Annotated in this window: 52 protein-coding genes and 2 pseudogenes (1 of these 54 running past the window's edge); 33 read left to right on the top strand and 21 right to left on the bottom strand. The window is 69.4% G+C overall.

All coding sequences use genetic code 11. The features are described 5' to 3' along the window. From ACE3N6_RS05245 to ACE3N6_RS05225, 5 genes are all read left to right on the top strand, one after another. Positions 1-413 carry the end of an NAD(P)H-dependent oxidoreductase subunit E gene (locus tag ACE3N6_RS05245; RefSeq protein WP_374244129.1) on the top strand. Its footprint begins 1399 nt before the window's first position, so 413 of the gene's 1812 nt are visible here — the last part of the coding sequence; the start codon falls outside the window, past its left edge; the stop codon is at positions 411-413. Beyond that, positions 410-1111: a 2Fe-2S iron-sulfur cluster-binding protein gene (locus ACE3N6_RS05240; protein WP_374244128.1), complete on the top strand. Its 702-nt coding sequence runs from the start codon at positions 410-412 to the stop codon at positions 1109-1111. Before ACE3N6_RS05245 ends, ACE3N6_RS05240 begins: the two co-directional genes overlap by 4 nt. Then, positions 1108-1653, top strand: a complete 546-nt coding sequence (locus tag ACE3N6_RS05235; protein WP_374244127.1) for an NADP oxidoreductase — start codon at positions 1108-1110, stop codon at positions 1651-1653. Before ACE3N6_RS05240 ends, ACE3N6_RS05235 begins: the two co-directional genes overlap by 4 nt. A 139-nt stretch (positions 1654-1792) precedes the next feature. Continuing rightward, on the top strand, positions 1793-3280 hold the full coding sequence (locus tag ACE3N6_RS05230) for a Ni/Fe hydrogenase subunit alpha (protein WP_374244126.1): 1488 nt from the start codon (positions 1793-1795) through the stop codon (positions 3278-3280). After that, complete coding sequence (locus tag ACE3N6_RS05225) at positions 3268-3753, top strand: hydrogenase maturation protease (RefSeq protein WP_374244125.1); 486 nt, start codon at positions 3268-3270, stop codon at positions 3751-3753. The genes ACE3N6_RS05230 and ACE3N6_RS05225 overlap by 13 nt, the downstream gene beginning before the upstream one ends. On the opposite strand, the gene ACE3N6_RS05220 is transcribed toward ACE3N6_RS05225, so the two are convergent. From ACE3N6_RS05220 to ACE3N6_RS05205, 4 genes are all read right to left on the bottom strand, one after another. Continuing rightward, complete coding sequence (locus ACE3N6_RS05220; protein ID WP_374244124.1) at positions 3743-4285, bottom strand: hypothetical protein; 543 nt, start codon at positions 4283-4285, stop codon at positions 3743-3745. The two genes, ACE3N6_RS05225 and ACE3N6_RS05220, sit on opposite strands and share 11 nt — an antisense overlap. A 436-nt stretch (positions 4286-4721) precedes the next feature. Further along, positions 4722-5345 (bottom strand): response regulator, encoded by a 624-nt coding sequence (locus ACE3N6_RS05215; RefSeq protein ID WP_374244123.1) that lies wholly within the window; start codon positions 5343-5345, stop codon positions 4722-4724. 441 nt (positions 5346-5786) lie between these two features. Continuing rightward, a complete protein-coding gene (ssb, locus tag ACE3N6_RS05210; protein WP_374244122.1) occupies positions 5787-6335 on the bottom strand; it encodes a single-stranded DNA-binding protein in 549 nt (182 codons plus the stop codon). 31 nt (positions 6336-6366) lie between these two features. After that, positions 6367-7539 (bottom strand): MFS transporter, encoded by a 1173-nt coding sequence (locus tag ACE3N6_RS05205; protein WP_374244155.1) that lies wholly within the window; start codon positions 7537-7539, stop codon positions 6367-6369. Between the two features lie 90 nt (positions 7540-7629). Here ACE3N6_RS05205 and uvrA point away from each other — a divergent pair, with 90 nt between their 5' ends. The 6 genes and pseudogenes from uvrA (at position 7630) to ACE3N6_RS05175 (ending at position 14297) form a co-directional block, all read left to right on the top strand. Beyond that, the gene (gene uvrA, locus ACE3N6_RS05200) at positions 7630-10455 is read left to right on the top strand and encodes an excinuclease ABC subunit UvrA (protein WP_374244121.1); all 2826 of its coding nucleotides are present in this window, start codon (positions 7630-7632) and stop codon (positions 10453-10455) included. A gap of 9 nt (positions 10456-10464) precedes the next feature. After that, positions 10465-11211 (top strand): annotated as a pseudogene (locus ACE3N6_RS05195) (DUF1186 domain-containing protein); the annotation flags it as partial. Positions 11212-11268: 57 nt separating this feature from the next. Further along, positions 11269-11373, top strand: a pseudogene (locus ACE3N6_RS05190) (SEC-C metal-binding domain-containing protein); the annotation flags it as partial. A 79-nt stretch (positions 11374-11452) separates the two neighbouring features. Further along, complete coding sequence (locus ACE3N6_RS05185; protein ID WP_374244120.1) at positions 11453-12127, top strand: YceH family protein; 675 nt, start codon at positions 11453-11455, stop codon at positions 12125-12127. A gap of 78 nt (positions 12128-12205) precedes the next feature. After that, positions 12206-12988: a prolipoprotein diacylglyceryl transferase gene (gene lgt / locus ACE3N6_RS05180; protein WP_374244119.1), complete on the top strand. Its 783-nt coding sequence runs from the start codon at positions 12206-12208 to the stop codon at positions 12986-12988. A 202-nt stretch (positions 12989-13190) separates the two neighbouring features. Beyond that, positions 13191-14297, top strand: coding sequence for a hypothetical protein (locus ACE3N6_RS05175; protein WP_374244118.1), 1107 nt, complete (start codon positions 13191-13193; stop codon positions 14295-14297). Positions 14298-14414: 117 nt separating this feature from the next. On the opposite strand, the gene ACE3N6_RS05170 is transcribed toward ACE3N6_RS05175, so the two are convergent. Further along, a complete protein-coding gene (locus ACE3N6_RS05170) occupies positions 14415-15224 on the bottom strand; it encodes an AzlC family ABC transporter permease (protein ID WP_374244117.1) in 810 nt (269 codons plus the stop codon). A gap of 154 nt (positions 15225-15378) precedes the next feature. On the opposite strand from ACE3N6_RS05170, the gene ACE3N6_RS05165 reads away from it, so the two are divergent. The 5 genes from ACE3N6_RS05165 (at position 15379) to ACE3N6_RS05145 (ending at position 19713) form a co-directional block, all read left to right on the top strand. Continuing rightward, positions 15379-16191, top strand: coding sequence for a substrate-binding periplasmic protein (locus ACE3N6_RS05165; protein WP_374244116.1), 813 nt, complete (start codon positions 15379-15381; stop codon positions 16189-16191). Then, positions 16188-17675: a diguanylate cyclase domain-containing protein gene (locus ACE3N6_RS05160; RefSeq protein ID WP_374244115.1), complete on the top strand. Its 1488-nt coding sequence runs from the start codon at positions 16188-16190 to the stop codon at positions 17673-17675. Before ACE3N6_RS05165 ends, ACE3N6_RS05160 begins: the two co-directional genes overlap by 4 nt. Positions 17676-17685: 10 nt before the next feature. After that, a complete protein-coding gene (locus ACE3N6_RS05155; RefSeq protein WP_374244114.1) occupies positions 17686-18327 on the top strand; it encodes a trimeric intracellular cation channel family protein in 642 nt (213 codons plus the stop codon). Positions 18328-18399: 72 nt separating this feature from the next. After that, entirely contained in the window at positions 18400-18807 is a 408-nt protein-coding gene (locus tag ACE3N6_RS05150; protein WP_374244113.1) for an OsmC family protein, read from the top strand. 15 nt (positions 18808-18822) lie between these two features. Then, on the top strand, positions 18823-19713 hold the full coding sequence (locus tag ACE3N6_RS05145; protein WP_374244112.1) for a pirin family protein: 891 nt from the start codon (positions 18823-18825) through the stop codon (positions 19711-19713). Here the strand turns inward: ACE3N6_RS05145 and ACE3N6_RS05140 are convergent. The 8 genes from ACE3N6_RS05140 to ACE3N6_RS05105 form a co-directional block, all read right to left on the bottom strand. Further along, positions 19710-20642, bottom strand: coding sequence for a VTT domain-containing protein (locus ACE3N6_RS05140; RefSeq protein WP_374244111.1), 933 nt, complete (start codon positions 20640-20642; stop codon positions 19710-19712). The genes ACE3N6_RS05145 and ACE3N6_RS05140 overlap by 4 nt on opposite strands. 367 nt (positions 20643-21009) lie before the next feature. Continuing rightward, positions 21010-21933 (bottom strand): DMT family transporter, encoded by a 924-nt coding sequence (locus ACE3N6_RS05135; protein ID WP_374244110.1) that lies wholly within the window; start codon positions 21931-21933, stop codon positions 21010-21012. Positions 21934-21990: 57 nt separating this feature from the next. Continuing rightward, the gene (locus tag ACE3N6_RS05130) at positions 21991-24285 is read right to left on the bottom strand and encodes an ATP-binding protein (RefSeq protein ID WP_374244109.1); all 2295 of its coding nucleotides are present in this window, start codon (positions 24283-24285) and stop codon (positions 21991-21993) included. Between the two features lie 3 nt (positions 24286-24288). Then, entirely contained in the window at positions 24289-25389 is a 1101-nt protein-coding gene (locus tag ACE3N6_RS05125) for an ABC transporter substrate-binding protein (RefSeq protein WP_374244108.1), read from the bottom strand. Continuing rightward, positions 25386-27611, bottom strand: coding sequence for a putative bifunctional diguanylate cyclase/phosphodiesterase (locus ACE3N6_RS05120; RefSeq protein ID WP_374244107.1), 2226 nt, complete (start codon positions 27609-27611; stop codon positions 25386-25388). The genes ACE3N6_RS05125 and ACE3N6_RS05120 overlap by 4 nt, the downstream gene beginning before the upstream one ends. Before the next feature lie 81 nt (positions 27612-27692). Beyond that, positions 27693-27938, bottom strand: coding sequence for a thioredoxin family protein (locus ACE3N6_RS05115; RefSeq protein ID WP_374244106.1), 246 nt, complete (start codon positions 27936-27938; stop codon positions 27693-27695). Between the two features lie 2 nt (positions 27939-27940). Further along, on the bottom strand, positions 27941-29401 hold the full coding sequence (locus tag ACE3N6_RS05110; RefSeq protein ID WP_374244105.1) for a permease: 1461 nt from the start codon (positions 29399-29401) through the stop codon (positions 27941-27943). A gap of 87 nt (positions 29402-29488) precedes the next feature. After that, the gene (locus tag ACE3N6_RS05105) at positions 29489-29974 is read right to left on the bottom strand and encodes a copper chaperone PCu(A)C (RefSeq protein WP_374244104.1); all 486 of its coding nucleotides are present in this window, start codon (positions 29972-29974) and stop codon (positions 29489-29491) included. A gap of 209 nt (positions 29975-30183) precedes the next feature. On the opposite strand from ACE3N6_RS05105, the gene ACE3N6_RS05100 reads away from it, so the two are divergent. Continuing rightward, entirely contained in the window at positions 30184-30483 is a 300-nt protein-coding gene (locus ACE3N6_RS05100; RefSeq protein ID WP_374244103.1) for a YkvA family protein, read from the top strand. A gap of 9 nt (positions 30484-30492) precedes the next feature. On the opposite strand, the gene ACE3N6_RS05095 is transcribed toward ACE3N6_RS05100, so the two are convergent. Both ACE3N6_RS05095 and ACE3N6_RS05090 read right to left on the bottom strand, forming a co-directional pair. Further along, entirely contained in the window at positions 30493-31212 is a 720-nt protein-coding gene (locus tag ACE3N6_RS05095) for a response regulator transcription factor (RefSeq protein ID WP_374244102.1), read from the bottom strand. Positions 31213-31229: 17 nt separating this feature from the next. Further along, positions 31230-33287, bottom strand: a complete 2058-nt coding sequence (locus ACE3N6_RS05090; protein ID WP_374244101.1) for a PAS-domain containing protein — start codon at positions 33285-33287, stop codon at positions 31230-31232. Between the two features lie 204 nt (positions 33288-33491). On the opposite strand from ACE3N6_RS05090, the gene ACE3N6_RS05085 reads away from it, so the two are divergent. The 10 genes from ACE3N6_RS05085 to ACE3N6_RS05040 all read left to right on the top strand — a co-directional run bounded on the left by ACE3N6_RS05085 (position 33492) and on the right by ACE3N6_RS05040 (position 45248). Beyond that, positions 33492-34241, top strand: coding sequence for an electron transfer flavoprotein subunit beta/FixA family protein (locus tag ACE3N6_RS05085; RefSeq protein ID WP_374244100.1), 750 nt, complete (start codon positions 33492-33494; stop codon positions 34239-34241). 27 nt (positions 34242-34268) lie between these two features. Further along, complete coding sequence (locus tag ACE3N6_RS05080) at positions 34269-35204, top strand: electron transfer flavoprotein subunit alpha/FixB family protein (RefSeq protein ID WP_374244099.1); 936 nt, start codon at positions 34269-34271, stop codon at positions 35202-35204. Positions 35205-35319: 115 nt separating this feature from the next. Beyond that, the gene (locus tag ACE3N6_RS05075) at positions 35320-37110 is read left to right on the top strand and encodes an acyl-CoA dehydrogenase C-terminal domain-containing protein (RefSeq protein ID WP_374244098.1); all 1791 of its coding nucleotides are present in this window, start codon (positions 35320-35322) and stop codon (positions 37108-37110) included. A gap of 163 nt (positions 37111-37273) precedes the next feature. Further along, on the top strand, positions 37274-38905 hold the full coding sequence (locus ACE3N6_RS05070; RefSeq protein ID WP_374244097.1) for an electron transfer flavoprotein-ubiquinone oxidoreductase: 1632 nt from the start codon (positions 37274-37276) through the stop codon (positions 38903-38905). Positions 38906-38995: 90 nt separating this feature from the next. Beyond that, positions 38996-39307, top strand: a complete 312-nt coding sequence (locus ACE3N6_RS05065) for a DUF485 domain-containing protein (protein ID WP_374244096.1) — start codon at positions 38996-38998, stop codon at positions 39305-39307. Beyond that, positions 39304-40974, top strand: coding sequence for a cation acetate symporter (locus ACE3N6_RS05060; protein WP_374244095.1), 1671 nt, complete (start codon positions 39304-39306; stop codon positions 40972-40974). Before ACE3N6_RS05065 ends, ACE3N6_RS05060 begins: the two co-directional genes overlap by 4 nt. Before the next feature lie 198 nt (positions 40975-41172). Further along, complete coding sequence (locus ACE3N6_RS05055) at positions 41173-42387, top strand: hypothetical protein (RefSeq protein WP_374244094.1); 1215 nt, start codon at positions 41173-41175, stop codon at positions 42385-42387. Positions 42388-42412: 25 nt separating this feature from the next. Next, positions 42413-42826, top strand: coding sequence for a secondary thiamine-phosphate synthase enzyme YjbQ (locus tag ACE3N6_RS05050; RefSeq protein WP_374244093.1), 414 nt, complete (start codon positions 42413-42415; stop codon positions 42824-42826). An 83-nt stretch (positions 42827-42909) separates the two neighbouring features. Further along, the gene (locus ACE3N6_RS05045) at positions 42910-43179 is read left to right on the top strand and encodes a hypothetical protein (RefSeq protein WP_374244092.1); all 270 of its coding nucleotides are present in this window, start codon (positions 42910-42912) and stop codon (positions 43177-43179) included. A gap of 167 nt (positions 43180-43346) precedes the next feature. Beyond that, complete coding sequence (locus tag ACE3N6_RS05040; RefSeq protein WP_374244091.1) at positions 43347-45248, top strand: amidohydrolase; 1902 nt, start codon at positions 43347-43349, stop codon at positions 45246-45248. Between the two features lie 93 nt (positions 45249-45341). On the opposite strand, the gene ACE3N6_RS05035 is transcribed toward ACE3N6_RS05040, so the two are convergent. Then, positions 45342-45941, bottom strand: a complete 600-nt coding sequence (locus ACE3N6_RS05035; RefSeq protein WP_374244090.1) for a response regulator transcription factor — start codon at positions 45939-45941, stop codon at positions 45342-45344. Between the two features lie 2 nt (positions 45942-45943). Continuing rightward, the gene (locus tag ACE3N6_RS05030; protein WP_374244089.1) at positions 45944-47500 is read right to left on the bottom strand and encodes an ATP-binding protein; all 1557 of its coding nucleotides are present in this window, start codon (positions 47498-47500) and stop codon (positions 45944-45946) included. A gap of 153 nt (positions 47501-47653) precedes the next feature. On the opposite strand from ACE3N6_RS05030, the gene ACE3N6_RS05025 reads away from it, so the two are divergent. Further along, the gene (locus tag ACE3N6_RS05025) at positions 47654-48922 is read left to right on the top strand and encodes a putative Na+/H+ antiporter (protein ID WP_374244088.1); all 1269 of its coding nucleotides are present in this window, start codon (positions 47654-47656) and stop codon (positions 48920-48922) included. A gap of 224 nt (positions 48923-49146) precedes the next feature. Here the strand turns inward: ACE3N6_RS05025 and ACE3N6_RS05020 are convergent, their stop codons facing one another. Beyond that, positions 49147-49800, bottom strand: coding sequence for a cytochrome c (locus ACE3N6_RS05020; protein WP_374244087.1), 654 nt, complete (start codon positions 49798-49800; stop codon positions 49147-49149). A gap of 107 nt (positions 49801-49907) precedes the next feature. On the opposite strand from ACE3N6_RS05020, the gene ACE3N6_RS05015 reads away from it, so the two are divergent. The 3 genes from ACE3N6_RS05015 to ACE3N6_RS05005 all read left to right on the top strand — a co-directional run bounded on the left by ACE3N6_RS05015 (position 49908) and on the right by ACE3N6_RS05005 (position 52178). Then, complete coding sequence (locus ACE3N6_RS05015; protein ID WP_374244086.1) at positions 49908-51194, top strand: TIGR03862 family flavoprotein; 1287 nt, start codon at positions 49908-49910, stop codon at positions 51192-51194. A gap of 63 nt (positions 51195-51257) precedes the next feature. Beyond that, on the top strand, positions 51258-51497 hold the full coding sequence (locus tag ACE3N6_RS05010; protein WP_374244085.1) for a GlsB/YeaQ/YmgE family stress response membrane protein: 240 nt from the start codon (positions 51258-51260) through the stop codon (positions 51495-51497). Between the two features lie 93 nt (positions 51498-51590). Continuing rightward, positions 51591-52178, top strand: a complete 588-nt coding sequence (locus tag ACE3N6_RS05005; protein WP_374244084.1) for a LysE family translocator — start codon at positions 51591-51593, stop codon at positions 52176-52178. On the opposite strand, the gene ACE3N6_RS05000 is transcribed toward ACE3N6_RS05005, so the two are convergent. From ACE3N6_RS05000 to ACE3N6_RS04990, 3 genes are read right to left on the bottom strand one after another with little or no spacing between them, the layout of a single operon-like run. Then, positions 52175-53005, bottom strand: a complete 831-nt coding sequence (locus ACE3N6_RS05000; protein ID WP_374244083.1) for an AraC family transcriptional regulator — start codon at positions 53003-53005, stop codon at positions 52175-52177. The genes ACE3N6_RS05005 and ACE3N6_RS05000 overlap by 4 nt on opposite strands. Then, the gene (locus ACE3N6_RS04995; RefSeq protein ID WP_374244082.1) at positions 52986-53732 is read right to left on the bottom strand and encodes an SDR family oxidoreductase; all 747 of its coding nucleotides are present in this window, start codon (positions 53730-53732) and stop codon (positions 52986-52988) included. Before ACE3N6_RS04995 ends, ACE3N6_RS05000 begins: the two co-directional genes overlap by 20 nt. A gap of 10 nt (positions 53733-53742) precedes the next feature. After that, positions 53743-54963, bottom strand: coding sequence for an NYN domain-containing protein (locus ACE3N6_RS04990; RefSeq protein WP_374244081.1), 1221 nt, complete (start codon positions 54961-54963; stop codon positions 53743-53745). Positions 54964-55051: 88 nt separating this feature from the next. Between ACE3N6_RS04990 and ACE3N6_RS04985 the strand changes: the two genes are divergently transcribed. Further along, on the top strand, positions 55052-55441 hold the full coding sequence (locus ACE3N6_RS04985) for a hypothetical protein (RefSeq protein ID WP_374244080.1): 390 nt from the start codon (positions 55052-55054) through the stop codon (positions 55439-55441). 31 nt (positions 55442-55472) lie between these two features. After that, on the top strand, positions 55473-56084 hold the full coding sequence (locus ACE3N6_RS04980) for a 2-hydroxychromene-2-carboxylate isomerase (protein ID WP_374244079.1): 612 nt from the start codon (positions 55473-55475) through the stop codon (positions 56082-56084). Positions 56085-56180 lie beyond the last annotated feature (96 nt).

Here is a 56180-nt window from a genome sequence, read left to right as displayed (position 1 = left end):
CCTTCATGATCTTCGACGGCACCCGCGATCTCTTCGACGTGGCCCGCGCCTTCGTGCACTTCTTCGCCCACGAGAGCTGCGGCTTCTGCACCCCGTGCCGCGTGGGCACCTCGCTGCTCAAGGGCTTCATGGACAAGCTGGCCGATGGCCACGGCGCCCGGGCCGACCTCAACGACATCGAATGGCTGGACCGCCTGCTCAAGAACGCCAGCCACTGCGGCCTCGGCAGCGCGGCACCGAACCCGGTGATCGACACCCTGCAGAAGTTCCGCCCGGCCTACGAACGGCGGCTGGTGTCGCTGGATTTCGAGCCGGCCTTCGATCTCGACGCCGCGCTGGCCGAAGCCCGCCAGCTCACCGCCCGGGACGACCCCGGCGCCCACCTCAAAACCCATGAGGAGGATGCGCAATGAAACAGTTTCTCCTCGACGGCCAGCCCGTGCCGTTTGACGACGGCCAGACCATCCTCGAAGCCGCCCGCACCGCCGGCCACTACATCCCCAGCCTGTGCTGGCACAAGGATTTTCCGCCCCACGGCAGCTGCAAGCTGTGCGTGGTGAAGAGCGCCGGCCGGCACGTCTCCGCCTGCGCCACGCCCGCCAAGGATGGCGCCGAGGTGGAGAGCAACACCCCCGAGATGAACGGCGAGCGCCGCGGCATCCTGCAGATGCTGTTCGTCGAAGGCAACCACTTCTGCCCGTCCTGCGAGAAGAGCGGCAACTGCGAGCTGCAGGCCCTGGGCTACGAGTACGAGATGCTCACCCCGCGCTTCCGACACTTCTTCCCGGACCGCCCGGTGGACGCCTCGCACCCGGACGTGCTGCTGGATTTCAACCGCTGCATCTTCTGCGAGCTGTGCGTGCGCGCCAGCCGCGACATGGACGGCAAGTCGGTGTTCGCCCTCACCGGCCGCGGCATCGACAAGCACCTGGTGGTCAATGCCGAATCCGGCCGCCTGGCCGACACCGATTTCAGCAAGGACGACCGCGCCGCAAACATCTGCCCGGTAGGCGTGATCCTTCCCAAGCGCACCGGCTTTGCGGTCCCCATCGGCGAACGCCGCTTCGACGGCACGCAGATCAGCGCCGAGACGCTGAAGGAGGCGCCATGACCTCGCCCCGCAAGCTGCGCGTCGCCACCACCTCGCTCGCCGGCTGCTTCGGCTGTCACATGTCCTTCCTCGACATCGACGAGCACCTGTTCGAGCTGGTGGATCTCATCGAATTCGACCGCTCGCCCCTCACCGACATCAAGGACGTGGGCCCCTGCGACATCGGCCTGATCGAAGGCGGCGTGTGCAACGCCGAGAACGTGCACGTGCTGCGCGAGTTCCGCCGCAACTGCAAGACGCTGATCGCCCTGGGCGCCTGCGCCGTCACCGGCGGCCTGCCGGCCCAGCGCAACCACCTGTCGCTGTCCGAGTGCCTGCGCGAGGTCTATCAGTTCCGCCCCGGCGTCGAGAACGGCCAGATCCCCAACGACCCGGAGCTGCCGCTACCGCTGGACAAGGTGCGACCGATCCACGAGGTGGTGCGCATCGACTACTTCATCCCCGGCTGCCCGCCCTCGGGCCCGGCGATCTGGAAGTTTCTCACCGACCTGATCGCCGGCCGCACCCCGCGGCTGACGGGCGGGTTGCTGCATTACGACTGAGGGGCAGTGAGGAGACATGAGTAAGGAGTGAGGAGGCCGCGCCCGAGCGCTTTGCGCTGACGATCGCCAGCGCACCAGGCTCAAAGAAGGCCTCCTCACTCCTCACCCCTCACTCCTCACTGCTCCGAAGGAGCCCCCCATGAGCTTCGAACTGGAAACCGCCGCCAACCGCGAAAACCTCCGCCGGGTTGCCATCGATCCCGTGTCGCGCGTCGAGGGCCACGGCAAGGTCACCCTGCTGCTGGACGACGCCGGCCACGTGAAGGAAGCGCGGCTGCACATCGTGGAATTTCGCGGCTTCGAGAAATTCATCCAGGGCCGGCCGTACTGGGAAGTCCCGGTGATGGTCCAGCGCCTGTGCGGCATCTGCCCGGTGAGCCATCACCTGGCCGCCGCCAAGGCGCTCGACCCGGTGGTGGGCGCGGCGCGGGTCACCGCCAGCGCCGACAAGATCCGCCGCCTGATGCATTACGGCCAGATCCTGCAATCCCACGCCCTGCACTTCTTCCACCTGTCGTCGCCGGACCTGTTGTTCGGGTTTGAATCGCCGGTGCAGCAGCGCAACATCGTCGGCGTGGCGGCCGCGTATCCCGAGGTGGCGCGCCAGGGCGTGCTGCTGCGCAAGTTCGGCCAGGAGGTGATCCGCATCACCGCCGGCAAGCGGGTGCATGGCACCGGCGCGATCCCCGGCGGGGTGAACCGGCTGGTGAGCCGCGAAGACCGCGATCTGCTGCGCGCCGACGCCGACCAGATCATCGCCTGGAGCCGCGACGCGGTGCACCTTGCCCGCCGGCTCCACGAAACCAACGGCTCGCTCTACGACGAGTTCGGGCTGTTCCGCAGCCACCTGCTCAGTCTGGTGCGGGCCGACGGCGCCCTCGACCTCTACGACGGCGTGCTGCGCCTGCGCGACGCCCGCGGCCTCATCGTGAAGGACGGCGTGCCCTGCGCCGACTACGACGTGCATCTGCGCGAAGAGGTGAAGCCCTGGAGCTACATGAAGTTCCCCTACGTCGAGGCCCTCGGCCCCGCCAGGGGCTGGTACAAGGTCGGCCCGCTGGCCCGGGTGCAGAACTGCGACTTCATCCCCAGCCCGCTGGCCGAAGCCGAACGCCAGGCCTTCATCGACCACGGCGAGGGCGAACCCATCCACGCCCCTCTGGCCTACCACTGGGCGCGCATGATCGAGATGCTCCACGCCGCCGAAGTGATTCGCGATCTGCTCGACGACCCCGACATCCTCACCGGCGAACGCATGGCCGAAGGCCCCCGCGGCCGCGAAGGCGTCGGCATCATCGAGGCCCCTCGCGGCACGCTGATCCACCACTACCGGGTGGGCGACGACGATCTGGTGAGCTACTGCAACCTCATCGTCTCCACCACCCACAACAACCAGGCGATGAACGAAGCCGTGCGCCAGGTGGCCCGCCGTTATCTGGACGGCCGCCAGCTCACCGAAGGGCTGCTGAACCACATCGAGGTCGCCATCCGCGCCTTCGACCCCTGCCTGTCGTGCGCCACCCACGCCCTGGGCAAGATGCCGCTGACGGTCGAGCTGCTCGATACGGACGGCACACCGGTGGATCGCGCCTCCAGCCCCCCCTGGGGCCCGCCATGGACGTCGTGATCTTCTCGGTGGGCAACCCTTCGCGCGGCGACGATGCGATAGGCCCGCAGCTCATGGCCGAACTGGAACGCACCGCGCCGCCCGGCGTGCGGCTGGTGGACGATTTTCAGCTACAGATAGAGCACGCCCTCGACCTCGACAACGCCACGCTGGCGCTCTTCATCGATGCGGGCACCGGCACCCCGGCCCCCTTCAGCTTCTCGGAGATCCAGCCCCGCGCCGGGCGCGCGGTGAGCAGCCACGCCCTCGACCCGCAGGCCGTGCTCCAGGTCTTCCAGGACATCCGGCGGACACCCCCGCCGCCGGCCTTCGTGCTGTGCGTGCGGGGCGAATCCTTCGAACTGGGCGCCCCCTTGAGCGCCCGGGCAGGCCAGCATCTGGCCGCGGCCCGACAACACCTCGCCGACTGCCTCGCCCGACCCGAACCCGACCACTGGCGCCGGCTGGCCGACGCCCCCGCGCCTACGCCCTGACCGACTGACGGCGGCAGGCGTACTCGTCCAGCAACATCGCCAGGGCGTGGTCGGCGCCCCCCGCAAGCGGCGCCGGCGCACGTAACTGTGCCAGCAACACCGCCTGCCCAAGGCCCTTGACGAAGCGCTCCCCGCGCACCAGCAGCAGGCGGTCGCAGCCCAACTCGTGCCACGCCGGGTCAAAACCGTCGATCTCCACCTCCAGCGCACCGCTGCGCGACGCCATCCAAGCGCCCATCTTGGCCGCAAAGGCCTCGCACGACACCACCCGCTCCGAATCGCCGCACCGCCCGAAGCCGCCAGACCAGGCCAGCGCCTCGCGGACGCTCATGCCCTCCGCGTCGATGAAGCCGATGGCGACCCGCTCCGCCCCCAGCGCCCGATGGATCTGACGCAAGGCCCGCAGGCTGGCGAAACGGAAATCGTCCAGGTGCCGAACCAGCGCCGCGCCGGTGATGGCTGCCTCGGTGACCGGATCGCTCGCCGCCCATCTTTCATCCCCCGCAGGAACGGGGCGCAGGCTGTCTGGCATGGACCATTGCATCTGTGCTGTGCTCAACATGTATCACCTGCCTGAAAGGGGGTCGGCCAACTGGAACATCGATCCGGACAGCGGTTCGCTACCGCGCACGAAATTTCATATTTACAAAAAACAACAATGCCTCTGCAAATTTACGCAATATCGCAAAGCGTCGACAAATTTCACATTCACCTCGATATGCGTAGAGAGAATTTATCCACGGTGACTTACGATTTAACGAAATTTTATGAAAAAGACGAATATCTACCCGTGCGTTATTGCTCGCCGCAGGCAGGCGAATCGGAAAAATGTCACATAGTGTGTCGAGATTATTCGGCGCCATGACCGCCGAGCCGACGAAACAGGCACCCTGGGCGGCAGTCTCCGCATGACGGGCGCCCAAAGAAAAAGGCCGGCATGAGCCGGCCTTTCGTTGATGCGGAACCGCTCAGGCCGCTCGACCGCGACGCTGCATCGCCATGATCTTGGCCTGGACATAGCCCTTCAGCTCACGAAAGGGCACCGGCTTGCAATAGAAGATGACATCCGGAGGCAAGCCGCCGTTCTCGAGGATCTCGTCTTCGGTGAGGCCGCTGACCACCACGATGTCGAGTTCCTGGAGTTGCGGATCGGCGCGCAGGCGACGGATCATCTCGAACCCGTCGATACCGGGCATGCGCAGGTCGGTGATGAGCAGATCGGGCGGCACCCGGCCGATCTCCAGCAGACCGTCGATCCCGCTGGATACAAGGCGGATCTGCAGCGGCAGCCCCCATGACGACAAGGTGTGCTCGTAGAGCTTCTGGAGGATGCGGTCGTCCTCGGCCACCAGCACCTGCAGGCTGTTTGCTGCGGGGCGAGGCTGATTGACGGAGTTGCCGGCCATCGAGCGGGCACGGAACTCCTCGATCGAGCTGACGCGGATTCGCCGGTGCCCGCCGGCGGTCTTCCAGCCCTCCAGCTGGCCGTTCTCGACCATCTGCTGGACGGTGCCCAAAGACAACCCCAGACGCTGGGCGGCCTCGGAAGTGCTGCAGTATTCCTTTTCAGGCGTTTCGGGTGTGACGGCCATGGGTCAGTCGAAAAAAAAGAACAAACGATTCAAGGGATGGTGATGGTTCTGTCATTCCGGATGCCTGACAAGGCCAGGCCCGGGGCCCGGATTCTGGCAGACATCCGCTTCGACCCGAAGAGTGTAAACAAACACGCGTCTTCATCAAAATCGGCAATAACACCAAACAACCAACCCGCATTAGACAAGGCTAGCAAACAAAACCGTATTTTCAACCACAACTGTTCGCTAGAAAAAACAATAAAACCTATTGCCCCCCGCGCGCGACACCGGTGAGCGGCAACGGTTCATCTATAACTAAAGTGTAGCAGCTTGGCCGGGGAGGTCGGCAAGAACCGCATGATCGCTGGCCGCGGCAAGACGGGCCGGAATGTGACAAAGTAAAACAGCGTGGCAGATCATGCCACGCTGTTTAAGAAAAGCCGGGGGCCGGATGTTCGTTCAGAACGGGATATCGTCGTCGAAATCGCCGAATCCGCCACCGCCGGCCGGCTTCTTCGGTGCCGGCGGCGCACTCGGCGCAGGTGCCCCGCCACCATAACCGCCACCGCCACCGCCACCGCCACTGCTGCCACCGTAGCCGCCGGCATCACGGTTGCTGCCACCGCCATAGTTCCCCTCGCTGCGCGACGGCGCGTCGCCGCCGCCCATGCCCTGACGGCTACCGAGCATCTTCATCTCGTCGGCGCGGATCTCGGTGGTGTAGCGATCCTGGCCGTCCTTGTCCTGCCACTTGCGGGTGCGCAGCGAGCCTTCCACATACACCTGGCTGCCCTTGCGCAGGTACTGGCCGGCGATCTCGGCGAGCTTGCCGAAGAACACCACGCGGTGCCATTCGGTGGCCTCGCGCTTCTCGCCGGTGGCCTTGTCACGCCAGTTGTCGGTGGTAGCCAGCGTGATGTTGCAGATCGCGTCGCCGCTCGGGGCGTAGCGGGTTTCGGGATCCTTGCCCAGGTTGCCGATAAGAATCACCTTGTTGACCGAAGCCATATGTCTCTCCTGAAAAATTCGGTTGGGGCGGTCAGGCCGCGGCGGCGCGCCGGGCCGGCGGCGGGGCCATGCCGCTGGCGAGGATCAGCCACGCCACGGCCAGCCCGCAGCCCAGCAGCGACACCGCGCCGGGGCCCACATGCTGGGCCAGCCAGCCGCCCAGGGCGCCGCCCAGGAACAGCCCGGCCGACTGCAGCGTGTTGTACACCCCCAGCGCCGTGCCCTTGGCGTGGGCCGGGGCGATCTTGGAAATCCACGACGGCTGGGTGGCCTCCAGCACGTTGAACGCCACGAAGAACAGCGTGAGCAGGATCGCCAGCGGCCACAGCCCGGCGCTGCCTTCCACGTACAGCCCGATCTGGACCAGCAGCAGCAGGCCGATCGCAGCGTTGAAGACCTGTTTCATCTTGCCGCGCTTCTCGGCCACGATGATCGCCGGCACCATCACCACGAAGGACAGCAGCACGGCGGGCAGATAGACCTTCCAGTGCTCGGCGATGGGCAGCCCGGCGGCCACCAGCCCGGCCGGCACCAGCACCCACATGGCGGTCTGCATCAGGTGCAGGGCGAACACGCCGAAGTTGAGGCGCATCAGCTGGCCGTTGGCGAGCACCTCGCCGAAGCGCCCCACGGCCCGCGGCACTGGCGGCGCGGCGGGCACGATGAAGAGGATGGTGAAGATTGCCGCCACGGCCAGCGCGGCGGTGAGCCAGAACAGCCCGCTCATGCCGATCAGCGCGTAGAGCAGCGGCGCGGCCACCATCGACACCGCAAACACCAGCCCGATCGACGAGCCGATCATCGCCATCACCTTGGTGCGGTGCTGGTCGCGGGTGAGGTCGGCCGCCAGCGCGGTGACGGCGGCGGAGATGGCGCCGGCGCCCTGCAGCACGCGGCCCACGACCACCGTCTGGACGTCCTGGGCCATGGCGGCCACGACGCTGCCGATCACGAACAGCAGCAGGCCGACGACGATCACCGGCTTGCGGCCGAAGCGGTCGGAGGCGGCGCCGAAGGGAATCTGCAGGAAGGCCTGGGTGAGGCCGTAGGCCCCGATGGCCATGCCGACCAGCGCGGTGTTGTCGCCGCCGGGCATGCCGTGGGCGTGGACCGCGAACACCGGCAGGATCAGGAACAGCCCGAGCATGCGTAGCGCGAAGATCGCGGCCAGCGAAAGGCCGGCGCGGCGTTCGGCCGGGCTCATCTTGTCGTTGTCGGAGGAAGCCATGAAACGTGCTGCGTGGGGAGGGGCAAGAGGCGTATATTAACAGGTTGCCCAAACCCCGAACGCTCCATGGACGCCATCCGAATCCGCGGTGCCCGCACCCACAACCTCAAGAACATCGCCCTCGACATTCCGCGCAACCGGCTCACGGTGATCACCGGCCTGTCCGGGTCGGGCAAGAGTTCGCTGGCCTTCGACACCCTCTACGCCGAGGGTCAGCGGCGTTATGTGGAATCCCTGTCGGCCTACGCCCGGCAGTTCCTCCAGCTGATGGAAAAGCCCGATGTCGATCTGATCGAGGGCCTGTCGCCGGCGATCTCCATCGAGCAGAAAGCCACCAGCCACAACCCGCGCTCCACGGTGGGCACCGTCACCGAGATCCACGACTACCTGCGCCTGCTCTACGCCCGCGCCGGCACGCCCCACTGCCCGGACCACCCCGAGCACGCACTGGAGGCCCAGAGCGTCTCCCAGATGGTCGACGCGGTGCTGGCCCTGCCGGAGGAGACCAAGCTGATGATCGTCGCGCCGGTGATCTCCGGCCGCAAGGGCGAGCAGGCCGACCTGTTCTCCGAGCTGCGCGCCCAGGGCTTCGTGCGGGTGCGCGTGGACGGCGTGGTGCACGAGATCGACGCCATGCCGGCCCTCGACAAGAACCGCCGCCACAACGTGGAGGTGGTGGTGGACCGCCTCAAGGTGCGCCAGGACCAGCGCGGGCGCATCGCCGAATCCTTCGAGACCGCCCTCACCCACGCCGAAGGCCGCGCCATCGCCGTGGAGATGGACAGCGGCAAGGAGCACCTTTTCTCCGCCAAGTTCGCCTGCCCGGTGTGCAGCTTCGCGCTGGCCGAACTCGAACCGCGGCTGTTCTCCTTCAACAACCCGATGGGCGCCTGCCCCAAGTGCGACGGCCTCGGGCAGGTGGAGTTCTTCGACCCGGACCGGGTGGTGATCCACCCGGATCTATCGCTCGCCTCCGGCGCCATCCGCGGCTGGGACCGCCGCAACCAGTTCTACTTCCAGCTCCTCGCCAGCCTCGCCGACCACTACAGCTTCGACATCGACACGCCCTTCGAGGCCCTGCCGGCGCAGATCCGCCACGTGGTGCTGCACGGCTCCGGGCGCGACAAGATCGCCTTCCGCTATCTCGCCGACGGCGGCAAGGCGGTGCTCAAGGAACACCCCTTCGAAGGCATCATCCCCAACCTCGAACGCCGCTACCGGGAAACCGATTCAATCGCCGTGCGCGAGGAACTCGCCAAGTATCGCGCCAACTGCCCCTGCCCCAGCTGCCACGGCACCCGCCTGCGCACCGAGGCGCGCTTCGTGCTGATCGGCGAGCGCAACCTCGCCGAAGTCAGCCGCCTGCCGCTGGCCCAGTGCAAGGCCTTCTTCGACGGGCTCGCCATGACCGGCCAGCGCGCCCAGGTGGCCGACAAGATCGTCAGCGAGATCTCCAGCCGGCTGCAGTTTCTCATCAACGTGGGGCTCGATTACCTCTCGCTGGACCGCTCCGCCGACACCCTCTCCGGCGGCGAAGCCCAGCGCATCCGCCTCGCCAGCCAGATCGGCTCCGGCCTCACCGGCGTGATGTACGTGCTCGACGAGCCCTCCATCGGCCTGCACCAGCGCGACAACGACCGCCTCCTCGAAACCCTGCGCCGCCTGCGCGACATGGGCAACACCGTGATCGTCGTCGAGCACGACGAGGACGCCATCCGGATGGCCGACTACGTGGTGGACATGGGCCCCGGCGCCGGCGAGCACGGCGGCCAGGTGATCGCCGAGGGCAAGCCCGAAGACGTGGCCGCCCACCCGGATTCCCTCACCGGCGCCTATCTTTCCGGCACCCGCGCCATCGCCGTGCCGGCCAGCCGCCACCCGGCCGACCCCGAGCGCGTGCTGCGCATCGAAGGCGCCACCGGCAACAACCTCAAGTCGGTCGCCGTCGACATCCCGGTGGGGCTATTCACCTGCGTCACCGGCGTCTCCGGCTCGGGCAAGAGCACCCTCATCAACGACACCCTCTACGCCCACGTGGCCCGCCACCTCAACGGCAGCAACATCGAAGCCGCGCCCTGCGCGGGCATCGAGGGGCTCGACCACTTCGACAAGATCATCAACGTCGACCAGAGCCCCATCGGCCGCACGCCCCGCTCCAACCCGGCCACCTACACCGGCCTGCTCACCCCGATCCGCGACCTGTTCTCCGGCGTGCCCGAAGCCAAGGCCCGCGGCTACGGCCCGGGGCGCTTCAGCTTCAACGTCAAGGGCGGCCGCTGCGAAGCCTGCCAGGGCGACGGCCTCATCAAGGTCGAGATGCACTTCCTGCCCGACATCTACGTGCCCTGCGACGTCTGCCACGGCAAGCGCTACAACCGCGAAACGCTCGAGATCCGCTACAAGGGCAAGACCATCTACGAGGTGCTCGAGATGACCGTCGAGCAGGCGCTGGCGTTCTTCAGCGCCGTACCGGTGGTTGCCCGCAAGCTCGACACCCTGATGCAGGTCGGGCTCGGCTACATCCGCCTCGGCCAGAGCGCCACCACCCTCTCCGGCGGCGAGGCCCAGCGGGTCAAGCTGGCGCTGGAACTCTCCAAACGCGACACCGGCCGTACCCTCTACATCCTCGACGAGCCCACCACCGGCCTGCACTTCGCCGACATCGAGATGCTCCTCACCGTCCTCCACCGCCTGCGCGACCACGGCAACACCGTGGTGGTCATCGAGCACAACCTCGACGTCATCAAGACCGCCGACTGGCTCATCGACATGGGCCCCGAAGGCGGCAACGGCGGCGGCACGGTAGTCGGCACCGGCACGCCCGAAGCCCTCGCCGCCAACCCCGCCAGCCACACCGGCCGCTACCTCGCCAAGCTCCTGGCCAAGCCCTGAAAGCCCGCCATGTCCGACATCTGGTCCGCCCTCCGCCCGCAGCTCGAAACCTTCGCCGGCAGCCTGCCGCTGGCCGCCCTCGCCGAAGCCGACGCCCACCGGGACGAACTCGCCCCGCAGCTGGTGGCCGAACTCCAGCGCATCGCCGCCGATCCCGCCGCCGCCCAGGCCGACGGCTACGTGCTGCATCTTTACGCGATGCTGCTCCTCGCCCGCTGGCGCGACAGCCGCGCCTACGCCCCACTGGCCGAACTCGGCCACCTGGACGAAGCCGCCATCGACGCCGTGTTCGGCCAGCTCGGCCACGCCAGCTACGGCCGCGCGCTGGCCTCCACCTGCGACGGCGAGATCGCCCCGCTCACCGCGCTGGCCGACGACGCCGACGCCAGCGCCTGGGCCCGCGCCGCCGCCCTCGAAGCGCTCACCCTCGCCGCCGTCGAGCACCGCGCGCCGGCCGTGCCGGTGGCCGATTTCCTCGCCGATTTCGGCGCCCGCCAGGCCGAAGCCCTGCGCGGCAACCAGGATGCCGGCGCCGACATCCAGCTCCTCGACCTGGTCGTCACCCACCTGGCCGACCTGGGCGCCACCGACTACCTGCCGGCCATTCACGAATGGTTCGCCGCCGGGCTGGTGGACGAGACCTTCGCCGACCCGGCCGACATCGAGGCCGACATCCACCGCCCCGCCGCCGAGCGCATCGCCGCCCTGCGCCGCGTGGGCCACGGGCTGATCGACGACGTGGCCGCCGAGATCGCCGACTGGCCGGACCTCTTCCACCTCCCGCCGGTGGCCCTGCGCCCGATTCCCCTGGGCGCCATCCGCGAACCGGTACGCCGCGAGGAAGCCAAGGTCGGCCGCAACGACCCCTGCCCCTGCGGCAGCGGCCGCAAGTACAAGAAGTGCCACGGCGCCACCTGACCTCCCCACCGGTGCCGTCATCGGGCCGACCCGACAGGTCGGCTATGATGGCGCCCTCGCCCGCCCCCGGAAGCCCGCCATGACCGACACCGCCACCACCGACACCTCCACCGGCTTCAACCTGGACGACTTCGAAGTCCGCGTCCTCGCCGTGCTCATCGAAAAGGCCTTCGTCACCCCCGACACCTACCCCCTGTCGGTCAATGCGCTGGTCACCGGATGCAACCAGCTCACCGGCCGCGAGCCGGTGATGAGCCTCACCGAAGCCACCATCCTCGCCACCCTCGACCGCCTCGCCGAGCGCGGCCTCGTCAGCCAGCGCCACCAGGCCGGCGCCCGCGTCGCCAAGTGGGAACACCAGATCCGCCTGCGCCACTCCCTCACCCCACCCATGCAGGCCGTGCTCGCCATCCTGATGCTGCGCGGCCCGCAAACGGTCGGCGAGATCCGCGCCCGCTGCGAGCGCATGCACGCCTTCGCCAGCCCCGCCGAAGTCGAGGACGTGCTCGAACGCCTGGGCGACAAGCAGCTCGCCATGCCCCTGCCCAAGGCCCCGGGCACCAAGGAAGTCCGCTACGCCCACCTCCTCTCGGGCGAAGCCGCCATCCCCCAGCACGCCTTCGACACCGAAGCCGCCGGCACGGCAACCCGCGGCAGCCGGGTGGGCGAGCTCGAAGAAGAAGTCCGCCGCCTGCGCCAGCAGCTCGACTGGCTCACCGGCGAGTTCGAAGCCTTCCGCAAGCAATTCCAGTAAGCGCCCGCCGGGTGGCGGGAACCCCGCCGCCGCCCTCGCGCTCTCACTGCCCGACTCCACCCGCAGCCAGTCCAGCCCATGTTCGTCCATCCCCAGTTCGACCCCATCGCCATCGCCGTCGGCCCCCTCGCGGTCCGCTGGTACGGCCTGATGTACCTGCTCGCCTTCATCCTCTTCGTGGTCCTCGGGCGCATCCACGCCCGGCGCCAGCCCGAAACGGGCTGGAGCGCCCAGCAGATCGACGACCTGCTGTTCTACGGCGTGCTCGGGGTGATCCTCGGCGGGCGGCTGGGCTACGTGCTCTTCTACAAGCCGGCCTACTACCTGGCCCACCCGGCCGAGATCCTCGCCGTGTGGCAAGGCGGCATGGCCTTCCACGGCGGCTTCCTGGGCGTGCTGGTCGCCATGTGGCTGTTCGGGCGGCGCACCGGCCGCTCGTGGCTGGCCGTCACCGACTTCATCGCCCCACTGGTGCCCCTGGGCCTGGCCGCAGGGCGGATGGGCAACTTCATCAACGGCGAACTCGTCGGCCGCGTCACCGATGTGCCTTGGGCGATGATCTTCCCGCAGGTCGATGGCCTGCCCCGCCACCCGTCGCAGCTCTATCAGTTCGCCCTCGAGGGCCTCACCCTGTTCGCGCTGCTGTGGTGGTTCTCTGCCAAGCCACGGCCCCGCGGCATGGTATCCGCGGCCTTCCTGATCGGCTACGGCGTCTTCCGCATCATCGCCGAATTCGGCCGCGAGCCCGACGACTTCCTCGGCCTGCTCACCTTCGGCATGTCGATGGGCCAGTGGCTGTCGCTGCCGATGATCCTCGCCGGCATCGCCATGGCCGCGTGGGCGCAGCGAAACAGAGCCTGACCCCACCCTCCGGGCGACACAACAAGGGCACGCATGCAAGCGGGCAACTTGATCCGGAGGACTTCTTCAAATGGGCGGCGGGAAGCTCAGCCAACCGATGATGCGATTGGCTGGCCGCTGGCTCGCTGGCAACGACCGCGTCCGTGTCGACAACACTCACCGCAGACCGGACGAGCAAACCCATACCTCAGCGGCACTCACCATGAAAACGCCTCAATACCTGCTCTGTCTGTTCAGCCAGGCTTGGCTGATGCAGCCCGCCGCGGCCTTCGAGTTCAGCGGCCCCTTTCCCGAGCGCGACTACCCCTTTCCGGTCAAGGAAAGCAGGGTCGAGGTTCAGGTCGATGAGGCGACGGTGGTCGAATGGATCGATAACGAGAAGGTCATCTTCTCCGCCCTGAAGCCCGGCGAGCCCCGACTGCAGACCCGACTCTACAACGCCGACCGCCAGGACCATTTTGCTCCGGGCCGGGTGGTGGTGTGGAACACCCGAACCGATGAGATCAAGGATCTGGGCGAGGGGAAACTGTATTGTGCCTATCATGGGTATGTGTCGTATTACTGGGAAACCCCGAATCGAGAGACAGGACAAGCTGAATCCTGGTTTAGAAAGGGACAATACGGGCAAGAAGCACTAATGCCTGGCTATCGCCCTGGAGATCCACCCAAACAACGTGACAAATTTACCTGTCAGCTACATGACGGTGATTCAAGGGCTGTCGCACCGGAATACTGGACGTACCAACTGCGAGTCCAGGATGGCGTTCTGGCACGAACCCTGAAGGAAAAATCGAACCCGGAAGACAACCCCGTGATCTGGGTGCGCCCCGACGGCAGTCGCCAGCCTTTGGATATGCGCTGGCCGGAGATGCAGGGGGCCTGGTGGGAGGATTGGGCGGGGGTTTACGTATTGCGGCAACTCGTCAACCAGAGTCCTCAGGCGGTACTCCCAGTTTTGCATCCTGATGGCACGGTTCAGCGTTTATCCCTGCCCCCTGATTTTTCGGCTGTACTCTCCTCCCGGCTGGCCGCCTTGACGAAAATCGGCATTGTCTTGACAAACGATTTCGTCTGGGAAGGGGCGCTGTTCCCCAACAAGGCGACCAGCGGTATCTATCTCGCCCGTGACGGGAAGGTGGTGCGTCTGGCTGCCTGGCTGGTCGGCAACGACCGCGCCAGCTTCGACAACACCCATCGTGGGCTGGCGGTCTCGCCGGACGGCTGCAAGATCGCCTTCAAGCATGCCACCGGCGAGCGCCTCAAGGCCCGCCACACCATCAAGATGATCGATCTCTGTCAGGGGGCATAAATCATGGATTGGACTGCCGAAACAATAAACCGTATCCGCCAACGGCCCCTGACCGCCGCCGATCTGCGCTAAACCTTGGCGCGATGGACCCGTCGGCGCAAGACCGACCGAGTTCAATCAGCCCGCCACCCTGCGCAGCCCCCACAACGCCGCCATCCCCGCCACAAAAGGCAGCCACGGGTTGCGTGAGGCGCCCGCCGCCAACACCGCGGCAATCGCCGCCCCCAGCTTGGGGTTGAACACCTCGACCGCCCCCGCCACCAGCACCACATCCGGCACCACGATGGCCGCCAGCGCGGCCGCTGGCGCATAGCGCAGGGCCCGCTGCACCACCGCGAGCACGCCGCCGGTGGCCGCCGAGACCAGCATCGGACGCATCCGCGCCATCGGCACCAGGAGCACCAGCAGCGCGATGCTCGCCATGAACGCCAGCGACCAGTTGCGCGGGATCGACCCCGCCGCCAGCACGCCCACCAGCGTGGACGTCTGCCACACCAGCGCGCACCACAACGACGGCGCCAGATAGGCCCCCAGCCGCCACGCCGGATCGGGCTCGGTGCGCAGGCGCTCGAGCATGGTGGCGAACACCCCGTCGGTAAGCAGATAGCCGCACAACCAGCGCAGGGCCGGACGGCCACCCGCCAGCGGCCGCGCCAGCGCCGCGCTGAAGATCAGGAAGCGCAGATTCACCACCAGCGCGGTGGCCACGATCAGCCCCAGGGGCGCGCCGGCAACGATCAGCGGCAGGGTGCCCAGCTGCGCGGTGGCGCCGAAGACGATCAGGCTCATGCCCATCGCCTGCACGGTGGAAAACCCCGCGCCGACCATCGCCAGCCCGGTGACCAGCGCCCACGGCACCAGCCCCACCGACACCGGCAGACAGGCCCGGAACCCCACCCGCGCCCCGGCGCGAAAACTCGGAGACATGCCCGCTCCCGGTGCATGGAAAGCGCTGAACTTAGCACGCCGGCCATTCACGCAGCCGACCTGCGACAAAGGCAGGACGCACAACTCGAATCGCGCCTAGAATCCGAAAAAAAGTGTCACGCAATAACAAGAACTCACCCCCGGAGAGCGATCCGTGAGAACCGAGAGCCTGCTGCGCCCGTTCGCCCTGCCCGTGCTGCTGACGCTGGCCGTGGCAAGCGCCCCTGGCGCCCTGGCCAGTGAAACGGCCCCTCCCGACTGTTCCCGCACCTACACCCTGGCCCTGCACGAGCACGGTCTGCTCTACTCGCGCCAGACCGGCGAGGGCATCGACAAGGACATCGCCGACGAACTCGTCCGCCGCAGCGGCTGCCGGTTCAACATCGTGGCGATGCCCCGGGCGCGGATCTGGCAGCTCATCGAATCCGGTGGCCTCGACTTCAGCCTGTCCGGCATCGCCAACCCCCAGCGGGAACGCTTCGCCGCCTTCGCCTGGTACTTCTCCAACAAGTATTACCTGCTGGTGCGGCGCGACGCGGGCATCCAGCGGGTCGCCGACTTCCCGCGCGCCCCCGGCCTGCGCCTGGGCGCCATCCGCAGCTTCCGCTACAGCCCCAGCGCCAACCGGCTGGTGGACGAGCTGGACGCCAGCCTGCGAGTGAGCTACGCCACCGGCCTCGCCCCCCTCTACGAAACCCTGCTGGCCAACCGGATCCAGGGCATGATCGTCGAGCCCTTCGACTACCCCGCCGTCGAGAGCACCCACCTGCGCCAGCAGACGACCATCCTCGAATTCGACGACCCGCCGGTGCCCCACGGGCTGATCGTCTCCCGCGCCGCCATCCCCCCCGCCGAGCAGGCCCGCTGGCGCGCCCTGATCGACCGGATGCGGGCGGACGGCACCGTCGAGCGCATCTTCGAGAAATACTTCAAACCCGATCTCGCCCGGGAGATGACCCGATTTTGAGACTCCCCGGCCACCTGAAGGAGCTGCTCCTGCCCACCGCCGTCGGGCTGTTCACCCTCACGGTGAGCGGCTGGCTGTGGTGGCACGAACGGCAGAACCTCGACGCCAGCCTGCGCGCCGACTTCGACGTGAGCGTACGTCTGGCCAGCACCCGCATCGAGCAGCGCCTGGTGAACTACGAGCAGATGCTGCGCGCGGCCCGCGGCCTGTTCGACGCCTCCGGGCAGGTGAGCCGCGACGACTTCGGCGTCTTCGTGGATGCCCTCGCCCAGGGCCCCGGCTTCTCGGGCCTGCAAGCCTTCCTGTTCACCCGCTGGCAGGGCGAAGGCCAGCCGGCCCCGATCGTGTACGTCGCCCCCGACAGCCCGGACAACCGCCCCGCCCTTGGCGCCGATCTCCTCGACAGCCCGCCCCGACGCACCGCCATGCTGCAGGCCCGGGATTCCGGCGACATCGCCGTCACCCCGCGGGTCCGACTGCTCACCGACCGGCCCGACGGCCCCCCGGCGGTGGTCATCTTCCTGGCCGTGTACGACCGGCGGCACCCCCTCGACAGCACCGCCGCCCGTCAGGCCGCCCTGCGCGGCTGGGTCCACAGCGCCTTCCGGGTGCGCGACCTGATGGCCAGCCTCTACGGCGAAGGCATTCCCGGCGTGGCGATCCGCATCCACGACGGCGCCATCGCCACCCCCGACAACCTCCTGTTCGACTCCCACCCCGGCGCCGACACGCAGCCCCCGCCACGCTTCAGCGCCACCGAGCACATCAGCTTTCCGCAGCACAGCTGGACGGTGCGGATCTTCACCACCCCCGCCTTCGACGAACGTCACAGCCGCCGCTCCGAGCGCATCATCGCGGTGGCCGGCATCTGCGGCAGCGTGCTGCTGGGGCTCTTCACCTGGCTGCTGGTCACCGCCCGCAGCCGGGCCCACGCCCGCGCCCAGGCCATGACCCGCGAACTGCGCGAGAGCGAGGAGCGGATGCGCCACATGGCCCAGCACGACCCGCTCACCCAGCTCCCCAACCGCGCCCTGTTCTCCGACCGGCTGCGCGCCGCCCTGGCCCGTGCCCGCCGCGACCGCAGCAAGGCCGGCCTGATGTTCGTCGACCTCGACCGCTTCAAGGGCGTCAACGACAGCCTCGGCCACGCCATCGGCGACCGCCTGCTGATCGCCGCCGCCGCCCGGATGCGCGACTGCCTGCGCGAATCCGACACCCTGGCCCGCATCGGCGGCGACGAGTTCGTGGTGCTGCTGCCCCACATCGACGACCGGGCGGACGCCGAACCGGTGGCCGACCGCATCCGCGCGGCCCTCGTCCAGCCCTTCGCCATCGACGGCCACACGCTGCAGATCTCCGCCTCCATCGGCATCGGCATCTTCCCCGAACACGGCGGCGACGACGTCAGCCTCATGAAGAGCGCCGACGACGCCATGTACCGGGCCAAGAGCCTCGGCCGCGACCGGCTCAAGTTTGCCGACTGACCCACCCGCCATGCCCGCCAGCGCCTTCCAGATCCCGGTCTACTTCGACTACCTGGCCACCTTCGCCTGGGCCTTGTCGGGCGCGGTGGTGGCCCTGCGCAAGCGCCACGACATCGTCGGGGTGTTCGTACTGGCGCTGCTCACCTCCATGGGCGGCAGCATCCTGCGGGACGGGGTCTTCCTGCAGCGCACCCCGCCCGTACTCACCGACCCTATCTACCTGCCCCTGATCCTCACCGCCACCCTGCTGGTCGGCGTGTTCCGGCGCAGCATCGCCCACCGGCGGGTGGTGGACAGGCTGGTGGGCACCATCGACGCCATCGGCACCCCGGCCTTCGCGGTGGTGGGCCTGCAGCTCGCCCTGGCGGCCGGCATTCCCCTGCCCGGCGTGGTGCTGGTGGGCGCCATCAGCGCAGTGGGCGGCGGCGTGCTGCGGGACATGATCGTCCGCGAGGTGCCCGCCATCCTCCAGCCCGGCCAGTTCTTCGCGCTGCTGGCGCTCCTCGCCTGCATCGCCTTCCTCACCCTCACCCTCGCCCTGCGCATCGCCCCCGAACCCGCCGGCTGGGCCACCATCGCCCTGTTCTTCGTCGCGCGGATGCTCACCCTCCGCTTCAACTGGCAGACCCGCCCGCTGCTGGACGCCGACTGAACCCTGCCCGGCGGCGGCGGTCGGATTTCACACGGCCCGCAGCCGGCGGGCAGCCACCACCAGGGAGCCCTCATGTCCGGAACGCCCGCCGTCACCGCCGTCCTCCACGACACCCCCTACCTCGTCAGCTTCACCGACGACCTCGGCCACACCTGGCAGGCCGACGAGCCACCCGACATCGGCGGCGGCAACACCGCCCCGGCCCCCGACCGGCTGATCCTCGCCGGGCTCGGCGCGTGCACCGCGATCACCATCCGCATGGTGGCCACCCGCAAGCAGATGCCCCTCACCGGCGTGCGCGTCGAGCTGGCCCTCAACCCCGCCGGCAAGCCCGCGGCCGGCAACGACATCGTCCGGCAGGTCCATCTCGAAGGCGACCTCACCGACGAGCAGCGCGCCCAACTGCTGAAGATCGCCAACGCCTGCCCGATGCACAAGCTGCTCACCGGCGAGGTGCGCGTGCTCACCACCCTCGCCTGAACCCGGCGCCGCCCCATGAGCCCCATCGAACGCATCCAGCCCCGCGCCGCCGACCTGGGCGAAGGCATGATCGTCCGCCGCGCCCTGCCCACCCGCCAGCGCCGCATGGTGGGCGCCTGGTGCTTTCTGGATCACGCCGGGCCGGTGGATTTCGCCCCCGGCAGCGGCATGCACGTGGGCGCCCACCCCCACACCTGCCTGCAGACCTTCACCTGGCTGATCGACGGCGAGGTGTTGCACCGGGACAGCCTGGGCCACGCGCAGTGGATTCGCCCCGGTCAGGTCAACCTGATGACCGCCGGCCGCGGCATCGTCCACACCGAAGACAGCGCCCCCGACGCCCGCCGGCTCCACGCCGCCCAGCTGTGGATCGCCCTGCCGCCCCAGCTCGCCGACTGCCCGCCGGCCTTCGAGCACTACCCGGACCTGCCCCGCTGGCAGGACGCCGGCTGCACCCTCACCCTGCTGGCCGGACGCTTCGGGGGCCACGCATCCCCCGCCCGCATCCACACCCCGCTGGTGGGCATGGACCTCCTCGCCAGCCGCGACGCGCAGCTCGAGCTTCCCCTCGACCCCAGCTTCGAATACGGCCTGCTGCCGCTGGAAGGCGGCATGGACATCGCCGGCCAGCACTTCGCCACCGACGAGTTCGCCTATCTGCCGCCGGGGCGCGAGCGGATCGCCCTCGACCTCACCGCCGGCAGCCGCATCCTGCTGGTGGGCGGCGAGCCTTTCGGCGAGCCGGTCATCATGTGGTGGAACTTCGTCGGCCACGACAAGGCCGCCATCGCCCGCGCCCAGCGGGATTGGGCGGGCGGCGGGGACGCGGACAACGCCCGCTTCGGGCCGGTGAAGGGCGGCGAAGACCGGCGCCTCGTCGCGCCGCCGCTGCCCTGGACAGCCTAACGCCCGGGCCAGTCCAGCCCGCCCGCGGCCTGCCAGGCCTCGTAGCCCCCGGCCAGCGCCCGCACCGAGAGATAACCTTCGCCCAGCAGGTGCCGCGCCGCCTGGATCGCCCCGGCGTCCTCGGGGCAGGCGCACAGGGTCACGACCAGCCCATCCTTCGGCCAATCCCCCAGCGCGTCCGCCAGCCTGTCGTGCTCGGCCACCCGCGCGCCGGGGATGGGGCCCAGCTCGGCCACCATCGAGGCACCGCGCAGGTCGAGAATCAGCGGACGCACCCCGTCACCGATCTGCGCCAGCAGGTCGGCGGGCGTCACCATCGGCACCTGCAGGCGGCGGAAACGGTATTTCTGCCACAGCTTCCAGCCCAGCCAGACGGCAAGCAGCCCCAGCGCCACGCCCACCGCGCGGCCCGCATTCGCCTCCAGCCCGTCGATCACGGCCTGCACCGTGTCCTTCATCAGCCAGCCGGCGCCCAACGCCAGCCCGGCCCACAAGCCCGCGCCCACCGCCGCCGCCAGCAGGAAACCCGTGCGCGCCATGCGCAGCGCCCCCGCGATCGGCGGCGCCACGGTCGAAAAGCCCGGCACGAACTTCGCCACCACCAGCGACGACAGCCCCCAGCGCACGAAGCGCGCCTCGGTCTGGCTCACGCACGAAGCCGGGTTGATCGACAGCCGGCACAGCCCGGCCAGCACCCGGTAGCCGAAGCGCCGCCCCGCCGCATACCAGATCACATCGGCGATCACCGAGGCCACGATGGCCGCCGCCAGCACCTTGCCCAGCGCCCACGGGCTGGCCGCCAGGCTGCCCGCCACCAGCAGCGTCGGCACCGCCGGCACGGGCAGGCCGATCTGCTGGAGCAGCACGTTCATGAAGACGAGGGCGAGCGCATCGTGTTCGAGGGTCTGACGGAGCTGAGCGATGTCCATCTCGCAAGCATCGCACGCGGTTCACGGCAACGCAGCTACGGAAAACCCGCGCCCGAGGCGGGCTGCGGTAAAAGCGGAGCAGGTTCAGGTTCGAGATGAACCGGTTCAGCTTCAACATGAACCCGCTCCCCTCGAACTTGAAGGTGTTCATCTCCGACCTGAGCGGGTTCATCCCGGACTTGAACCCCCTCGTCTCAAACTGGAACACGTTCATCTCTGGCTTGAACTTGTTCATCTGAAACGTGAACCGCTTCAAGTCGAAGTTGAAAAAGTTCGGCCCGGACATGAACCGGCTTCCCTTCGCGCCAAACATGTTCAAGTCAGCGCTAACCCGGTTCCGCTTGAAGACGAACCTGTCCCTGTCAGATCAGCCCTGAGCCGGGTTTTTGCGCGCTGCGCCCTTGCGCCCCACCAGCACCACCCCCGACACCACCAGCGCGCCGCCCAGGATCTGGAACAGCCCGATGGGCTCGGCGAGGATCAGCCAGCCCAGGAAGAGCGTCACCACCGGCCCCAGGGTGCCGATCAGCGACACCGGCCCGGCGCCCAGGCGGCGGATCGCCTCCGACACCATCCACACCGGCAGCACCGTGGAGAACACCGCCATCGCCACCGCCAGCCCCATCACCGGCGCCGGCTGCACCAGCAGGCCCAGGGGCCGGGTGGCGGCGAAGTGGGTGAGGCACAGCAGGCAGGCGATGGCGCTGGCCCACGCGGTGACCCGCGCCGCGCCCAGGCGCACCACCGCCTGACCGTTGCCCATCAGGTAGAGCGCGTACGACACCGCGCTGCCGAACACCAGCCCGCCGCCGATCCACACGTCCCTGGCGCTGCCGGCGATGTTCAGGTCGTGGGCCACCGCCAGGGCGATGCCGGCGTAGCACAGGGCGATGCAGGCCAGCGCCCGGCGGGTGATCGGCTTGCCCAGGAACAGCGCCGAGAACACCACCACCAGGGTGGGGTAGGCGAACAGGATGAGCCGCTCCAGCGCCGCCGAGATGTACTGCAGCCCGAGAAAATCCAGGTAACTGGCCAGGTAGTAGCCAGAAAAACCCAAGCCGGCCAGCAAGGCCAGATCCCGCCCCGACAGCTTCGCGTGCTGGCGCCGCCGGCCATCGGCAATACCCAGGGCCAGGAAGAAGGGCAGCGACAGCCCCATGCGCAGGGCGAGCAGGGTGACGGCGTCGACGCCGTAGGGGTAGGCCAGCTTGATGAGGATGGCCTTGAACGAGAAACCCACCGCCCCGAGCACCGCAAACAGCAGCCCGAAGCGATGACCGGAGGAGTTCATGGCGCCTGACTTGGGGGAAAACGCAGCCGCGCAGTGTATCCCGACGCTGCCGGCCGGTCAGGCGGATTTTGCGGCGGGCGCCACCCGGGGCAGATCGAGGGTGAAGGTGGTGCCGCCGCCCAGGGTGCTCTCCACCGAGATGCTGCCGCCCAGCACCTGCACCACCAGGTTGTGGGCGATGTGCAGGCCCAGCCCGGTGCCGCCGCGCCCCATCCGGCTGGTCACGAAGGGGTCGAAGATCCGCGGCAGCAGGCCCGGGTCGATGCCCGCGCCGTCGTCGCCGACCTGGATCGTCACCCGCCCCTCGCGCCCGGGCATGGCCACCACCCGGATGCGGCCGTCGGTGCGCTCGCCGAAGGCGTGGGTGACGGCGTTGGCGACGAGGTTGGTGAGCACCTGCCCCAGCGGGCCGGGGTAGCTGTCCAGGCTCAGGTCGGGCGGCACCTCGGTCACGATGCTGGCGTGGCCGCGCTTGAGCAGCGGCTTGAGGGTGAGCGCGATCTCGGCGGTCAGCTCCGCCAGCTCGAAGCTGCGCCGCTGGGAGCTGGTCTGGTCCGCCGCCACCTGCTTGAAGCTCGCCACCAGCTCGGCGGCCCGGGCCAGGTTGCGCCCGGCGATGTCGGTGCCGGTATCGACGGCCTCCAGCAGCTGCTCCAGGCTGGAGCGGCGCAGGCCCTGCTCGCTCTCCCGGCGGAAGGCGGTGAGCGCCCCGCGCAGGGACGACACCGCCATCACCCCGTTGCCCAGCGGCGTGTTGAGTTCATGGGCGATGCCGGCCACCAGCGCCCCCAGCGAGGCCAGCTTCTCGGCCCGCACCAGCTCGCCCAGGGTGAGCTGCAGGCGCTCCAGGGTCTCGGACAGATCCACGTTGGCCTGCCGCAACTGGTCGGTGCGCCGGGCCACGCGGGCCTCCAGCTCGGTGTTGAGATCGCGCAGCTCGGCCTCGATGCGGCGCAGCTCGGTCACGTCCCGCACCACCCAGATCGTCCGCGGCTGGCCGGCAATCGTCACGTTGCGGGTGACGATGGCGGCGAGGAATTGCCCGCCACGGCCGCGGTTCAGCCAGGCCTCGGTCTCGGCCGCGCCGTCCACGGCCAGCCGCGCGTAAAAAGCGTGGCGCGCCGCGCCTTCGGCCCACAGCCCGAGATCGGTGCCCGACCGGCCGATCAGCTGCGCCGGCGGCACCGCCAGCAGCTGGCTCACCGCCTCGTTGGCCTTCACGAAGGCGTAGTCGGCCGCCGGTTCGAGCACCCCGATGCCCACCGGCGACGCGTCGAAGATGGCCTGCAGCTCCTGCTCCCGCGCTTGCAGCACGCCGGCCATGCGCTCCAGGTCGGACGAGAGGGCGTTGAGTTCGATCGAGCGCCCCCGCGGCCACTCGCCCGGCGCCTCGCCGTCCGCCACCCGCCGGGCCCGCTCGATGATCGCCTTCACCGGCCGCAGCACGCCGGTGGCCCACAGCGGCGCGAGCAGGATGCCCAGGATCAGCGAACCCGCCAGCGCGGCCACCCCCAGGTCGAAGGTAGAGCCCACCCGCGGGTTGGCGAGGCCGCCCGGCGTTCGCACCAGGAAGTACCAGTCCAGCGCCTGGGAGTGGGCCAGCGCCGCATCGAAGGTCTGGCCGTCGAGGGCGAACTCGCCCACCGGCTCGCCGCCCTCCCGCGCCGCCAGGAACAAGGGGTCGGCGCCCAGGTTGAGGGTTCCCACCCGCACCGGCTGCTCGCTGTCGGCCAGCACCTCGCCGCGCCGGTCGAGCACCGTCACCGTCCGGGCGGTGCGGCCGGAGAGGTCGCGCACGGTTTTGAGCACGAAGGCCAGCGGCAGCTCGCCGATCAGCACATGACGCCCCACCGGCACCCCCACGCCCACCGTCGTCATGCCCGACACCGGCGAGATGTACTTGTCGCTCCAGGTGGTCTCGCCGCGGGCGCGCACCCGCTGGAGCAGCGGGTCGCGGGACAGGTCGTTGCCCACCAGCTCGGCCCCGCGCCCGGCGCCCGCCTCCCGGCCCACCACCGCCCGCACCACGGTATCGCCCGCGTCCACCTGATACACCGCCACGAAGGGCCCGCCCTCGCCCGCCATGCGCCCCATCGCGGCCCTCGCGTCGGCCTCGGGCAAGCCGGCCGCGACAACCGCCAGCAGATCGAGCTGGCCCTTCAGGGTGGCCAGGATCACCTCGGTACGGCGGGACAGGTCGGCGGCCTCGTGGGCCAGATCGGCGCGGGTCTCGGCCGAAATCTGGGGCAGCCGGACGAAGGCCAGCACCGCGCCGATCGCCACCGACGTGACCAAGGAGCTGACGCACAGCAGCCAGATCAGCCAGGTCCGCAGGTGCCAGTGGCGGGTCACGGCCTAGTCCGGCACAAACCGGCCGTCGCGCACGGTGAGGAAGTAGGCCGGGCGCTCCGCGTCGCCGTTCCGGTCGAAGCGGAGCGGCTGCTGCAGGCCGTCGAAGGGCCCGAGCCGCAGCAGCGCATCCTTCAGGGGCATGGAGGCCAGCCGGCGGCTCAGGGCGCCGGTGAGCGCGGCGCCCGCGTCGTAGCTGAGCACGCTGGCGTAGGCCGGCGCGCTGCCGAAGCGCTTGCGGTAGGCCTCGCCGAAGCGGGTGAAGCGGGGCGAGGTGTCGGCCTGGTTGTAGTTCTGGGCCAGCATCAACCCCTCCACGGCCCGCCCGCCCAGCTCGAGCAGCTGGGCAGCGCCCGCCCACTCCGCCGCCACCAGGGGCATCGACGGCGCCTGCTTGCGCACCTGCTGGGCGATCCGCGCGCTGTCGGCGGCGTTGCCCACGATGACCACCCCGTCGGGGCGCGGCGCGAGCAGGCTGCCCACCAGCCCGCCGTGGCTGCCGGCGGTGGAGTCGAACGCCGGCGCCGCCACCACCTCGCCCCCCAGGGCCACGAAGGCGCTGCGGAACTCTTCCAGCCAGCTCTGGGCGAACACCCGGTTGTTGTCGTTGACGGCCACCGCCACCCGCCGCAAGCCGCGCCGGTGGCAGTGGCGGGCGTAGTTGCGGCCGTTGTCGCGGGTCGTCCAGTTGATGCGGAAGAGCAGGTCGTCCTTGCCGTGGAGCGTCATCGCCGACGCCGTGGGGGAGATTTCCACGACCCCCGCCGCCTCGACGAGCGGCTGGACGATCTGCACGTTGTTGCTGTTCATCGGCCCGACCACCGCCACCACGCCGGCGGCCAGCAACTCGCCCACCGCCGCGCGGGTGGCCTCGGGGCTGGCGCCCACGTCGCGCACCAGCACCTCCACCGGACGCTCGTCGAACAAGCCGGCCTGCCGGGCATCCTCCACCGCCAGCAGAAAGCCGTTGCGACCGGATTCGCCGATGTCCGCCGAACGGCCCGACAGTTCGGCGATGAAGCCGATGCGCAGCGGCTCGGGCTGCCTGCAGCCCCCCAGCGCCGCGGCCGCCAGCAGCGCCAGAAGCGCGGCGCGGGCCCGGCTCATGGGCGCTGCCCGGCCAGCCAGGCGACGAAGGCGTCCTCCGTCATCGGCCGGGCGTAGAAATAACCCTGCGCCTCGGAGCAGCCCAGCTGCGCCACCTGCGCCGCCATCTCGGCGCTCTCCACGCCTTCGGCCAGCACGGTGAGCCCCAGCTCGCGCCCCAGCGCGATGATGGTGCGGGCGATGCGCCCGCCGTGCTCGCCCCGCGCCAGCCCGCGCATGAAGCTGCGGTCGATCTTCAGGCGGTCGGCCGGCAGCCGCTCCAGGTAGGACAGCGAGGAGTAGCCGGTGCCGAAGTCGTCGATGGCCACCGTCACGCCCATCTCGCGCAGGACGCGCAGGCGTCCGACGGCCGGCTCCAGTCCGCCCACCGCCACCGATTCGGTGACCTCGATCTCCAGCCGCTCGGGCGGCGTGCCGGTCTCCCGCAGCGCCTCGCACACCTGGGCGACGAAATCGGTCTGGCGCAGCTGGATCGGCGACACGTTCACCGCCATCCGCAGCGCCGGAAACCCCTCTGCCCGGAAACGCTGCAAGGCCATCAGCGCCACCTGCAGCAGCCAGCTGCCCATGCCCACGATCAGCCCGGATTGCTCCGCCACCGGGATGAAGCGGTCGGGCGGCACCTCGTCGGCCTCTTCCCGGCGCCAGCGCACCAGCGCCTCCACGCCCACCACCCGCCCCTCCGGCAACGCGATCTGCGGCTGATAGACGAGGGACAGGCGCGACTGGTCGAAGGCCAGCCGCAGGTCGCGCAGCAGCTGGGCGCGCTCCCGGGCCTCGGCCCCCAGGGCCGACGAATAGGCCACCGTCTGCCCCAGCCCCTGGGCCTTGGCGCGCTTGAGGGCGAGGTAGCTGTCCTTGAGGTACTCGATGCCGCTGCGCCCCCGGTCGTCCGCCGCCACGATCCCGGCGCACACCGACACCGGGTGACTCACCGCCTCGATCTCGAAGGGCTCCACGAAGCGCGCCTGGATTCCCGCGCCATGCACGGTGCGGGCCGGCCCCAGCACCGCGAAGGCATCGCCCGCCAGCCGCGCCACGAACACCCCGCCCTGCAGCCCGGCCAGCCGCTCGGCCGTCTGGCGCAGCAGCGCGTCGCCGTAGTCGTGGCCCAGCACGTCGTTGGCGGAGGCAAACTGGTCCACATCGACGATCGCCAGGGCGTGGGGCTCGCCGCCGGGCTCGGCCAGCCGGGCGTTGAGTTCGCACACCAGCGCGGTGCGGTTGGGCAGGCCCATCTGGCGGTCGATGAAGGCGTCGCGCCGCAGCTCGGCAACGAGATCGACGTTCTTGGCGCACAGCGCGATGTTGGTGCAGAACACCTCCAGCAGATCCCGGTCCACCTCCCGCACCGGGCGGGCGGAGTCGATGTAGGCGGCGAAGCCCTCGTCCGCCGACTTGCGGAAATACAGCGCCATGCTGCGCGGGTGGATCAGGTTGTGGCGATGCTGGAGCGCCTCGGTGAGCTGGCCGACGATCCACGGGTCGTCGATCTCCGACAGCCGGCGCTGGATGAGGTGGCTGAAGTGCCCCGCCGCGGCAATCACGCGGAACTGGGGCTGGCCGTCGGCGCCGCGGGCATCCTCGGCCGCGGCGCACACCAGCCCCTCGGGCTTGACACCCAGCAGGCCGGCAATCTGGGTGATGACGCCGTCGGCAAAGGCCTGCAAGCCCTGCTCAGCGATGAACTGGTTGCTCGCCGATACGATCTTCTCCAGCCCGCACCGGGTGGCATCGAGGCGTAGCAGCTGATCGTAGGCGCGGATGGCCGCGGTGAGGGTGGCGAAGAGCTTGTTCTGGGTAAGCTCGCCCTTGGTCTTGTAGTCGTTGATGTCGTAGCGGGTGATCGTCTCGCACTCGGGCGCGTGGCCCGGCTGGCCGGTGCGCAGGATGATCCGGGTGTGGGCCAGCCGGCGGTCGCTGCGGATCTGGTCCACCAGACGCAGCCCGGCGTCCTCGCTCTCCATCACCACGTCGAGCAGGATCACCGCGACGTTCTGCTCATTGCGCAGGATGGCCAGCGCCTCCTGCCCGGAGAAGGCATCGATCAGCGCCAGCGGGCGGCCAAGGATGCGGATGCCCGCCAGGGCAAAGCGGGTCGTCTCATGCACGTCCCGGTCGTCATCCACCACCAGGATGCGCCACGGCGGCGACGTGTCGATTTCGGCGGCATCGGCGTCGGCGTCGTCGAGAAACACCAGGGCGTCGTCGGGCGGATGCATCTACACCTCCATAACCGGGCTGTCGTTGCATCTTACCGGCAAGCCGCCCCCCTCACCACGGGCCGACGCCCTTGCTGGCAGCTAGCCCAGCGCCTCGCGGAGCCACGCCACGACGCTGCCCGGCGCGGGGATCCGCCCCGACGAGACGAGCCTGCCATTGACCACCAGCCCGGGCGTCTTCAGCACGTCCCAGGCGAGGATCGCGTCCATGTCGGTGACCTTCTCGATCTGCGCCTCGGCCCCCAACTGGGCCGCCGCCTCGCGGGCGATCTCCTCCAGCTTGCGGCAGTTGGCGCAGCCCGGCCCCAGCACCTTGATTTCCAGCATGGTCAGACTCCTTTGAGCACGTTACGGCGGCTCGCCGCCGCCAACAGCATGGCCAGCAGGCCGACAAAGGCCGCCAGCCCCAGCGCGATGGAGGCCAGCGAAAGGCCATCCACCCACGCCCCGTAGGTAAAGCCGGCCACCGCGCTGAACAGCGCCACCAGTCCCACGTAAGCCGCGGTCTTGGCCCGGCCGATGATCGCCGAGATGATGAGGATGCTCTGCAGCGACAACTCCGGGTCGGACATCAGATAGGCCAGCAGCGGGCCACGGTGCATCCCCAGGTCGAGGAACATCCGGGCGATAGGCACCTCGACCAGCGTCGGGAAGTACATGAACACCCCGAAAGCCACCCCCGCCAGGTTGCCGAGCACCGAGTTGCTGCCCGCCACCGCCTCGATCCACTCAGGCCGCACCACCACCCGCACCATCCCCACGATGAACACCCCCACCACCAGCAGCGGGAAGATCTGCTTCACGAATCGCCAGGATTCCCACAGCCAGTCCTGCAGCGCCTGCCGGTCGAGGTGGCGCCACGCCAGCACATGGATCGCCGCGAGGCACGCCGCCACGCCGAAGAACTTGCCGGTGAAGCCGATCTGCAGCACGCCCGGGGCCGGACGGATCGCCAGCGCCGCCAGCAGCAGCGTGGCCCACACCAGCGCCAGACTGGCGCGGGTCCAGCCGGTCACCCCGTCCTGGATGTTCTCCAGCCCGCGCCAGGCGGTGAAACCGATGGCGCCCAGCAGGGCGATCAGCAGCGCGCCCTGCACCGACACGCCCTCCTCGCCGCGGCTGGGATCGAAGGGCACCAGCCGGTCGAGCCCGGCCTGCCAGCCCTCCGCGGCGGGCAGGGGCAGGTCCAGGTGGAACCACGTGCCGGTGAGAAAGCCCAGCTTGAGGGTGCCCGCCAGCAGCAGCACCACCCACAACCCCAGGAAGACCCCCGCGATGGCCCCCACCCCCGCGCTGCCGGCCGCGAACATCGCGCTGCCGGCCTGCTCGTGGGCGGCGTCGTCGGCCCGGAACAGCAGGGCCATGATGAGCCCGATGCCGATCCCGAAGATCAGCGACAGCACGAAGCGCGCCCCCGCCAGATCGACCCCGATCACTCCACCGGTGTACACCAGCGCCAGGATGTTGGCCGCCGGCGCGAAGAACAGGAAGGTGATCGCCGGCCCCAGCCCGGCGCCCTTTTTATAGATGCCGGCGAACAGCGGCACGATGGTGCACGAGCACACCGCAAGCAGCGAACCGGCCGCAGCCGCGGCGGGGTAGGACACGAACCGGGGCGAGTTGCGCCCGAGATAGCGCGTGACCGCCTGCTGGGGAATCAGCGCCGACATGGCGCCGGCAATGAAGAACGCTGGCAGCAGGCACAGCAGCACGTGGGCGGCCAGGTAGGCTGCGAGGTTGCCGGCGCCGCCCCGCAGCACCGGCAACAGCCATTCCACAAAGACTTCCATACGGCCTCCGGCCCGAGCGGGCGTAACGCGATGAATTCAGTCTAGCCCCGGCCTGCCGCCGGTGCTTTGATGCGCCGCAAGCGGCGCTCAGTGGTGGTGCTTGTGATCCATCGGTGCCGGCGCGGCGGCGGTCAGGTCGCGCACCTCGGCCTTCACCTCGACGCTCTCAACCTTCTTGTCCTTGCCCTCCACCTTGAGGGTGATCGGCACGATCTCGCCCTTGGCGAGGGGCTTCTTCAGGTCGATCAGCATCACGTGGTAGCTGCCCGGCTTGAGTTCCAGCGGCTGACCGGGCTTCACCTCGAGGCGCGGCATGGCACGCATCTTCATCACGTTGTCGGCCATCGCCATCTCGTGCAGTTCCACGATGTTGGCGGCCGGGCTCTCCACGCCGACGAGGCTCACGCCGCCCTTGCTGGACAGCTGCATGAAGGCGCCGGTGGCCTTCTGGGCCGCGACGGTGCCGCGGACCCACGGGTTGGCCACTTCCAGGTCGGCGGCGAAGGCGGCGGAGGCACACAGGCCGGTCAGGGCGAGCGCGGCGGAACGGGCGAACAGGGCAAAAGACTTCACGATGGGCTCCTTGGTTTCAAGCTTGCCAGCTTAACGCGAGCGATCCGCCCGCGGCGCCTCTCCGACCCACCGTGCGACCTTTTGCCGCATGCCATTTCGGGATGTTTCGGCCCGGGCGCGAACTCACATCCGCTTACAAGATGGCCCTCACCCCGCCAGCCTCCGCGCCATCATGGGCGATGCCATTCACCTCGAAGGAGCTCTTTGCCATGTTCCGGAAACTCACCGCGCTGTACGCCCTGGTCCGCAAGGACGCACGCATCCTGTGGTACGCCCTGCGCCACCCGGCGCGGCCGGCCTGGCTGCTGCCATCGGTGGCGCTGATCGGGCTGTACCTGCTGTCGCCGATCGACCTGATCCCCGACGTGCTGCCGGTGATCGGGCTGGTGGATGATTTCGTGCTGATCCCGCTGGTGATCGCCTGGCTGGTGAGCCGCCTGCCCGCCGACCTGAAGCGCGGCTTTGCCGACGACGACCGCACCATCGACGTGGCGCCCCAGCGCCGCTGAAGGCGCCCCTCAGGTCCAGACGACGGTGGCCGCCAGCAAGTAGCCGGCACCATAAACCGTCTTGATGAGCTTGGCGTGCTGGGGGTTCTCCTCGAAGCGCCGGCGTAGCCGCGAGATGCGCAGGTCGATGCTGCGATCCAGCGCCGACACGTCACGCCCTTCGAGGAGCTGCTCGCGGGTGAGGATGTGGTTGGGGTGGGCCAGCAGCACGCCGAGCAGTTGCGCTTCGGCGGTGCTCAGGGTTTCCTGCTGGCCACCGGGGCTGGTGAGGGTGTTGCTGCCCGGCTCGAAACGCCAGCCGGCAAACTCGGCGATCCGCTGGGCCGGGTCGGCCGGCAGGGTGATCTGACCCGGGTAGCGGCGCAGGATCGAGCGCACCCGGGCGATCAGCTCGCGGGGCTCGAAGGGCTTGACCACGTAGTCGTCGGCGCCCAGTTCGAGGCCCATCACCCGGTCGTGGGTGTCGGCCCGGCCGGTGACCACCAGCAGGCCGCAGGTGTGCTTGCGGCGCAATTGCTGGAGCACCGCCATGCCGTCCATGTCGGGCAGGCCCAGGTCGAGCACCACCAGCTCCGGCACCTGGTGACGCAGCCCGTGGAAGAAGGCCTCCGCGGTGCGGAACAGCTCGGTGCGAAAGCTGAACTTCTCGAGGGTGTCGGCGATCAGGCGCGCGATGGCCGCCTCGTCTTCGACGACGTAGATCAGCTCGGGTTTGCGGGTCTGGGCCATGACAGCGAGAGCTTGGCTCAAGCCGCGAGCGGACGCAAGGCGGCCAGCAGCTTGTCCCGCGAGAAAGGCTTGGCGAGCAGCGGCAGATCGGCGTCCATGCCCAGCTCGTGCTGGGATTCGGCGAAGCCGCTCATCAGCACCACCGGCAGGTCGGGCCGAAAGCGCCGCACGAAACGCGCCAGCGCCCGGCCGTCCATCGCGCCGGGCATCACCACGTCGGAGATCACCAGCGCGATGGCCGGGATGTTCTCGACCATGTCGGCGGCCTCGGCGCCGTTCTCGGCCTCGACCACCGCGCAGCCCAGCTCCGAGAGCTGCATCCGCACCACGGTGCGCACATCCACGTCGTCCTCGGCCAGCAGCACCAGCTTGCCGGCCAGGTCGGTCTCGGCCACCTCGGCGCCCACCGGCAGGGCTTCGACCTCTTCGGCCTCGGCCAGCCGGGGCAGCAGCAGCGCCACCGTGGTGCCCCGCGCCTGCCGGCTGCGGATGCGCACCCCGCCGCCCGACTGCTTGACGAAGCCGTACACCATCGACATCCCCAGCCCGCTGCCCATGCCGAACTGCTTGGTGGTGAAGAAGGGCTCGAAGACCCGCGCCAGGGTGCTGCCGTCCATGCCCATGCCGTTGTCGGTGACGGCGATCTGCACGTAGTCGCCGGGTGGCACCTCCAGATCGGCCGCGGCGTGCACGTTGAGGTGCTCCAGCGACGACTCGATGCGCAGCTCGCCGCCGTTGGGCATGGCGTCGCGGGCGTTGAGGGCGAGGTTGAGGAGCGCGTTCTCGAGCTGGTGGGCATCGACCATCGCCACCAGACAGGGCTCGCGACTGGCGGTGCTCACCGCGATGGTGCCGGGCAGCGAACGGCGGATCAGCTTGGACATGCCCAGGATCAGCTCGTTCACCTCCACCGGGCGGGGCTCCAGGGGCTGGCGGCGGGCGAAGCCCAGTAGCCGGCGGATCAGCTCGGCGCCCCGGTTGGCGGCCTGCATCGCGGGCTCGACGAAGTTCTCGGTGAGCGGATCGTTGGGATGGTTCTCTTTCAGGGCCACCAGGTTGCCGATCACCACCGTCAGCATGTTGTTGAAGTCGTGGGCGAGGCCGCCGGTGAGCTGGCCGATGGCCTCCATCTTCTGGGCCTGGGCCAGCGCCGCCTGGGTACGCCGGCTCTCGGTGACATCCACCGAATGCACGTAGCAGCCGATCACCTCGCCGTCGGCGAGGTCGGGCACCAGGGTGCTGCGGGCCTGGGCCGGCGTGCCGTCGCGGCCGGTGAGGGTGTATTCGTACGACACCCGTTCGCCCGCCAGCGCCCGCGACACGAAGGGCGACACGATGGCGAACACATCCTGCCCCACCACGTCGCGGATCTGCCGCCCCTCCACCTCCCGCGCCGACCAGCCGAACCACTCGGCGTAGCCCTTGTTGGCGTAGCGGTAGGTCCAGTCCCGGTCGAAATACGCCACCGCGGCGGGAATCGCGTCGGTGATCTCGCGCAGGCGCTGCTCGCTGCGCCGCAGGGCGCCGGTGATGGCCTTGTTGGATTCGATGGCCGCGGTAAGCTCGGCGTTGGCGCGGGTGAGCGCCTCGGTGCGCAGGCGGATGTGTTCTTCCAGCTCGGCCTGGTGACGGGCGATCTGCGCCTGGCTGTGGCGCTGGCCGGTGATGTCGGTATAGACGGTGATGAAGCCCTGGTGCGGCAGCGGAAAGCCGCGGATCGACAGGATCTGCCCGTTGGGCCGCACCCGCTCGGTGACGTGGGGCTGGAAGCTGCGGGCGCGGGCCACCCGCTCGGCCACCTGGGCGGCCGGGTCGCCCGGGCCGTAGTCGCCGCGCTCGGCGTTGTAGCGGATGAAGTCCTCGAAATTGACGCCGGGCCGGGCCAGCCATTCGGGGAAGTCGAGCAGGCGCAGGAAGGTCGTGTTCCAGGCGACCATCCGCAAGGCCTCGTCGAACACGGTGACACCCTGATCGAGGAGGTCCAGCCCCGCGCCCAGCATCTCCCGGTATCGCCGGTCGAAGGAGGGCGGCGTGTCGGCGCCGCGCGCGTCTGCCCGATCGTCTCCCCTGTCCATCTCCTGCCCGTCCATCGCAGCTCCGCTCCAGTCACTTTCATCGATTCTAGCCAGCGTCCGGCCGACCGGAAGCGCCAGACATGATTGAGTACATTTTCACGAAAGTTCCGACAAGTTTGTCTGCGAACCTTCCGCCCGATCCTCGGCAGTCCGGCCAGGAAATTCAGCGCGAGCGCGCGAGCACAAGAACGGAGACAGGTTCCCATGAAGATTCTCGTACCCATCAAGCGGGTCGTCGATTACAACGTCAAGATCCGCGTCAAGGCCGACCAGAGCGGCGTCGAGCTGGCCAACGTGAAGATGGCCATGAACCCCTTCGACGAGATCGCCGTTGAAGAAGCCGTGCGCCTGAAGGAAGCCGGCACCGCCACCGAAGTGGTCGCCGTCTCCGCCGGTGTCGCCCAGTGCCAGGAAACCCTGCGCACCGCCATGGCCATCGGCGCCGACCGGGGCATCCTCGTCGAATCCGACGTCGACCTGCAGCCGCTCGCCGTGGCCAAGCTGCTCAAGGCCCTCGTCGACAAGGAGCAGCCCAAGCTGGTGATCCTCGGCAAGCAGGCCATCGACGACGACTCCAACCAAACCGGCCAGATGCTCGCCGCGCTCCTCGGCTGGCCCCAGGCCACCTTCGCCTCCAAGGTCGAAGTGGCCGGCGACGGCGTGCGTGTCACCCGTGAAATCGACGGCGGGCTTGAAACCCTCTCCCTCCGCCTGCCCGCCGTCATCACCACCGACCTGCGCCTGAACGAGCCACGCTACGCCACCCTGCCCAACATCATGAAGGCCAAGAAAAAGCCGCTCGACACCGTCAAGCCGGCCGATCTGGGCGTGGATGTGACCCCGCGCCTCACCACCCTCAAGGTGGTCGAGCCCGCCGCCCGCAGCGCCGGCGTGAAGGTGGCCGACGTGGCCCAGCTGGTCGAGAAGCTCAAGAACGAAGCCAAGGTGCTGTAAGCGCCTGAAGAACACGGAGACAGAAAAATGCCCATCCTCGTCATCGCCGAACACGACAACGCCGGCCTCAAGGCCGCCACCCTCAACACCGTTTCCGCCGCCGCCAAACTGGGCACCGACATCGAAGTGCTGGTCGCCGGCGCCGGTTGCGCTGGCGCAGCCCAGGCTGCCGCCCAGCTGGCCGGCGTCGCCAAGGTCAAGGTGGCCGATGCCGCCGCCTACGCCGAACAGGGCGCCGAAAACCTCGCCGCGCTGCTGGTCGACGTGGTCAAGGCCGGCGGCTACAGCCACGTGCTGGCCCCCGCCACCACCTTCGGCAAGAACGTCCTGCCCCGCGTCGCCGCGCTGCTGGATGTGGCCCAGATCTCCGACATCGTCGCGGTCGAGTCGGCCGACACCTTCGTCCGCCCGATCTACGCCGGTAACGCGCTCGCCACCGTCAAGTCGGCCGACCCGGTGAAGATCGTCACCGTGCGCACCACCGCCTTCGACGCCGCCGGCGCCGGTGGCAGCGCGGCGGTCGAAGCCATCGCCGCCGGCCCGGATCTGGCCCAGAGCAAGCTGGTCGGTCGCGAACTCACCAAGTCGGCCCGCCCCGAACTGGGCGCCGCCAAGATCATCGTCTCGGGCGGTCGCGGCCTGGGCAGCGGCGATGCCTACCGCAGCGTGCTCGAACCCCTCGCCGACAAGCTCGGCGCCGCCATGGGCGCCTCCCGCGCCGCGGTGGATGCAGGCTTCGTGCCCAACGACTACCAGGTCGGCCAGACCGGCAAGATCGTCGCCCCGCAGCTCTACGTGGCGGTCGGCATCTCCGGTGCCATCCAGCACCTGGCGGGCATGAAGGATTCCAAGGTGATCGTCGCGATCAACAAGGATCCCGAAGCCCCGATCTTCCAGGTGGCCGACTACGGCCTGGTGGCTGACCTGTTCGAGGCCGTGCCGCAGCTGGTGTCCGCGCTCTGAGCGCGCAGTCGGGCTACGGCCCGACGCCAGCCCCCGATCGCAGCAAGGGCGTCGGACGGCAGTCCGCCACGCGGGCACCCGACGCCGCACTCAACCGAATTCGCAAGGAACAACCATGAGCACGTATATCGCCCCCGTGAAGGACATGCTGTTCAACATGAACGAGCTGGCCGGTCTTGAAGAAATCGCCGGTCTGCCGGGCAACGAGGAAGTCTCCATCGATCTGGTCGAGGCCATCCTCGACGAAGCCGGCAAGTTCGCCTCCGAAGTCGTCGACCCGCTCAACGCCGTCGGCGACAAGCAGGGCAACAAGTGGAACAACGGCGTCGTCACCACCGCCGACGGCTTCAAGGAAGCCTACGCCAGCTTCTGCGAGACCGGCTGGAACGGCATGCCCGCCTCCACCGAGTTCGGCGGCCAGGGCCTGCCGGTCACCGTGTCCACCGCGGTGCTCGAAATGTGGAAGTCGGCCAGCATCTCCTTCTCCCTGTGCCAGATGCTCACGCTGGGCGCGGTCGAAGCCATCGCCCACCACGGCTCCGACGAGCTGAAGGCCACCTTCCTGCCCAACATGGTCTCCGGCAAGTGGACCGGCACCATGAACCTCACCGAGCCCCAGGCCGGCTCCGACCTCGCCGCCATCCGCAGCAAGGCCGAGCCCCGCGGCGACGGCACCTACGCCATCACCGGCACCAAGATCTTCATCACCTGGGGTGAGCACGACATGGCCGAGAACATCGTCCACCTCGTGCTGGCCCGCCTGCCGGACGCGCCCCCGGGCGTGAAGGGCATCTCCCTGTTCATCGCGCCGAAGTTCCTGGTCAACGCCGACGGCAGCCTGGGCGAGCGCAACGACCTGATCTGCGCCTCCATCGAACACAAGATGGGCATCCACGGCAGCGCTACCGCCGTGATGTCCTTCGGCGACAAGGGCGGCGCCATCGGCTACCTGGTCGGCGAAGCCAACCGCGGCCTCGAGTACATGTTCACGATGATGAACCACGCCCGCCTCAACGTGGGCCTGGAAGGCGTCGGCGTTTCCGAGCGCAGCTACCAGCACGCCCTGGCCTACGCCCGCGAGCGCATCCAGGGCAAGATCGTCGGCGACAAGTCCGGCGAGAAGAAGCCCATCCTGCACCACCCGGATGTGCGCCGCATGCTGATGGACATGAAGTCCCGCACCGAAGCCGGCCGCGCCCTGGCCTACTACGTGGCCGGCTGCATGGACCGCGCCCACAGCCACCCCGACGCCGACGTGCGCGCCGCCAACCAGCGCCGCCTCGAGCTGCTGACCCCGGTGGTCAAGGGCTGGTGCACCGAGAACGCCCAGGGCATCACTTGGAACGGCGTGCAGGTGCACGGCGGCATGGGCTTCATCGAAGAGACCGGCGCCGCCCAGTACATGCGCGACGCCCGCATCATCACCATCTACGAAGGCACCACCGCGATCCAGGCCAACGACCTCATCGGTCGCAAGACCGCCAAGGAAGGCGGCAAGAGCATGCAGCAGCTCCTCGCCGACATCGCCGAAACCGGCAGCGCCCTGCGCAACTCCGGCAACGCCCAGCTCAAAGCCATCGCCGACGCCCTGGGCAACGGCATCGCCGCCCTGGACGAAGCCACCAACTGGCTGCTCGCCAACTACGAAGCCACGCCCCAGGCCGCCCACGCCGGCTCGGTGCCCTTCCTCAAGCTCACCGGCATCGTGGTCGGCGGCTGGCTGATGGCCCGCTCCGCCGCCATCGCCGCCGAGCGCCTGGAGGCCGCCGACGGCGACTTCTACAAGGCCAAGCTGGCCACCGCCGCCTACTTCGCCCAGCACGTGATGCCGGAAGCCAACAGCTACCGCGACGCCATCGTGAATGGTGCCGAGTCGGTGCTGGCCCTGGAAGAAGCACTCTTCTGACGAAGCACGAATAAACCTACTGCGCGACCCGATCTCGCAACTGCGGTGCTCACCGTACGCATGTACGGTTGCGCTCCTCGTTGCGACCTCGGGCCGCTCGCTACGGTTTCTTCGCGCTCCGTCTGGTGAACGTACGAATTGATAGCAACAACGGAGAGCAGCAATGACGCGTGAAGCGATGGAATACGACGTGGTGATCGTCGGCGCCGGCCCCTCGGGGCTGACCGCCGCGATCCGCCTGAAGCAACTGGCCGAACAGGCCGGCCAGGAGCTTTCGGTGTGCGTCGTCGAAAAGGGCTCCGAAGTGGGCGCCCACATCCTGTCCGGTGCCGTCATCGAACCCCGCGCGCTGGCCGAACTGTTCCCCGACTGGAAGGAGCGCGGTGCGCCCCTCAACACCCCGGTCACCGAGGACCGCTTCTACTTTCTCAGCACCGACAAGGCCTACAAGCTGCCCACCCCGCCCCAGATGCACAACGAGGGCAACTACATCGTCAGCCTAGGCAACGTGGTGCGCTGGCTGGGCCAGCAGGCCGAAGAACTCGGCGTCGAGATCTACCCGGGCTTTGCCGCCGCCGAAGTGCTGTACCACGACGACGGCTCGGTAAAAGGCATCGCCACCGGCGACATGGGCGTCGAACGCAACGGCGAACCCGGCCCCAACTACCAGCCGGGCATCGAACTCCACGCCCGTCAGACCGTCTTCTCCGAAGGCTGCCGCGGCTCCCTCACCAAGAGCCTGTTCACCCGCTTCAAGCTGCGCGACGGCGCCGACCCGCAGACCTACGGCATCGGCATCAAGGAACTGTGGGAAGTGCGCCCCGAAGTGCACAAGCCGGGCTTCACCATGCACACCGTGGGCTGGCCGGTATCCACCGACGTGTACGGCGGCTCCTTCCTGTATCACCTGGAGAACAACCAGGTGGCCGTCGGCTTCGTGGTGGGCCTGGACTACAGCAACCCGTATCTCTCGCCCTACGAGGAATTCCAGCGCTTCAAGACCCACCCCGAGATCCGCAAGGTCTTCGAGGGCGGCCGGCGCATCGCCTACGGCGCCCGGGCGCTCAACGAAGGCGGCTTCCAGTCGGTGCCCAAGCTGTCCTTCCCGGGCGGCGTACTCATCGGCGACACCGCGGGCTTCCTCAACGTGCCCAAGGTCAAGGGCACCCACATGGCGATGAAGTCCGGCATCGTGGCCGCCGACGCCCTGTTCGCCCACCTCACCGCCGACGGCCAGACCGGCACCGAGTGCATCGGCTACCCCGAACAGCTCAAGCAGAGCTGGCTGTGGGACGAGCTGTACACCGTGCGCAACATCCGCCCGAGCTTCCGCTGGGGCCTGTGGGGCGGCATCGCCTACAGCGCCATCGACACCTTCCTGCTCAAGGGCCGCGCCCCGTGGACGCTGCACCACCACGACGACCACACCCAGCTCAAGAAGGCCGCCGACTGCCAGCCCATTGCTTATCCCAAGCCCGACGGCAAGATCAGCTTCGACCGCCTCTCCTCGGTGTTCATCTCGGCCACCAACCACGTGGAAGAGCAGCCCTGCCACCTGCGTCTGAAGGACGCCTCGGTGCCGGTGAGCGTGAACCTCGCCCTCTACGCCGCGCCCGAGACCCGCTACTGCCCGGCCGGCGTGTATGAAATCGTCGAAGACCCGAGCGGCCCGCGGATGCAGATCAACGCCCAGAACTGCCTGCACTGCAAGACCTGCGACATCAAGGACCCGACCCAGAACATCAACTGGGCCGTGCCCGAAGGTGGCGGCGGGCCCAACTACCCGAACATGTAAGAAGAACCCAAGGCAAGACCGGGGGAGAACAGCACTCACCCCGTAACAACAACCACAACTTTAAAAAACCGCCGCATTCAAGGAGGAATCATGTCGGCAGACATCTACAAAAAAGTCCGGGCGAACCCCAAGTTCGCCGAACTCGAAGGAAAGCGCAGCCGCTTCGCGCTACTCCTCACGGCCATCGTGATGGCCAGCTACTACGGGATGATGATGATCGTCGCCTTCGCGCCCGAGGTCATGCGCACGCCCATCTCGACGGGCTCGACCCTGACCATCGGCGTGCCCATCGGCGCCGCCATCATCATCGGCTCGTGGCTCCTGACCGGCTGGTTCGTCAATCGCTCCAACGGCGAGTTCGACGCCATCAACAACGAAATCGTCCGGGAGGCCACCAAGTGATCCAGCGCAAACACCTCCTGGCCGCCCTCGCGGCCACCCTCGTCGGTGGCGCCGCCCTGGCCGCCGACGCCGTAGGCGCAGCCCAGAAGCAGCCCCTCAACCTCACCGCCATCGGGATGTTCTTCATCTTCGTGGTGGCCACGATGGGCATCACCTACTGGGCCGCCAGCCGGACCAAATCCACCGCCGACTTCTACACCGCCGGCGGCGGCATCACCGGCTTCCAGAACGGCCTCGCGATTGCCGGCGACTACATGTCCGCCGCCACCCTGCTGGGCCTCTCGGCGATGACCTTCTCCAAGGGCCTCGACGGCTTCATCTACGCCATCGGCTTCTTCGTCGGCTGGCCGGTGATCCTGTTCCTGATGGCCGAGCGCCTGCGCAACCTGGGCAAGTTCACCTTCGCGGACATCGCCTCCTACCGTCTCGACCAGGGCACCATCCGCACCTTCGCGGCCTTCGGCTCGCTCACCGTGGTGTGCTTCTACCTGATCGTGCAGATGGTCGGCGCCGGCCAGCTCATCAAGCTGCTGTTCGGCCTCGACTACGCCACCGCGGTGGTCGTGGTGGGCGTGCTGATGGTGGTCTACGTCACCTTCGGCGGCATGATCGCCACCACCTGGGTACAGATCATCAAGGCCTGCCTGATGCTCTTCGGCGGCACCGTACTGCTCTTCCTGTCCCTCAGCCAGTTCGGTTTCAGCCTCGAAACCGCGGCCCAGAAGGCGGTTGAAGTGCACAAGGACGGCATCAAGATCATGGGCACCGGCTCGCTGATGGCCGACCCGATCACCGCCGTGTCCCTGTCGCTGGGTCTCGTGTTCGGCACCGCCGGCCTGCCCCACATCATGATGCGCTTCTTCACCGTGCCCAACGCCAAGGAAGCCCGCAAGAGCGTCTTCGTGGCCAGCGGCTGCATCGGCTACTTCTTCATGGTGGTGTGCGCCCTGGGCCTGATGGCCATCGTGATCGTCGGCCAGAACCCCGAGTTCTACGAAGGCGGCAACCTGGGCGGCAAGCTCATCGGCGGCGGCAACATGCCGGTGATGCACCTGTCCAAGGCCGTTGGCGGCAACCTGTTCCTGGGCTTCATGTCGGCGGTTGCGTTCGCCACCATCCTGGCTGTGGTCTCGGGCCTGGCCCTGGCCGGCGCCTCCTCCATCGCCCACGACATCTACGCTCGCGTGATCCGCAAGGGCACCGCCAGCGAGAGCGAAGAGATGCGCGTCTCCAAGCTGTCCACCATCGCCCTGGGCGTGGTGGCCGTGCTGCTGGGCATCATGTTCGAGAAGCAGAACATCGCCTTCCTCGTCGGCCTGACCTTCGGCATCGCCGCCTCTACCAACTTCCCGATCCTGATCCTGTCGATGTACTGGAAGGGTCTGACCACCCGCGGCGCCCTGCTGGGCGGCCTGGCTGGCCTGATCTCTGCGGTGAGCTTCGTGGTGCTGTCCAAGGCCGTGTGGGTGGTGGTGCTCGGCAACGCCGCGCCGATCTTCCCGTACGAGCAGCCTGCCCTGTTCTCGATGCCGCTGGCCTTCTTCTTCACCTGGCTGTTCTCGGTGACCGACAGCAGCGCCCGCTCCAAGATCGACAAGGCTGGCTACGACGACCAGTACGTCCGCTCCCAGACCGGCATCGGCGCCGCCTCGGCCAGCGCCCACTAAGCAAACGGCCGGGCGCTCCGCCCGGCCTCACCGAGTGTCTTCTCTTCTCCCTCCCAGGAGATCTTTACACGGCGCCCCCAGGGCGCCGTTTTTTTGACCACCGCCCGACGCCCCTCGCACACCGCGTGCCAACGCGACTTGACCGCCCGCCCTGCGCGGCGTAAACCGGTCCCGCCCCCCGACCGCGCAGAGGCCGCCATGAACCTGACGCAAACCCTCAAGCACGCCCTTGGGCGCGCCACGCAGCGCCTCACCCGCCTCGACGACCAGCCCCTCGGGCGCGCCACGCTGCTCATCGTGGTGTTTCTCGACCTCTTCATCCTCGCCTCGATCTTCGACGGGCTGGCCGCCCACACCCGCCAGCTCACCGCCCCGGACGAGTACATCCCCCACACCTGCCGCGCCCTGGTCATCGACCGGGACTGGCACCCAGCAGACCGGCTTGATCGCCTCTCCGCGCTCATCTCCACCGCCGCCAGCAGCCCTCACCGCCCCCCGGAAACCCGGCCCGACCGCCACCCCCTGTGCGCCCCCTACCTCGACCTGATCGACCGCATCCAGACCGACGCGCCCCTCGCCAGCCTCCTCGACACCTATCGCAGCCAGGAGCGGGAAGCCCGCGCGCTGCAGCAGCAGATCGACCGCCTGAAGGGCAGCTACGACACCGCCCTGCTCGAACGCATGGCCGGCGGCGCGCCCGGCGCCACCCCGACAGACGCCTCGCGGGCCGACTTCCAGGCCAAGGCCGCCGCCCTCGACGCCCTCAAGGCCCGCAGCGCCACGCTGACCGGCAGCATCGAAGCCCACGACGCCGTCCGGGCCCTGTGGGCCGCCCTGCAAAGCCCGCCGGAACCCGCGCGCCAGCAGCTCCTGGACGACCTGCGCCAGCTCAACTTCTGGTTCCCGGTGAAGCGGCTCGGCATGCAGCTGATCTTCCTGCTCCCCCTCTTCGTCGCCTTCTACGCCTGGAACGGCGCCAGCATCCGGCGGGGCCACGGCCTGCAGACCCTCGTCTCGGCCCATCTGCTGGCGGTCAGCGCCATCCCGATCCTCGCCAAGCTCATCGAAACCCTCTACCACATCGTCCCGCGCCAGCTGCTCGCCAGCCTCTTCGCGTTCCTGGAAGCCTTCAAGCTGGTGGCCCTCTGGCACTACCTCACGATGGCCGCCGCCGTGGCCGGGGCCCTGCTGCTGATCCACCTCTTCCAGAAGAAACTGTTCTCCCGCGAGCGCCTGCTCGAACGCCGCATCCAGCGCGGCGAATGCCAGCGCTGCGGGCGCCACCTGCCCGCCGAATCGGCCGCCTGCCCCTTCTGCGGCTACGCCCAGCTCCGCCCCTGCGCCCACTGCCAGCAAGCGATGCACCGTCACGCCCCGTTCTGCCGCCACTGCGGCCAGCCTGCCGAAGGCTGACCCCCACCTGCCCACCCGCGCCCCCATGCCCCACCAGCAGATCCTCAGCCTCACCACCCAGCCCCGCGCCACCCGGGACATCACCGCCGCCGTGGCCGAGGTCGTCCGCGCCGCCGGCATCGACTGCGGGCTCGCCCACGTCTTCGTGCAGCACACCAGCTGCGCCCTGCTCATCACCGAAAACGCCGACCCGGACGTACAGCGCGATCTGGAAACCGTGTTCGCCCGCCTCGCCCCCGACGGCGACCCCGCCTACCGCCACAACCTGGAAGGCGACGACGACATGGCCGCCCACGCCCGCAGCGCCCTCTCGGCGGTGAGCCTCACCGTGCCGGTGGGCGGCGGCCGCCTGCTGCTGGGCACCTGGCAGGGCATCTTCCTGTGGGAGCACCGGGCCCAACGCCACACCCGGCGGGTGGTGGTCACGGTGATGGGCTGATCGCCGCGCGCTGGCCGGCGACGCCGCCCCGGCGCATACTTTCCGGGCCGGCTTCCAGCCGCCGCCCGGACGGAGCCCAACCCATGAAACCCTCCGCAAAGCACGACACGCAATACCTGCTCGCCGCCGCCACCCTCGTCATCTTCGGCGCCATCGGCACGGCCTTCTGGTCCTGCCAGGAAGGCAGCCACGAGGCCTGCCTTTACAACATCGGCCTCACGCCGGTTCTGGCCGTCCTCTTCTACGTGGTCGTGGGCGCTCCACTGGCCCTGCTCGCCGCCTTTCTTCGCGACGAGGTCTTCGCCGACCGGCCCGACGACGACACCGCCGGCCCGCCCCCGCCCAACCGCTAGCCGCCCCACGGCGGGCTCACGGCAGCCCGCCGCCAAGTGTGACGATTGTTGGCCGAGCGCCCGATCCCCAAGCCCGTCACGGGAACAGCGCGGCGCCGATGCTATGCTCGACGGGTTGGCCGTGGCCTCTCGCGCCGCCGGCCCTTGCGTCTTCCGGAGTAGCGCTCATGAGATCCATCCCCACTTTCCCGCAGTCGATGCGCCCGCTCGTCGTGGCCACCGCCCTGGCCCTGGCCGCGCCCACCCTGCTGGCTCAGACGCCGGCGGCCAAGCCCGCCCCCACGCCGGCCGTCGCACCGCCCGCCACCGCAAAACCGGCCCCGCCCACGACCCCGGCCTCCCCCCCTGCAGCCGCGCCCGTCGCCACCGCCGGCCCCGCCGCCCCGGCCGACCCCAACGCCCCGCCCCCGGCACCGCCCCCGCCGCCCCTGTCGGACATCATCCTCACCAACGGCGACATCATCACCCTCGACGACAAGCGCCCCAGCGCCCAGGCCATCGCCATCAAGGGCACGAAGATCATCGCGGTGGGCAAGAGCAAGGACATTCTCGCCCGCTGGAAGAGCGACGGCACCGAAGTGGTGGATCTGGCCGGCAAGACCGTGGTGCCGGGCTTCGTCGACGCCTGGGGCCAGATGTCGCGCCTGGGCCTCGCCACCGTGGCGGCCCAGCTGCAGTCGCCGCCGGAAGGCACCGTGACCGACGTGAACGGCGTCCTGCGCGCCCTGCGCGACTGGAGCCGCGGCGATCTGGCCCAGCGCTTCGGCTGGATCGTCGGCGTCGGCTACGACGACAGCCGCCTGCGCGAGCAGCGCCCCCTCAACCGCAGCGACCTCGACAGCGTCTCCCGCGACAAGCCGGTGCTGATCGTCCATGCCTCGGGCCGCCAGGTGGTGGCCAACAGCGAGGCGCTCAAGCTCGCCGGCATCACCCGCGACAGCATCGACCCGCCGGGTGGCAGCATCGGCCGCTGGCCGGGCTCGAAGGAGCCCGACGGCGTGCTCGACGGCGCCGCGGCCGTCGCCCTGCTGGGCAGCCTGCCCCAGCTCTCGAAGGACGAGCGGATGGCCATGATCCAGCAGGGCCAGAGCCTCATGCTGGAAAGCGGCTACACCACCGCCGTCGAGGCCCGCGCCACGCCGGACGACCTCGCGCTGTACACCCAGGCGGCGGATGCCGGCCTCCTCAAGCTCGACGTGGCCTTCTACGCCGACCTCGCCAGCGCCGGCAGCGTGCTCAAGGGCCACAAGAGCATCGGGCCCAGGTACTACAAGAACCGCCTGCGCCTGGCCGGCGTGTCCTTCGCGCTGGATGGCGTGGCCGAAGACCGCAGCGCCTGGCTCACCCAGCCCTACCAGCTGCCGCCGCCGGGCAAGCGCACCAAGTTCGCCGGCTACCCCGGCGCGACGGATGAAGTCGCCACCGACCTCGCCACCCGCGCCTGGGCCAACGGCTGGCAGGTGGCCGTGCAGGCCAACGGCGACGCCGCCATCGACCAGTTCATCGGCGCCATCCGCGCGGCCGCCGCCAGACACCCGGCCAAAGATCGCCGCCCGCTGCTGGTGGGCGCCCAGACCCTCCGCGACGACCAGCTCGACGCCCTCAAAGAAGCCGGCGCCAGCGTAAGCTTCGCGCCCCAGCGGCTGGTGCTCTCGAAGCCCGCGCTGGCCGATTACCTGCTGGGGCCGGAGCGCACCGCCCGCTTCGCCCCGGCGGGCACCGCCCACCAGCGCGGCATCGTCACCCTGCTCCACGCCGACCCCGCCCTCACCGCCCCATCCCCCTTCGGCGCGATGGCTGCGGCGGTCAAGCGCCCGGTGGGCGAGGACCGGCAGCTCGCCCCCCTGGACGCGCTGAAGGCCCTCACCGTGCTGCCCGCCCGGCAGCTTGGCGAAGAGAAGACCAAGGGCAGCATCGCCGCCGGCAAGCTGGCGGACATCACCGTGCTGTCGGCCAACCCCCTCAAGACGCCCGCCGACAAGCTGGGCGAGATCCGCGTCACCGGCGTGGTGAAGGAAGGCGCGACGGTGTTCGGCGGCCCCGACGGCGGCGTGCCCATCACCCGCTGAACCACCCGCCAAGGCAAACGCACGGGGCGCCGCGAAGGCCCCCGTGCCCACCGGCGTCCGTCATTCACACCGGCCGAACCGGGAACGCCCGCCTCAGCCCAGACTGAGACGCACCAGCTCCGCCACGCTGCTCACCCCCAGCTTGTCCATCATCCGCGCCTTATGAACCTCGACGGTGCGCGGGCTGATCGCCAGTTCGGCGGCGATCTCCCGGTTGTGACGGCCCGCCACCACCCGCTCCATCACCTCGCGCTCGCGCGGGGTCAGCCCATCGATGAGGCGCTGCGCCTCATCCCGGCTCGCGGTCGCCACCACCGTCTGACGCTGGCGAACGAAGGCCTCCCCGATGGCCGCCAGCAGGCGCGACTCGTCGAGGGGCTTCTCCAGGAAATCCACCGCCAGCGCCCGAAACGCCGACCGCGCGGAATCCACGTCGCCATGACCGGTCATGATGACCACCGGCAGGCTCGCCCCCAGCGCCTGCAGTTTGCGCTGAAGCGTGAGCCCATCCATGCCCGGCATCCGGATGTCGAGGAGCAGACAGCCCCGCCAGTGCGCCTTGAAGGCACGCAGAAAGCTGTCCGCGTCGGCGAACAAGGCCACCCGGTGGTCGTGAATCCCCAGCAACAGCCCAAGTGCATCGCGCACCGAAGGGTCGTCGTCCACAATGAAAACAGTCAGATTGTCGGTCATGGCTACGGGGCTTCCCGGATCGGCAGGGTCAGGCGGAACAGCCCATGGTCGGCAGCTTCGGCCCACAGCCTGCCCCCATGCGCCTCGGCGATGGCCCGGCTGATCGCCAGCCCCAAGCCCATCCCGCTGGCCTTGTCGGAACAAAAGGATTCAAAGATGCATTCCAGCTTCTGCGCGTCGAGGCCCGGGCCCGAATCCTCGACACGGATACAGACCCGCTCACCCGCGAGCAGCTCGACCCCGACCGACACCCGGCGAGGGCTCACCCCGGGCGCCAGGACGGCATCGAAAGCGTTGGACAACAGGTTGCGCAACACCACCTCCAGCTGCAGCGGGTCGGCAAGGAGCCGGATGTCCGGCCCCGTCGCCACCGAAAAGACGACCTGCGCCTCCTCGGCCTTGCGCCTGTAGCGCGCGCAGGCAGCGTCGATGAGACCGGGGAGCGCCACGTCCTCCAGCCGCGTCGCTCCGGTGCGGAAGAAATCCCGCAGGCGCTGCACCACATTTCCGGCGCGGCGCGCCTCACCGCGCATGCCCTCCACGGCAGCCTCCATCCGGGCGCCGGCCTCGCCCCGCGCCTTGAGGGCGTCGTAGGCCGCTGCGTATGCCCCCAGGGCCGTGAGCGGCTGATTGAGCTCATGAGCCAGCGCCGCGGCCATCTCGCCCGCGGCGGCAAGGCGCAGGGTCTGACGCAGCTCGTCGCTAGTCCTTCGCTGTTCGTCCACGATGCCCCCGATGAGAAACCCGGTAAGAGCCATCACGAAGGCCAGCATCTGCAGCTCGGCGACTGTCACCGCGCTGAAATCGAGCCATTGCACGACAGCGATCACGCCGATCTGCAACAAGGTCGCCGACACGATGGCCCCCGCCATGCCCTGCCGGGCCGCCGCCCACGCGATCGGCACGAACAACCAGTAAAAAAGCTTGAACCCGCTCCCGCCGCCCACCCCGAACGCGACCCACAGGGCACCCAGACTGAGCAGCACATACCCCAGCGTCTCCCACCTGAACAGGGCCGCCTTGAGCAGGCGCCGGCCCTGCGCCCCCGTCAGCCACCAGGCCAAAGGCATCGCGACGGCGATGCCGACCATGTCGCCAACCCAGAACTGCAGTACGCCGCTTCGCCAGCCCCCCGCCGGAAGCAGGCCGAGCACATGCAGACCCGAGAGAAAGGCCAGGCTGTTGATGAAGGTGCCCGCCACCACCGGCACCATCCAGCCCAGCAGGGCAGCACGGTCATCGAGCAGGGACCCGGGCGACATGCGTCGCCGGAGCACCTCGCCCAGCGCCAGGTAGCCTCCCGCGAGGATCAGGGCCGACAGCAGGCTGCGCCACCACGCCAGCGGAACCCCTCGCACGAGCAGCTCGCTCGCCAGCACCGCGACAATCACCCATCCGCGCGCCCGGCGCCCCTCGCGCAGAAGAAACACCAGCGCCAAGGCAGGCGCCGGATTCCAGGGCGTGATGTTCAACCCGTGGAGCGGGTGAATGAAACTCGCCGCGTCGAGGGCGACATAGAGGGCGACGAATCCGAACGGGAGCAGACGCTGGAGCGACACAGGCAGGCAAGGGAGGGCGACAGCCGATTGTGAGGCCTCGGCCGGCGTTACGTAACAGGTGAAACCCCTACGGGCTTCGCGTACGAACTACCCGAATTTTCCCCGGCCCTATCGCCGGGTACCGTAAGCCCACCTCATCACCGCCCCCGGACCATGGCCTCCCTGGCTGCAAGCCTGCCTGAAACGGCGGCCGCCGCAATCTTTGCGGTCGCCGTCCTGCATACCTTCTCGACCCGCTTCTTCGCCAAACTGGCCCACCTCCAGCCGCGGCACGCGGGCCTCTGGCACCTGCTCGCCGAAGTGGAAGTGGTGTTCGGATTCTGGGCCTTTGTGCTGATCGCCGCGCTCTTCTGGCTGTCGGGAAAAGACGCCGCAGTGGCCTACCTCGAAGGACGCAACTTCACCGAGCCGATGTTCGTCTTCGTGGTGATGGTCATCGCCGCCAGCCGTCCCATCGTGACGACGGTGATCGATCTGGTTCGCCTGCTGGCTTCGATGATCCCGATCCCCCGGACGGTGGCGGTGTACTTTCTTTGCCTGTCGGCAGTCCCCCTGCTTGGCTCGTTCATCACCGAACCGGCGGCCATGACCTTGGCCGCGCTGATGCTTCGGGACAGCTACTTCCGGCAGGGGCTCTCCGTGCGCCTCAAGTACGCCACCCTGGGGATGCTCTTCGTCAATGTCTCCATCGGCGGCACGCTCACTCACTTCGCCGCGCCGCCGGTGTTGATGGTCGCAGCAAAGTGGCAGTGGGACACCCTGTTCATGATCTCCCATTTCGGCTGGAAGGCGGCGGTCGCGGTGTTCGCCAACGCCCTTGTCCTGACCTGGTTCTTCCGCAAGGAGATCGCCGCCCAGGGCCGGACGGATCTAGACAGCAGCCAGCCAGCGGCCCCCTTCGCCATCCGCGGCATCCACCTCGCCTTCCTGATCGGCACCGTGTTCTTCGCCCATCACCCGGTGGTGTTCATGGGCTTGTTCCTGTTCTTCCTCGGCTTCACCGAAGCCTACAAGGCCCACCAGGATCGCCTGATCCTGCGGGAGGGGCTGCTGGTTGCGTTCTTTCTTGCCGGGCTGGTGGTCCTCGGGGGGCTTCAGCAGTGGTGGCTGCAGCAGGCGCTGGTCGGCGTGGAGCCGACCTTGCTGTACTTCCTCGCCACCGCGCTGACCGCCGTCACCGACAACGCCGCCCTCACCTATCTGGCCTCGCTCGTTGACGGCGTCTCGCCCGAGTTCAAATACGCCATCGTCGCGGGTGCCGTCACCGGCGGCGGGCTCACCTTCATCGCCAACGCCCCCAATCCAGCCGGGGTGGCGATCCTGAAATCGAGTTTCGACGACGAATCGATCAGCCCGATGGGGCTCTTCCTGGCCGCCCTGCCGCCCACCTGCGTCGCGATTCTGGCCTTTCAGGCGCTGTGACCGCCGACGCCACGCTCATCGCACGCCCCCGGTGTCGCCAGTGGATTCTGGCCGGCGTGTTGCCCGGGCTGCGAGCCTGGCCCTTGGGTGCGTGGCCCGCCGCATCGACGTCGACGGCCTGGAGCGGAGGGCCATCGTCCTGAGCCCCGCGCGGGTGGCGTTGCCCTGCGCGTTCTACCTGCGACGCCGACCGTCGCAGGTAGCCCATGCCCCCCGGCCCAGCGTCACTTCAGGCTCGACAGGTAGGCCACCACCGCCTCGATGTTCTGCTCGCCCAGGCCGGTCACCGCGGCGGTCATGGGCGGGTAGATCCGCTCCGGGCCGTTTTTCAGATAGCGCTTGAGCGTCTGGCGCAGGTACTCCGGCTGCTGGCCAGCGAGGCGCGGGAAGTTCTCGCCCCCGTGCCCCGCCGCCCCGTGGCAACGGGCGCAGTGGCGGGCAAAGAGCTGGCCGCCTTCGGCCGAACGCGGCCCCGGCGTGGCAATCGACGGGTCTGCCGGCAGGTTGGCGTAGTAGAAAGCGACGCCGGCCTTCTCCTCCGGGCTCAGGGCCTTGCCCAGCCCCTGCATGAAGGGCTCGATGCGCCGGCCGACCCGGAACAGCTCGATCTGGTTGAGCAGGTACACCGGATGCTGCCCGGCCAGATTGGGCAGCTCCGCGTAACGGGCGCCGGCCTGCTCGCCGTGGCAGTTGGCGCAGAACTGGGCCACCTTGCGCCCGGCTTCGAAGGCCGCCTTCTGCTCGGCCGGCGTGGACTTCTGCATCCGCGCCAGATTGTCGCGCCCGTCCACCGGCCCAGCCGGCGTTGCCGCCGCAGCCGGCACGGCCCAGCAGGAGACGGCCAGCAGCGCCGCCGCCCAATTCGTCTTGATGGTCATTGTTCCCCCCTGACGCGGCGTTGCCAGATCGGCCGGCCGCTCAACATGGGCATTCTAGCTGCCCGCCTCGAACTACAATTGCGCCTTTGTCACCGGCGTCCGCCCCCATGCCCGCAGCGAACCCTCCGCCCCCCAGCACCGTCCGCGTCGCCATCGTCGGCGGTGGGCCGGCTGGCCTGATGGCCGCCGAAACCCTGGCGACCGCCGGCATCCACGCCGACCTCTTCGACGCCATGCCGTCGCTCGGGCGCAAGTTCCTGCTGGCCGGCAAGGGCGGGCTCAACATCACCCACGCCGAAGCCTTCGACATGTTCGTTGCCCGTTACGGCATCCGCCGTACCGAGCTTGAGCCAATGATTGCGGCATTTTCACCGCAGGCCCTGCGCGACTGGGTGGAGGCCCTGGGCGTGTCCACCTTCGTGGGCAGCTCGGGCCGGGTGTTTCCCGACGGCATGAAGGCCGCGCCCCTGATGCGGGCCTGGCTGCACCGCCTGCGCGAGGGCGGCTTGCGCATCCACGTACGTCATCGCTGGACAGGCTGGCACCCCGACGGCAGCCTCGCCTTCGACACCCCGGCCGGGCCGCTGGCGGTCAGCGCCGACGCCACCCTGCTGGCCCTGGGCGGCGGCAGCTGGGCGAAGCTCGGCTCCGACGGCGCCTGGGTGCCGTGGCTGGCGGCGCGGGGGATCGCCGTCGCGCCGCTGCGGCCCGCCAACTGCGGCTTCGCGGTGGCCTCGCCCCGCTCCGCCGCGGGGTGGAGCGAGCATCTGGCCAACCGCTTCGCCGGGCACCCCCTCAAGTCGGTGGCGATGCGCCTCGCGGGCGACCCCGCGCCCCCCCGCGTCGGCGAGGCGATGCTGACCGCCGACGGCATCGAAGGCAGCCTGATCTACGCCCTGTCGGCCGCCATCCGCGACCGCATCGAGGCCACCGGCGACGCCCTGCTGGAGATCGACCTGGCCCCTGACCGGCCGCTGGCGCGGGTCCAGACAGAGGTCTCCCACCCCCGCGGCGCCCGCTCCCTGGCCAGCCATCTGCAAAGCCGGGCGGGCATCGCCGGCCTCAAGATGGCCCTGCTGCGCGAATGCCTGCCGTCCGACGCGCTGGCCGACCCGGCCCGCCTCGCCGCCGCCATCAAGGCCCTGCCGGTGCGTCTGGTGGCGCCGCGCCCCCTCGACGAGGCCATCAGCAGCGCCGGCGGGGTGCGCTTCGACGAACTGGACGACCGCCTGATGGTGCGGCGCCAGCCCGGCCTGTTCTGCGCCGGCGAGATGCTTGACTGGGAGGCGCCCACCGGCGGCTACCTGCTCACCGCCTGCTTCGCCAGCGGCCGGCGGGCCGGCGAAGGGCTGCGCGACTGGCTTGCCGCCGGGGCGGGGCGTCACACGATTTAACGTGGCCGTCGCCGGGCGGGGGCTAGAGTGGGCGCTCCGCAGTCAACCCAAAGGATGTCCGCCATGCTCTCCACCATCGTCATCGGCCTCGTCGTCGGCCTGGTCGCCCGCCTCCTCAAGCCCGGCGACGACACCATGGGCTGGATCAAGACCATCCTGTTCGGCATCGGCGGCTCGATGGTCGCCACCTACGGCGGTCAGGCCCTGGGCCTGTATCAGGCCGGTCAGGGCGCCGGCTTCGTCGGATCGGTGGTGGGCGCCATCGTGCTGCTGATCGTCGCCGGGCGGTTTGGCCTGAAGTAAGCCGCCGCCACCGCCGGGGCAGTTTTGTTCAAGACGCCCGGCGGGCATCGCCGCTACCTTGGGGCCCGTGTCCGACCCCACCCTGCGATGCCCATGAACCTCGTCCTCTCGATGGCCGCCTTTGCCCTGGCGGCGTCCCTCTCCCCCGGCCCGGTCAATCTGGTCGCCCTCGGCGCCGGGGCCCGTCACGGCTTTCGGGCCAGCCTGCGCCACGTGACCGGCGCCACCGTCGGCTTCACCCTGCTGCTGGTGCTCACCGGCCTCGGCCTGCATCAAGTCCTGCTGCGCTGGCCGGGCCTGACCGCCGGCGTGCGCTGGGCGGGGGTGGCTTTTCTGGGGTATCTGGCGATCCGCCTGGCGGCCGACGACGGCCGGCTCTCCGCCGGCCCGGCAGGCTCCGGGCCATCGGTGCTCGCCGGCGCGGCGATGCAGTGGCTCAACCCAAAGGCCTGGCTGGCCGCGGTGGCCGGCACCGGCGCATATCTGGCCGACGGCGATCCGGCCCGGCTGTGGCTGTTCGCGGGGATCTACTTCGCGATCTGCTACCTGTCGGTGGGCTGCTGGGCCTACGCCGGCGCCCACCTGCGCCACCGCCTGGACAGCCCGGCGCGCATCCGCGCCTTCAACCGCCTGATGGCCGCCCTGCTGGCAGGCAGCGCCGTGTTCCTGCTCGACGCCTAAGCCCGGTATTGCCCCGGCGTGGCCGCCACCAGCCGCTTGAAGGCCCGGTGGAGGTGGGCCTGATCGGCAAAACCGGCGTCCGCGGCCACCTCGGCGATGGGGTGGCCGCGGCGCAGGCGCGCCCGGCTGTAGCGGATGCGCCGGTCGATGAGGTAGGCGTGGGGCGTGAGCCCGTAGCGCCGCTGGAAGGCGCGGATCAGGTAGGACTCGGACAAGCCCGCCGCCGCGCAGATGTCGCCCAGGCTGAGGGGCCGGGTGCAGTTGTCGGCGATGAACTCGGCGGCGCGGGCGAGCCGGTCGTCGGGGCCGGCGGAGACCGGCGCCGGGTCGAGGCGGGCCTGAAGGCGCGCCGCAAATTCAACCGCCGCGCTCTCCTTCTCGAGCCGGTCGGCCTGCCTGTCGTGGAGCACCGACTGCAGGCGGATCAAGCCCACGGCCAGCAGCGGGTCGCGGGTCGCCGGGGTGGCGAACGGCCGCATCTGCCGCCCGTCCCCCAAGCCCAGCGCGGCCTGCTGGCGGGCCAGCCAAGCCGTATCGAGGAACAGCATGTGGTAGGACCAGGGCTGGCCATCCACCGGATTGCAGGCATGCACGTCCTCGGGATTGACCACCACCACCGCGCCCGGCCCGACCCGTTCGCGCAGGCGCCCGTTGGCGTAGGTGCTGATGCCGCCCGTAATCACGCCGACGGAGAAGGTGTCGTGGGAGTGAGGCGCGTAGCACACCCGCCGGCCGTCGGCCACCGAGCGCAGCTCGATGAAGGGCAGCGCCGCGTCGCGCCAGAAGCGGGGCGCGGGGGCTGGGCTCTCAGCGTCCGCCGGCCACATCGAGGATGGCCCCGGTGGTGTACGAGGCCTCGTCCGAGAGCAGCCACAGCACGGCGCGGGCCACTTCGTCGGGCGTTCCGCCGCGCTGCATCGGCACGCCCGGCGCCAGCCGCGCCACCCGGCCGGGTTCGCCGCCGCTGGCGTGGATGTCGGTTTCGATGAGGCCCGGCGCCACCGCATTGACGCGGATGCCCTCGGTCGCCACCTCTCTGGCGAGGCCAAGGGTGAGGGTGTCGATGGCGGCCTTGGAGGCGGCGTAATCCACGTATTCACCCGGCGAGCCGATGCGCGCCGCCCGCGACGACAGATTGACGATGGCCCCACCGCGCCCGCCGTGGTGGATGCTCATCCGCCGCACCGCCTCCCGGGCGCACAGGAAAGCGCCGGCGATGTTGGTGGCGAAGACCCGGTTGAGGCGCGCGGCGTCCATCTCGTCCACGCGCATCTGGCGAGCCAGGATGCCGGCGTTGTTGACCAGGGCGTCGAGGGGGCCGAGGCGGGCGTCGCACTCGGCGAAAAGGCGCAGCACGTCCGCCTCGACGGCCACGTCGGCCTGCACCGCGATGGCCGTGCCGCCCTGGCCGACGATGTCGGCCACCACGGCTTCGGCGGCGCTGCGGTCGGCGCGATAGCACAGGCCCACCGCGTAGCCCCGCGCTGCCGCCAGCCGGGCGACGGCAGCGCCGATCCCACGGGAGCCGCCGGTGACGAGGAGGTTCCGGCCCACCGCAGCCCCGTCAGGCTTCGGTCTTGCGGGTGCGGCGGCGACGGGCCGGCTTGGGCTCGTCGGGTGCCGCCTCGGGCGCGGGCTCCGGGGCGGCCGGCGCGGCATCCGCCACCTTCGCACTCTTGCGGCTGGGGCTGCGTTTGCGCCGGCTGTCGGGCTTGGCGGGGGCGTCGGCCGCGGGCTCTGCCGCCGGGGCCTCGACCGCCGGCTCGGGCACGGCGGGCGCGGGCGCCGGCTCGGCGACGTCCGCAACTTCGGCGGCCTTGGCCGGCTTACGGCTGCCGGTGCGCTTGCGACGGCTTTCGGGCTTGACCGGGGCTTCGGGCGGCGTGGTCGGCTCGGCCGCCCGCTCGACCGCCGGCGCCGGGGCTTCGGCGGGCAGCTCGACCGGTGCGGGCAAAGGCTCGATCCGCGCGGCGCTGCTGCGATACACGTAGGCGCCGGATTTCTCGTCGCGGCCGAACTCCAGCAGGCCGCGGGCCTGGGCCTCTTCGAGCAGGTTGCCGAAGGCCCGGAAGCCGTAGCGGGTCTCGCTGAAATCCGGCTTGCGGCGCTTGATGGCCTCCTTCAGCACCGACGCCCAGATCTTGCCGGTGTCGCCCCGCTCGGCCACCAGCGCGTCGAAGGTCTGCACCGCGATCTCGATGCCCTTGGTGCGACGGGCCTCCACGTCCTCGCGGCGGGGTTTGTCCTCGTCGCTGCGGCGGGCGGGCTGGGCCTCCTTCGGCTCGCGGCGGGCGGCGGCGCGCTGGGTCTCGCGCACCAGGTCGTCGTAGAAGATGAACTCGTCGCAGTTGGCGATGAGGAGATCCGAGGTGGATTGCTTCACGCCCACGCCGATCACCTGCTTGGCGTTCTCGCGCAGCTTGGACACCAGCGGCGAGAAATCCGAATCGCCCGAGATGATGACGAAGGTGTTGACGTGGCTCTTGGTGTAGCACAGATCAAGCGCGTCCACAACCAGCCGGATGTCGGCGGAGTTCTTGCCCGACTGACGCACATGGGGGATTTCGATCAGCTCGAAGTTGGCCTCGTGCATGGTGGCCTTGAAACCCTTGTAGCGCTCCCAGTCGCAATAGGCCTTCTTGACGACGATGCTGCCCTTGAGCAGCAGGCGCTCGAGCACCAGCTTGATGTCGAACTTCTCGTACTTGGCGTCGCGCACGCCGAGCGCCACGTTCTCGAAATCGCAGAACAGGGCCATGCTGGTGGATTCGGGCGAAGTGGCCATGGGCGTCTCCTGTCGTTGAATGGCTCGCAGCTTACTCGCAATGGGCCACCCGTGTTAGCTTTCCCACCCCACTCAAGCAAGGCCCGCCATGAAGCGCACCCCGCCTCCGGCCGACGCCCGCGGCACCCGCGTCGCCCTGATCTTCGCCCTCGTCGCCGAGCGCCTGTCGCTGTGGTACGAGCACGGCCAGTGGCCCACCGAAGCCCAGGGCGCCACCCTCTGCGCCGACTGGCTCGGGCGCACCCAGCGCAGCCTGCCGCTCGCCGACCGGCGTCACCTGTCGGATCTGAGCGACCGGCTGGCCCGCCAGATCGCCGGCAGCCTGTCCCGCGAGGCCGGGCTGTACACCGTGCACGAGATGATGGAATCCCTCGACCCGAACCACGAATCCGAACTCGGCCAGACCCTGATGGCCGAATGCGAGCGCCTGCTGGATGCCTCGCCCCCACCGGGCGCCGACACCCCGCCGGGGTGCTAGACTCGATCAATCCCCACCCCGGAGCCACCTCATGAGCGCCAAGACCCTGGATTTCTGGTTCGAGTTCGCCAGCTCGTATTCCTACCTGTCGGTGATGCGCATCGAGCCCCTGGCCCGCGACGCCGGCGTGACGATCAACTGGCGGCCCTTCCTGCTCGGGCCGGTGTTCCTGTCGCTGGGCTGGAACGACTCCCCCTTCAACATCTACCCACCCAAGGGCCGCTACATGTGGCGCGATCTGGCCCGGCTGGCGGTGCGCTACCGCCTGCCGCTCCGGATGCCCTCCCAGTTTCCGCGCAACGGCCTGCTCGCCGCACGGGTGGCGATCCTGGGCGCCGACAAGCCGTGGATCGGCGACTTCGCCCGGGCGGCGATGAGCGCCAACTTCGCCGACGACCGGGACATCGCCGATCCGTCGGTGATCCACGCCATCCTCACCCGCCTCGGCCTGCCCGCCGACGCCCTGCTGGCCGACGCCACCGGCGAGCCCAACAAGCTCGCCCTGCGCCGCCAGACCGAACGGGCCGGCGAACTGGGCCTTTTCGGCGCCCCCAGCTTCATCACGCCAGATGGCGAGCTGTTCTGGGGCAACGACCGCCTCGAAGACGCCCTGGCCTGGGTGGCGGACGGGCCGACGATCTGAACCGCCACCATCCACATCAAGCCCATATGCCGCCGGTCGCGCGAACACCGGCGGAGTGCTCATGATCGCCTGCGCGCGCGCCCCCCGTCCCCGAGG

The organism is Zoogloea sp., from assembly GCF_041904905.1.
Lineage (GTDB): Bacteria > Pseudomonadota > Gammaproteobacteria > Burkholderiales > Rhodocyclaceae > Zoogloea.
This window is presented reverse-complemented; position numbering and strand designations above follow the sequence as displayed.

Bases quoted from the DNA above. Each gene is read 5' to 3' on its own strand.
- ACE3N6_RS04980 (WP_374244079.1), top strand. From the start codon at position 55,473: ATGAGCGCCAAGACCCTGGATTTCTGGTTCGAGTTCGCCAGCTCGTAT.
- ACE3N6_RS05050 (WP_374244093.1), top strand. From the start codon at position 42,413: ATGCCCCACCAGCAGATCCTCAGCCTCACCACCCAGCCCCGCGCCACC.
- ACE3N6_RS05010 (WP_374244085.1), top strand. From the start codon at position 51,258: ATGCTCTCCACCATCGTCATCGGCCTCGTCGTCGGCCTGGTCGCCCGC.
- ACE3N6_RS05175 (WP_374244118.1), top strand. From the start codon at position 13,191: ATGAAAACGCCTCAATACCTGCTCTGTCTGTTCAGCCAGGCTTGGCTG.
- ACE3N6_RS05140 (WP_374244111.1), bottom strand. From the start codon at position 20,642: ATGGACATCGCTCAGCTCCGTCAGACCCTCGAACACGATGCGCTCGCC.
- ACE3N6_RS05230 (WP_374244126.1), top strand. From the start codon at position 1,793: ATGAGCTTCGAACTGGAAACCGCCGCCAACCGCGAAAACCTCCGCCGG.
- ACE3N6_RS05075 (WP_374244098.1), top strand. From the start codon at position 35,320: ATGAGCACGTATATCGCCCCCGTGAAGGACATGCTGTTCAACATGAAC.
- ACE3N6_RS05085 (WP_374244100.1), top strand. From the start codon at position 33,492: ATGAAGATTCTCGTACCCATCAAGCGGGTCGTCGATTACAACGTCAAG.
- ACE3N6_RS05005 (WP_374244084.1), top strand. From the start codon at position 51,591: ATGAACCTCGTCCTCTCGATGGCCGCCTTTGCCCTGGCGGCGTCCCTC.
- ACE3N6_RS05220 (WP_374244124.1), bottom strand. From the start codon at position 4,285: ATGCCAGACAGCCTGCGCCCCGTTCCTGCGGGGGATGAAAGATGGGCG.
- ACE3N6_RS04985 (WP_374244080.1), top strand. From the start codon at position 55,052: ATGAAGCGCACCCCGCCTCCGGCCGACGCCCGCGGCACCCGCGTCGCC.
- ACE3N6_RS05020 (WP_374244087.1), bottom strand. From the start codon at position 49,800: ATGACCATCAAGACGAATTGGGCGGCGGCGCTGCTGGCCGTCTCCTGC.
- uvrA (WP_374244121.1), top strand. From the start codon at position 7,630: ATGGACGCCATCCGAATCCGCGGTGCCCGCACCCACAACCTCAAGAAC.
- ACE3N6_RS05055 (WP_374244094.1), top strand. From the start codon at position 41,173: ATGAACCTGACGCAAACCCTCAAGCACGCCCTTGGGCGCGCCACGCAG.
- ACE3N6_RS04990 (WP_374244081.1), bottom strand. From the start codon at position 54,963: ATGGCCACTTCGCCCGAATCCACCAGCATGGCCCTGTTCTGCGATTTC.
- ACE3N6_RS05100 (WP_374244103.1), top strand. From the start codon at position 30,184: ATGTTCCGGAAACTCACCGCGCTGTACGCCCTGGTCCGCAAGGACGCA.
- ACE3N6_RS05115 (WP_374244106.1), bottom strand. From the start codon at position 27,938: ATGCTGGAAATCAAGGTGCTGGGGCCGGGCTGCGCCAACTGCCGCAAG.
- ACE3N6_RS05215 (WP_374244123.1), bottom strand. From the start codon at position 5,345: ATGGCCGTCACACCCGAAACGCCTGAAAAGGAATACTGCAGCACTTCC.
- ACE3N6_RS05090 (WP_374244101.1), bottom strand. From the start codon at position 33,287: ATGGACAGGGGAGACGATCGGGCAGACGCGCGCGGCGCCGACACGCCG.
- ACE3N6_RS05000 (WP_374244083.1), bottom strand. From the start codon at position 53,005: ATGTGGCCGGCGGACGCTGAGAGCCCAGCCCCCGCGCCCCGCTTCTGG.
- ACE3N6_RS05135 (WP_374244110.1), bottom strand. From the start codon at position 21,933: ATGAACTCCTCCGGTCATCGCTTCGGGCTGCTGTTTGCGGTGCTCGGG.
- ACE3N6_RS05080 (WP_374244099.1), top strand. From the start codon at position 34,269: ATGCCCATCCTCGTCATCGCCGAACACGACAACGCCGGCCTCAAGGCC.
- ACE3N6_RS05225 (WP_374244125.1), top strand. From the start codon at position 3,268: ATGGACGTCGTGATCTTCTCGGTGGGCAACCCTTCGCGCGGCGACGAT.
- ACE3N6_RS05070 (WP_374244097.1), top strand. From the start codon at position 37,274: ATGACGCGTGAAGCGATGGAATACGACGTGGTGATCGTCGGCGCCGGC.
- ACE3N6_RS05155 (WP_374244114.1), top strand. From the start codon at position 17,686: ATGCCCGCCAGCGCCTTCCAGATCCCGGTCTACTTCGACTACCTGGCC.
- ACE3N6_RS05110 (WP_374244105.1), bottom strand. From the start codon at position 29,401: ATGGAAGTCTTTGTGGAATGGCTGTTGCCGGTGCTGCGGGGCGGCGCC.
- ssb (WP_374244122.1), bottom strand. From the start codon at position 6,335: ATGGCTTCGGTCAACAAGGTGATTCTTATCGGCAACCTGGGCAAGGAT.
- ACE3N6_RS05150 (WP_374244113.1), top strand. From the start codon at position 18,400: ATGTCCGGAACGCCCGCCGTCACCGCCGTCCTCCACGACACCCCCTAC.
- ACE3N6_RS05125 (WP_374244108.1), bottom strand. From the start codon at position 25,389: ATGAGCCGGGCCCGCGCCGCGCTTCTGGCGCTGCTGGCGGCCGCGGCG.
- ACE3N6_RS05145 (WP_374244112.1), top strand. From the start codon at position 18,823: ATGAGCCCCATCGAACGCATCCAGCCCCGCGCCGCCGACCTGGGCGAA.
- ACE3N6_RS05235 (WP_374244127.1), top strand. From the start codon at position 1,108: ATGACCTCGCCCCGCAAGCTGCGCGTCGCCACCACCTCGCTCGCCGGC.
- ACE3N6_RS05095 (WP_374244102.1), bottom strand. From the start codon at position 31,212: ATGGCCCAGACCCGCAAACCCGAGCTGATCTACGTCGTCGAAGACGAG.
- ACE3N6_RS05185 (WP_374244120.1), top strand. From the start codon at position 11,453: ATGACCGACACCGCCACCACCGACACCTCCACCGGCTTCAACCTGGAC.
- lgt (WP_374244119.1), top strand. From the start codon at position 12,206: ATGTTCGTCCATCCCCAGTTCGACCCCATCGCCATCGCCGTCGGCCCC.
- ACE3N6_RS05170 (WP_374244117.1), bottom strand. From the start codon at position 15,224: ATGTCTCCGAGTTTTCGCGCCGGGGCGCGGGTGGGGTTCCGGGCCTGT.
- ACE3N6_RS05040 (WP_374244091.1), top strand. From the start codon at position 43,347: ATGAGATCCATCCCCACTTTCCCGCAGTCGATGCGCCCGCTCGTCGTG.
- ACE3N6_RS05240 (WP_374244128.1), top strand. From the start codon at position 410: ATGAAACAGTTTCTCCTCGACGGCCAGCCCGTGCCGTTTGACGACGGC.
- ACE3N6_RS05120 (WP_374244107.1), bottom strand. From the start codon at position 27,611: ATGCATCCGCCCGACGACGCCCTGGTGTTTCTCGACGACGCCGACGCC.
- ACE3N6_RS05065 (WP_374244096.1), top strand. From the start codon at position 38,996: ATGTCGGCAGACATCTACAAAAAAGTCCGGGCGAACCCCAAGTTCGCC.
- ACE3N6_RS05025 (WP_374244088.1), top strand. From the start codon at position 47,654: ATGGCCTCCCTGGCTGCAAGCCTGCCTGAAACGGCGGCCGCCGCAATC.
- ACE3N6_RS05035 (WP_374244090.1), bottom strand. From the start codon at position 45,941: ATGACCGACAATCTGACTGTTTTCATTGTGGACGACGACCCTTCGGTG.
- ACE3N6_RS05205 (WP_374244155.1), bottom strand. From the start codon at position 7,539: ATGAGCCCGGCCGAACGCCGCGCCGGCCTTTCGCTGGCCGCGATCTTC.
- ACE3N6_RS05015 (WP_374244086.1), top strand. From the start codon at position 49,908: ATGCCCGCAGCGAACCCTCCGCCCCCCAGCACCGTCCGCGTCGCCATC.
- ACE3N6_RS05045 (WP_374244092.1), top strand. From the start codon at position 42,910: ATGAAACCCTCCGCAAAGCACGACACGCAATACCTGCTCGCCGCCGCC.